This window comes from Streptomyces sp. NPDC003284 (assembly GCF_053589675.1).
The window spans coordinates 511,968-568,985 of the sequence record NZ_JBSFSI010000003.1 but is presented as its reverse complement, the minus strand read 5'-3'; the positions used below and the strand labels follow the sequence as shown (position 1 = coordinate 568,985).

The following is a 57,018-nucleotide window of genomic DNA, read 5'->3' as shown; positions in this document are numbered from 1 at the left end:
TAGACGTCGCGGCGGACGGTGCCGCGGTGGTAGATGTCCGGGCCGTTGGCCGTGATGCGCCCGCGCACGCGCGCGGAGCGCACGTCGTACGCGCCGTTCTCCGGGAAGCCGGCGACGATCGCGCTGTCCTTGCTGTGCGCGACCGAGTCGGAGAAGCGCAGCACGGGCGCCTTCAGGTCCGGCACGTCGAGCACGGCGATGTCGCGGTGCCAGTCGTAGAGCACGACCTTGGCGTCGTACTTCCGGCCCTCGCCGCCTATCTGGACGGTGGGTTCGTCGACGCCGCCGACGACATGCGCGTTGGTCATGACGCGGCGGGGGCCGAAGACGAACCCGCTGCCCTCCAGCACCTTGCCGCAACTGCTCGCGGTACCGACGACCTTGACCACCGACCGCTTGGCGCTGCGGGCGACCGCGCTGCCGCGCAGCGCCGGGTCCGGAGGCTGTACGTCGGTGATGGGCTCGTCGGTGAACGGGCTGAAGACCTGCGGGAAGCCGTTCTGCGCGAGGACCGAGGTGAAGTCCGCGAACCAGGTGTCCGCCTGCTGGGGCATCACCCGGGAGACGCCGAGCAGCACCTGCGAGGTGCGGACCTCCTTGCCGAGCGTCGGTATCGTCGTGCCGCCCAGGGCCGAGCCGATCAGCCAGGCGACCAGCAGCATCGCGAGGACGTTGACCATGGCGCCGCCGGTCGCGTCCAGCGCGCGGGCCGGGGACCAGGTGATGTGCACACGCAGCTTGTTGCCGAGGTGGGTGGTGAGGGCCTGGCCGACCGAGGCGCAGATGATCACGACGATCACCGCGACCACGGCCGCGGTCGTACTGACCGGTGTGTGATCGGTCAGGGCGTCCCAGATCACCGGAAGCGCGTACACGGCGACCAGTCCGCCGCCCAGGAAGCCGATCACCGACAGGATGCCGACGACGAATCCCTGGCGGTATCCGACGACCGCGAACCACACGGCGGCGACCAGCAGCAGGATGTCCAGCACGTTCACCGCGTCGAGCCTCGCCTCATCGTCTTCCGGTCACCACAGGTCGGCCGGGGCCCGGCCCGCCGCCGCGCGGCGAGGGAACACATCGTTCCGGAAGGCTCCGGCCCGAACGGCACGGGGCCCACCCTGTCATGACCGCCAGTCGAGCGGGACCTGCTTCTCGCGGTCCCAGGGCGTCTCCCAGCCCGCGTAGTGCAGCAGCCGGTCGATGATTCCGGCCGTGAAGCCCCACACGAGGGCCGATTCGACCAGGAATGCCGGGCCTCGGTGACCGCTGGGGTGCACGGCCGTGGCGCGGTTGCCGGGGTTGGTGAGATCCGCCACGGGGACCGTGAAGACCCGGGCGGTCTCCGCCGGATCGACGACGGCCACCGGGCTGGGCGCGCGCCACCAGCCGAGCACAGGCGTCACGACGAACCCGCTGACCGGGATGTAGAGCCGGGGCAGCACACCGAACAACTGGACGCCGTCCGGGTCGAGTCCGGTCTCCTCCTCGGCCTCGCGCAGCGCGGCCCGCAGCGGGCCGTCGCCCTGCGGGTCACCGTCCTCGGGATCGAGCGCCCCGCCCGGGAAGGACGGCTGCCCGGCGTGCGAACGCAGCGAACTCGCCCGCTCCATGAGCAGCAGCTCGGGCCCGCGGGCGCCCTCGCCGAACAGGACGAGGACGGCGGACTGGCGTCCCGCGCCGTCCTCCGGCGGCAGGAAGCGGCTCAGCTGGACGGGCTGGACCGTCCCGACGACCCGCACCACGGGGTCCAGCCACTCGGGCAGCCCCTCCGTGCTCAGCGCCACCCGGCCGCCCGGCACCCGGCCGGCCGGGTCCTCCTCGCCGGTCCGGTCCGTCCGAATCCCGTGCGCCGTCTCGCCCGCCCGCGTCATCGCCACCCCCGTCCCCGGTCCGTCCGGGTCCTTGCGTCCGTGCCTGAGCCTGTACGTGTACTTGTACGTGTCCGTGCGCCCGTGTCCGCGCGGCTCGCATTCGCGCGGTCCGCGCCCGTGGGATCCGCGCCCGAGCCGCCGGTCCGGCCGGTCCTCTTTCCCGTCCTCGTCCCGGTGGCCGTCGCCGCCGTCCTGCCCGGTCCAACGCGCGGGGGCCCCGAGATCGTTCCGCGCCGGGCGCGGCGGCCCGTGCGGCCGGGCCGGTCGGCTGCCGTCATCCGGCCGCCAGCGGCGGCGCCGGTTTGCCGCCCGCGTCCAGGTAGGACTGCGGCGGCTTGAGGCGCTGGCCGGGGAAGCCGCCCTTCTCGTACTTCAGCAGCTTTTTCGCCTTCTCCGGGTCGGTCTCGCCCTCCCCGTACGCCGGACAGAGCGGAGCGATCGGGCAGGCCCCGCAGGCGGGCTTGCGGGCGTGGCAGATACGGCGGCCGTGGAAGATCACATGATGCGAGAGCATCGTCCACTCGCTCTTGGGGAAGAGCGCGCCGACGGCCGCCTCGATCTTGTCCGGCTCGGTCTCCTCGGTCCACTGCCAGCGCCGCACCAGTCGCTGGAAGTGGGTGTCCACGGTGATGCCCGGCCGCCCGAAGGCGTTGCCGAGGACGACGAAGGCGGTCTTGCGGCCGACACCGGGCAGCTTCACCAGGTCCTCCAGACGGCCCGGGACCTCGCCGCCGAACTCCTCCGCCAGGGCCTTGGAAAGACCCATGACCGACCTGGTCTTCGCACGGAAGAAGCCGGTGGGCCTGAGGATGCCCTCGACCTCCTCCGGATCGGCGGCGGCCAGGTCCTCGGGGGTCGGGTACTTCGCGAACAGCGCCGGTGTCGTCTGATTGACCCGCAGGTCGGTGGTCTGCGCCGACAGGACGGTGGCGACCAGGAGCTGGAAGGGGTTCTCGAAGTCCAGCTCGGGGTGGGCGTACGGATACACCTCGGCCAGCTCGCGGTCGATGCGGCGGGCCCGGCGGACCAGGGCGGTGCGCGACTCGTTCTTCCGCGGCTTCGCGGCGACCGTCCGCACGGACGACGCCTTCCGCACGGCGGCGGTGGCCTTCTCCGGGGCGACCGCCACCTTCTTCGGAGGCACGGCCTTCTTCGCGGTGGCCGCCTTCTTCGCGGGCTTCTCCGGCTTCTCCGGCTTCCCGGGTTTCTCGGGCTTCTCGGAGGTCTTCTTGGCCGCTCTTGTCACAGGGGTCCTCTTTGCCGGTTTCGTCGCTTTGCTGCCGCCGTCGGGCGCCTGTTCGCCCACAGCGGAATCCTGTCGTGCAGCCACCCGCCCAGCCCCCTCGGCCTGTGCTCTCACCGGCGATTCGGACACCCGGCCAGCCTAAGGCCCGGCACCGACATCCGCCCCGGACCCCGAAGACCGGCGCCCGATTGGACCCCTGCCGCGTACCCCGGGACACCTGTACGGCATCCTTGTGACAGATCACACTGTTTGGACCGTCCGGCAAAATGGGGAACACGGTCCCCTGGCGACGGGGGAGCAAGATCCCCTGAGCAGGTCGACAAGGAGAGAACTCGTGGACGACGTTCTGCGGCGCAATCCGCTCTTCGCGGCGCTCGACGACGAGCAGGCCGCGGAGCTTCGCGCCTCCATGACGGAGGTGACGCTCGCACGTGGCGACTCGCTGTTCCACGAGGGCGACCCGGGCGACCGCCTCTATGTGGTCACCGAGGGCAAGGTCAAGCTGCACCGCACGTCCCCGGACGGCCGCGAGAACATGCTGGCCGTCGTGGGCCCCGGTGAGCTGATCGGCGAGCTGTCGCTCTTCGACCCGGGCCCGCGCACCGCGACGGCGACCGCGCTGACCGAGGTCAAGCTGCTCGCCCTGGGCCACGGCGACCTCCAGCCCTGGCTGAACGTACGGCCGGAGGTGGCCGGCGCCCTGCTGCGCGCCGTCGCCCGCCGGCTGCGCAAGACCAACGACCAGATGTCCGACCTGGTCTTCTCCGATGTGCCGGGCCGGGTCGCCCGCGCCCTGCTGGACCTCTCCCGCCGCTTCGGGGTGCAGTCCGAGGAGGGCATCCACGTCGTGCACGACCTGACGCAGGAGGAGCTGGCCCAGCTGGTCGGCGCGTCCCGCGAGACGGTCAACAAGGCCCTGGCCGACTTCGCCCAGCGCGGCTGGCTCCGCCTGGAGGCGCGCGCGGTGATCCTGCTCGACGTGGAACGGCTGGCCAAGAGGTCCCGCTGACCCCGCGCGGCACCGACGCCCTTCCGGGCGGCCGACCAGGGCTCACCGCCGACGGGCACATCGCGCGCGAGGGGTCCCTCGCGCGCGTGCAGCACGCCTTCCGGCCCGTCGTCGCGGCGGTCCGCGACCGGCTGCCGTACATCTACGCAGAGCGGCTGCACAGCGCCTGTCTCTACGGTTCCGTGCCCCGGGGCACCGCACGCGTCGGCCGCAGCGATCTGGACCTGCTGGTCGCCCTGCGGGACGAGCCGACGGACGCCGACCGCCGGGCGGCCCGGGTGTTCGGCACCGCCCTCGATCAGGAGTTCGCCCAGATCGACGGGGCCGGTCTCCTGCTGTACGGCCGGGACCGGCTGCTGAGCGAGGCCGAGCGGTACGACATGGGCTGGTTCACGGCCTGTCTGTGCACCCCGCTGCTCGGCGAGGACCTCGCAGCCCGCCTGCCCCGCTACCGCCCCGGCGACCCGCTGCTCGCCCGGGAGACCAACGGCGACCTGGCGCGGCTCCTCCCCCGGTGGCGCGAGCGCATCGCCGAGGCCGAGGGCGCCGACGGCACGGAGGAGGCCCTCAGGCCCCTGGTGCGCTTCATGTCCCGCCATCTCGTCCGGACGGGGTTCACGCTGGTCATGGGCCGCTGGCAGGGCTGGACCAGCGACCTCCACGAGATGGCCGCCGCCTTCGGCGCGTACTACCCGGAGCGGGCCGCTCAGCTCGCCACCGCGGCCGTGCACGGGTACGACCCGGTCGGCGACCGCGCCCTGCTGCGCTCCTACGCCGACGATCTGGGCCCCTGGCTGGCCGCGGAGTACGCGCGCGTGCACGGCGTCAAGGCGCCCCGACCGTGACCGGCGGCGGCGAGCGGCGGCAGTTTCGAACGGCGCGACGGCGGCCCTAGATGAGCCCGTGCTCGCGCAGGTACTCCAGCTGGGCCCGTACCGACAGCTCGGCGGCCGGCCACAGGGAGCGGTCCACGTCGGCGTACACCTGGGCGACGACCTCGGCTGGCCCTCGGTGGCCGTCCTCGACGGCCGTCTCGACCTGGGCCAGCCGGTGCGCGCGGTGGGCCAGGTAGAACTCGACGGCGCCCTGGGCGTCCTCCAGGACCGGCCCGTGGCCCGGCAGCACCGTGTGCACGCCGTCGTCGACGGTCAGGGACCTGAGCCGCCGCAGCGAGTCCAGATAGTCGCCGAGGCGTCCGTCCGGATGGGCGACGACGGTCGTACCGCGCCCGAGGATCGTGTCGCCGGTGAGCACCGCCCGGTCGGCCGGGAGATGGAAGCAGAGCGAGTCGGCGGTGTGGCCGGGTGTCGGGACGACCCGCAGTTCCAGGCCGCCCACCGAGATCACGTCACCGGCCGCCAGTCCCTCGTCGCCCAGCCGCAGGGCCGGATCGAGGGCACGCACGCGCGTGCGGGTCAGTTCGGCGAAGCGGGCGGCGCCCTCGGCGTGGTCGGGGTGGCCATGGGTCAGCAGGGTCAGGGCTATGCGCCTGCCCGCCTGCTCGGCGGTGGCGACGACCCGGCGCAGGTGACCCTCGTCCAGCGGTCCCGGATCGATCACCACCGCCCGGTCCGAGCCGGGCTCGGAGAGGATCCAGGTGTTGGTGCCGTCCAGGGTCATGGCGGAGGCGTTGGGCGCGAGGACGTTGACCGCCCGCGCGGTGGCGGGCCCGGAGAGCGCACCGCCGCGGGGCTGCCCGGGGAGCGCTGCTGCGTCCGTCATACGAGGGGGCCTTCCTGGACACCGGCCGCAGGGAGCCGGAGCGAATGCGGGCGAGCCGTCATGCGCGGGCCTCCTGACCGGGCGGGGTGCCCTCGGCCGGGACGTGCCGGGTGAACTCGTCGTGGCCCGGCCAGGACAGCTCGACCTCTCCGTCCACCAGGCGGGCGCGGGCGAGCACAGGGGTCAGGTCCTGCGCCCCGGCCGCCTCCAGCGCCCGCGCGGCGCTGGCGCAGGGCAGCAGCCGGCGCAGGGTGGCGACGGTCGGCGGCATCATCAGCAGCTCGCCCCTGTCGTACCCGGCCGCCGCGTCCTGGGGCCGGATCCACACCGTGCGGTCGGCCTCCGTGGAGGCGTTGCGGGTGCGCTGGCCCTCGGGCAGGGCGGCCACGAAGAACCAGGTGTCGTAGCGGCGGGGTTCGAACTCGGGCGTGATCCAGCGCGCCCAGGCGCCCAGCAGGTCCGAGCGCAGGGTCAGGCCGCGGCGGTCGAGGAACTCCGCGAAGGACAGCTCCCGCGCGACCAGGGCGGCGCGGTCGGCCTCCCAGCCGGGGCCCGTGGTGTCGCCGACGACGGAGCCGGGGCCGGGCCCGGCGAGCAGCACACCCGACTCCTCGTACGTCTCCCGGACGGCCGCGCAGACGATCGCCTGGGCCGCCGCCGCGTCGTCCACGCCGAGCCGGTCGGCCCACCACGCGCGCGTGGGCCCCGCCCAGCGCACCTGCTGGTCGTCGTCGCGCGGATCGACGCCGCCGCCCGGGTACGCGTACGCGCCCCCGGCGAAGGCCATGGAGGCGCGTCGGCGCAGCATGTGCACGGCGGGACCGGTGTCGGTGTCCCGCAGGAGCATGACGGTGGCCGCCCGTCTGGGCACGACCGGGGTGAGGGTGCCGTCCGCGAGCGCGCGGATGCGGTCCGGCCAGTCCGGAGGGAACCACTGCCCGTTCGCCTGCCCATTCGCCATGGCCGGAGGCTATCCCGTGGCGCGCGAATGTTCGAGAGGCGTCGGGGCCGCGGGCCGCTCAGGGAGCCAGCTCGACCTGGATCTCCACCTCCACGGGCGCGTCCAGCGGCAGCACCGCCACGCCGACCGCGCTGCGCGCGTGCACGCCCTTGTCGCCCAGGACCTCGCCCAGCAGCTCGCTGGCGCCGTTGACGACACCGGGCTGCCCGGTGAAGTCGGCGGCCGAGGCAACGAAGCCCACGACCTTCACCACGCGCGCGATGCGGTCCAGGTCGCCCGCGACGGACTTGACGGCGGCGAGCGCGTTCAGCGCGCAGACGCGGGCCAGGTCCTTGGCCTCCTCGGCGGTGACCTCCAGCCCGACCTTGCCGGTGACCGGCAGCTTGCCGTCCACCATCGGCAGCTGGCCGGCGGTGTAGACGTACGGACCGGACTGCACGGCCGGCTGGTAGGCGGCCAGCGGCGGCACGACCTCCGGCAGCGTCAGACCCAGCTCGGCCAGCCTGGCCTCGACCGCGCTCATGCCTGCTTCTCCCGCTTCAGGTAGGCCACCAGCTGCTCCGGGTTCGGGCCGGGCACGACCTGGACGAGCTCCCAGCCGTCCTCGCCCCAGTTGTCCAGGATCTGCTTCGTGGCATGGACGAGCAGCGGCACGGTTGCGTATTCCCACTTGGTCATGGGCCGACTGTAGCCGCTGCGGCCGGCCCTGCCGTGCGCCGGACGTGCGCCCGGCCGCCGCCCGCTCGCACCCCGGGACGCCGACCGCCCGCGCGCCGGGCCGTACGCCTGCCGCGCGCCTGCCGCGCGCCCGGTCCGCGGGCGGTGAGGACGCCATCGCGGCGGCGGTTGTCCACAGCCTCGCGCGTGCCCGGAGCGCGGACTGGTTAGGCTCGAAGACGTGAGCAGGCTCCAGGTCGTCAGCGGCAAGGGCGGGACCGGCAAGACCACGGTCGCCGCGGCCCTCGCGCTGGCCCTGGCCACGAAGGGGAAGCGGACGCTCCTCGTCGAGGTCGAGGGCCGCCAGGGCATCGCACAGCTCTTCGAAACGGAGGCGCTGCCCTATGAGGAACGCAAGATCGCGGTCGCACCGGGCGGCGGGGAGGTGTACGCGCTCGCCATAGACGCGGAACTGGCCCTGCTGGACTACCTCCAGATGTTCTACAAGCTGGGCAGCGCCGGCCGCGCCCTGAAGAAGCTCGGCGCCGTCGACTTCGCCACCACCGTCGCACCGGGTGTCCGGGACGTCCTGCTGACCGGCAAGGCGTGCGAGGCGGTGCGGCGCAAGGACCGGGCCGGACGGTTCGTCTACGACTACGTGGTCATGGACGCGCCACCGACCGGCCGCATCACCCGCTTCCTCAACGTCAACGACGAGGTGGCCGGGCTCGCCAGGATCGGCCCGATACACAATCAGGCGCAGGCCGTGATGCGGGTGCTGAAGTCCGCCGAGACGGCCGTGCACCTGGTGACGCTGCTGGAGGAGATGCCCGTCCAGGAGACCGCGGACGGCATCGCCGAACTGCGCGCCGCCCGGCTGCCGGTGGGCCGCGTCGTCGTGAACATGGTGCGCCCCCAGGTGCTGGACGCCGCCGGACTGGAACTCGTGCGGAGCGTGCCGCGCACCGCGCTCGCCCGCTCGCTGTCCTCCGCCGGGCTCGGCGGCGCACGGCGCGGCGGGAACGCCGAGCGGCTGGTGGACCCGCTGCTCGCACAGGCGCACGAGTACGCCGAGCGGTACGCGCTGGAGCAGGAGCAGCGCTCGGTCCTCGGCGCGCTGGACCTGCCGCTGCACGAACTGCCCCTGCTCGCCGAGGGCATGGACCTGGCGGGCCTGTACGAACTGGCGAGAGAGCTGCGGAAGCAGGGGATGTCATGAGCCCGGACCCGGCCCCCGCGCGGGGACCCGAAGTGCCCTCAGGACCGTCGCAGGAGGGCGCCCGCCGCCTCGCGCACACGCGCGTGCTGGACGTCGACCCGCTGATCGACGACCCGGGGACGCGGATCGTGGTGTGCTGCGGCGCGGGCGGGGTCGGCAAGACGACGACGGCGGCGGCCCTCGGGCTGCGGGCGGCCGAGCGGGGCCGCAAGGTGGTCGTCCTGACGATCGACCCGGCCCGCCGGCTCGCCCAGTCGATGGGCATCGACTCCCTCGACAACGTCCCGCGCCGGGTCAAGGGCACCGACGGCGACGGCGAACTGCACGCCATGATGCTCGACATGAAGCGCACCTTCGACGAGGTCGTCGAGGCGCACGCGGATCCCGAGCGGGCGGCGGCGATCCTGGCCAACCCCTTCTACCAGTCGCTCTCGGCGGGCTTCGCGGGCACGCAGGAGTACATGGCGATGGAGAAGCTGGGGCAGTTGCGGGCGCGCGACGAGTGGGACCTCATCGTCGTCGACACCCCGCCCTCGCGCTCCGCGCTGGACTTCCTGGACGCGCCCAAGCGGCTCGGCTCGTTCCTGGACGGGCGGCTGATCCGGCTCCTGACGGCCCCGGCCAAGCTGGGCGGGCGTGCCGGGATGAAGTTCCTGAACGTCGGCATGTCGATGATGACCGGCACGCTGGGCAAGCTGCTGGGCGGTCAGCTCCTCAAGGACGTCCAGACCTTCGTGGCCGCGATGGACACCACCTTCGGCGGCTTCCGTACGCGCGCCGACGCCACGTACAAGCTGCTCCAGGCGCCGGGGACGGCGTTCCTTGTGGTCGCGGCCCCGGAGCGGGACGCCCTGCGGGAGGCCGCGTACTTCGTGGAGCGGCTGGCCGCCGAAAGGATGCCGCTGGCCGGTCTGGTCCTCAACCGGGTGCACGGCAGCGGGGCCGGGAAGCTGTCGGCCGAGCGGGCGCTCGCCGCGGCGGAAAATCTTGAGGAGCCCCGCATTGTGGATCAGGGGGACGGGAAAGCTGGTCTTCGTAACTCTCCCGACACGTACGGAAGTTCAGACTCCCCCAGCTCTGATCTCCCGGACTCCGGCGCCCCGGGCTCCGGTTCTCCCGACCCCGAGGCCGAGCACACGGGTTCCACCGATTCCGCCGATTCCACCGATTGCGCCGACCCTGACGACACGGCCGGCCCGGCGGACGGCCCCACGGATCCTGCGACCCTCGTGGATCCCTCGGACCCCGTGGACCAGGTCGCCGCGGGCCTGCTGCGGCTGCACGCCGAGCGTATGCAGGTGCTCGCGCGCGAGCAGCGTACGCGCGACCGCTTCGCCGCCCGGCATCCCGAGGTGGCGGTGGCGGAGGTGGCCGCGCTCCCCGGCGATGTGCACGACCTCGCGGGGCTGCGGGACATCGGGGACCGGCTCGCGGACAACCGCCGCGAACTGCCCGAGCCGGGCGCCTGAGAGGACGGCGGCGGCACCCGGGCGCGAGAGCGCTCTCAGCCCACCGCCGCGAGAGCCTCGTACACCTCGTCGTCGAGGGAGACCAGGCCCGCCCCGCGCTCGTACTCCAGACGCGCGGTCTCCAGCAGCCTGCGCCATGAGGTGACGGTCGGCCGTCTGCGCAGCAGCGCGCGGCGCTCACGCTCCGTCATGCCCCCCCAGACGCCGAACTCGACGCGGTTGTCGAGTGCGTCGGCGAGGCATTCGGTGCGTACCGGGCACCCCGTGCACACCGCCTTGGCCCTGTTCTGCGCTGCTCCCTGAACGAACAGTTCATCCGGATCGGTAGTGCGGCAGGCCGCCTGCGCACTCCAGTCGGTTACCCAGCCCATACCGGCGCCGTCCTCTCCCGAATCGAGGCTCCCCCACGGCGACGGCGGCATATTCACCGCCGCCAGTTGAGGACGTTACGGAAGGTGGACACAGCGCAACACCCCCAGCGGGCCCAATCTTGAATGGTCCGAACGGACTATGGGTTAGCGGCAGATCACCCGGGGGAGTGAGGTGGCGACATGCGCGACATTCCCGGCACAACGGGAGGTTCCTCTTGCGCCACAACGGACGTCACGCATCACACAAGGCGATTCCGGGCACGTGTCGCCGGGCCCGGAGACCGGCCGGGAAGGGACATCGCGCGCGTCCGGAACGATTCGGGTTCGCCGGACGTAGAAGACGAGAGAGACGAAGGAGGCGAGGGAGGCGAGGGAAGGAACAGCGGTGCTGCTGTGACAGCCGAGAGCAGCTTAGGCCAAGGCATATACGCGTGTCCGGCGAATGAGAACGTAGGCTGCCCCCATGCCAAAGAAGCGCTCGGGCGGTGGTCAGTCGCCAACGCAACAGGCCGCCAAGTTCCTCGGTGTCAGTGTGCTCGCCGGAGCGGTCCTCGCCGGAATCGCGTTGCCCGCGGCCGGCGCGCTGGGCCTGGCGGCGAAGGGGTCGGTCCAGGGATTCGACGACATCCCGGCCAACCTCAAGCGCCCCCCGCTCAGCCAGCGCACCACGATCCTGGACAGCCAGGGCAGCCAGCTCGCCCAGGTCTACTCCCGCGACCGCACGGTGGTGGAGCTGAAGGACATCTCCCCGTATCTCCAGAAGGCGATCGTCGCGATCGAGGACGCCCGCTTCTACCAGCACGGGGCGATCGACCTGAAGGGCGTCCTGCGCGCGCTCAACAAGAACGCGACCAGCGGCGGCGTGGCCCAGGGCGCCTCCACCCTCACCCAGCAGTATGTGAAGAACGTCTTCGTGGAGGAGGCCGGCGACGACCCGACGAAGGTCGCGCAGGCCACGCAGCAGACCCTCGGCCGCAAGATCAAGGAGCTGAAGTACGCGATCCAGGTCGAGCAGGACCTCGGCAAGAAGCGGATCCTGGAGAACTACCTGAACATCACCTTCTTCGGTGAGCAGGCCTACGGCGTCGAGGCCGCCTCCCAGCGCTACTTCTCCAAGCACGCCAAGGACCTCACCCTCCCCGAGGCGGCGCTGCTGGCCGGCATCGTCCAGTCGCCGAGCCGCTACGACCCGGTCAACGACGAGGCCGAGGCCACCAAGCGGCGCAACACCGTGCTCCAGCGGATGGCCGAGGTCGGGGACATCTCCCGGGCGGAGGCGGACGCGGCCAAGAAGGTCCCGCTGAAGCTGAAGGTCACCCGGCCGCGCAACGGCTGCATCACCGCGGTCAAGGACTCGGCCTTCTTCTGCAAGTACGTCGAGAAGGCGTTCTTGAACAGCCCGGTCTACGGCAAGACCCGCGCCGACCGGGCCAAGATCTGGAACCAGGGCGGTCTGACCATCCGCACCACCCTGGACCCGCAGGCCCAGGCGTCGGTGCAGTCCTCCCTGAAGGACCACATCTACCAGTCGGACTCCGTCGCCTCGGCGGCCGTGCTGGTCGAGCCGGGCACCGGCCGGATCGTCGCGATGGGCCAGTCCAAGCCGTACGGCTACGGGAAGAACGAGACCGAGATCAACTACTCGGTCGGCAACGACGCGGGCGGCTCGAACTTCGGCTTCCCGACCGGTTCGACGTTCAAGCCCTTCGTCGCGGCGGCGGCCATCGAGGGCGGCAAGGCGCCCACGCAGGAGTACTCCTCGCCGTACAAGATGCCGTACCCGAGCCCGGTTCAGGCGTGCGACGGCAAGCGGTGGCTGAACTCGTACCACGAGGACGTGGAGAACGAGAACACCTCCGAGCACGGCCCGTACGCCATGAAGGAGGCCATGGCGAAGTCGATCAACACCTACTTCGTGCAGATGATCTCCGAGATCGGCCTCTGCCCGGTGACGACCATGACCGACAAGCTGCACGTGGTGCAGGGTGACGGCAAGAAGCTGCCGCAGGCGCCCTCCATCGCGCTCGGCGCGGTCGGCATCTCCCCGCTGACGATGGCGAGCGCCTACGCCACCTTCGCCTCGCGCGGCACGTACTGCACCCCGGTCGCCATCGAGTCGATCACCCAGCGCAGCGGCGGCCAGACGAAGGCCCTGCCGGTGCCGAAGACCACCTGCACGCGGGCCATGTCCGAGAAGACCGCGGACACCGTCAACACCCTGCTCCAGGGCGTGATCGACTCCGGTACCGGTCAGCAGGCCGGCCTCTCCGACCGCGACAACGCGGGCAAGACGGGTACGACCGACGAGCGCAAGAACGCCTGGTTCGTGGGCTACACGCCGAACATGGCGGGCGCGGTGTGGGTGGGCAGCGCCAGCCAGAAGGTCAAGATGACCGGCATCCGCATCGGCGGCATCATGCACGACCTCGTCTTCGGCGCCGACGTGCCCGGTCCGATCTGGCGGGACGCGATGACCGGCGCCCTCCAGGGCAAGCCCGCTCCGTCCTTCAACATCGTCGACATCCCGGACCCCGGCAAGGACAAGAACAAGGGTCCCGACAAGGACAAGAACAAGGACAAGAACAAGGGCGGCGACAAGGGAAAAGGCCGCGGCCACGGGGGTAACGGCGGCGACGACGGCGGCGGCCTCCCCGGTGGCCCGGCCGGCGGCGGCACCGGGTTCCCCGGCTTCCCCGGTGGCTTCATCCAGGGGAACGGCAACGGCGGGCAGCACGGCTGACCCGGCGCTGCGTACGTAGCGCGTGATGACGTAGCGCGTGATGACGTGACGAGAGGCGTGACGAGAGGAGGGCCCCGGCTTCCCGCCGGGGCCCTCCTCTCCTCTTGTCCTCTTGTCCGGCGGCCGGATCAGCCGGCCAGCAGCCTCTTGACCACCGCGGCGACCCGCCCGCCCTCGGCCTGCCCCGCGACCTTCGGGTTCACGATCTTCATGACGGCGCCCATGGCCCGCGGCCCCTCGGCGCCGCCCGCCCTGGCCTCCGCGACGGCCTGGCCGACGATCGCCTCCAGCTCCTCGTCGGACAGCTGCTTGGGCAGATACGCGGCGAGCACCTCGCCCTCCGCCTTCTCCCGCTCGGCCGACTCCGCACGACCGCCCTGCGCGAAGGCATCGGCCGCCTCGCGGCGCTTCTTGGCCTCCTTGGTGATCACCTTGAGGACCTCGTCGTCGGACAGCTCGCGCTTCACCTTGCCCGCGACCTCCTCCTTGGTGATCGCGGCGAGCGTCAGCCGGAGCGTCGCGGAACGCAGCTCGTCACGCTCCTTGATCGCGGCGTTGAGGTCATCGTGCAGCTTCGACTTGAGGGTGGTCATGGGGTCGATTGTCGCAGGTACGACGTGCTCGCCGCGCGCCGATTTACCGGCCCGTCGCAGGAGGGCGACCGAGCTCCCGGCACCCGGCACCGGGGCCCCGCCGCGCGGGCGATTTCCCTGGCAGGGCGCGACTTTGAGACGATGGACACATGCGCGCGCGATACGGAGTACCCCTCGGCATCACGGCGGTCGCGACCGCCGGTCTCATCTACGCGGCGGGTTTCGAGGTCCGCTCCTTCCGCCTGCGACGGGTGACCGTCCCGGTCCTGCCCCCCGGTATGCACCCCCTCCGCGTCCTCCAGGTCTCCGACATCCACATGGTCGGCGACCAGCGCAAGAAGCAGCGCTGGCTGCGCTCGCTCGCCGGGCTGCGCCCCGACTTCGTGCTCAACACCGGCGACAACCTCTCCGACCCCGAGGGCGTGCCGGAGGTCCTGGACTCGCTCGGTCCGCTCATGGAGTTCCCGGGCGCCTATGTCTTCGGCTCCAACGACTACTACGGCCCCCGGCCGCGCAACCCCGCCCGCTATCTGCTGGAGAAGACGAGCGGCCGGCACGGCCTGAACGGCAACGCCCCCGCGGTCGGCGTGATCCACAACCCGTGGGAGGACCTGCGCGACGGCTTCGACGAGGCGGGCTGGCTCAACCTCACCAACACCCGCGGCACCCTGAAGATCGAGGGCGTCTCGGTGGAGCTGACGGGCCTGGACGACCCGCACATCAAGCGGGACCGCTACGCCCGGGTGGCCGGCGGCCCCTCCGCCGGGGCCGACTTCTCGATGGGCGTCGTCCACGCCCCCTACCTGCGCGCCCTGGACGCCTTCACGGCCGACGGCTACCCCCTGATCCTGGCCGGCCACACCCACGGCGGGCAGCTCTGCATCCCCTTCTACGGCGCCCTGGTCACCAACTGCGACCTGGACACCGACCGGGTCAAGGGCCTGTCCACCCACACCGCCGAGGGCCACACCTCCTACCTCCACGTCTCGGCGGGCTGCGGCACCAACCGCTACACCCCGGTCCGCTTCGCCTGCCCGCCGGAGGCGACACTGCTGACGCTGGTGGCGAAGGACTGACCGGGGCCGAGGGGACTGACCGGGGCCGACGGGACGGGCGAGCCGGGTGAGCCGGGGTGAGACGAGACACGACGGGCCGGGCCGGGCCGGGGAGCCGATCAGCATCGGTCGCCGTACGAGCAGCGGTCACCGGCACTCCGCCCGTAACCCACACAGCCCACCCGAATCGCCCGGAATGCCCTCACTTCCTACCGTGAGGACATGACCGCCCCGATACCACCGGTCCCCGGAGCGTCCGCCTCCCCGACGCCTCCGATCCCCCGGGACATACCGGACCTCCCCGCGATCCCGGGCATCACCGCACTGATGCCGTCCGCCGTCCCCGCGACGGCGGTGGTGACCCCCGTCCGCCGCCCCTGGACGGCGGCGTACCGCTTCCTGGTCGCCGCGGCGGCCGCGGCGGCGGTGACGGCCGAGACGATCATCGGGCCGCCGCTGCACGTCCTGAGCCACTTCGCGATCCAGAGCACGATCCTGCTGATCCTGGCGCTCGTCGTCTCGGCCCGCAGAGCGTGGACCGCCCGCCGCCCCGCCCCCGCCGCTCTGACCGGGGCGGCCGTGCTCTACCTCACGCTCTCCGCGCTGGTCCACCACCTGCTGCTGACCGAGGCGTCCCCGCCGTTCTCGATCACGGACGCCCCCGGCATCCACCCCCTGTGGCAGTCGGTCGCCGCGCGCCTCCTGCACACGGTGATCCCGATCGCCGCCCTGCTGGACTGGCTCCTGCTGACCGCCCCGAACCGCCTCCACCTGCGCCAGGCCGCCCCCTGGCTGCTCTACCCACTGGCCTACCTGGCCTTCTCCCTCACCCGGGGCGAGCTGCTCCCGCCCGACGCGGCACACCGCTACCTTTACGCCTTCCTGGACGTCGACCAGCACGGGTACCGCCACGTCCTGGCCAACGCCCTCCTCCTGGGCCTCGCCTGCTACGCCCTCGCCCTCCTCCTCGTGGCCCTCGACCACGCCCGCCCCAACCCGGTCCCCCGCCGCACCAGAACCGGATTTCGCCTCAGGCCCCCGGTGGGCTAAAGTAAACGTCGTCGCCGCGACAAGCAGCGACATCGGGGTGTGGCGCAGCTTGGCAGCGCGCTTCGTTCGGGACGAAGAGGTCGTGGGTTCAAATCCCGCCACCCCGACAGCTGAAACACCAGGTCAGGGGCCTGATCCGCTTAGCGGGTCGGGCCCCTGACTCGTTCCCGGAGATCGTTTGGGAGAAAACTGGGAGAAGATCTTGGTCGGCTTCTCTCAGCGGACGATCGCCCGGCAAGGGAGGCACGCCTCCTACGCGTCCGCTCGTACCTGTCGTACCTGCGCGTTCGCGAACTCCAGTCGCCTGCTCGACCCGAGGACAGCCTGTGGACTACGGCTTCGGCAGCACCTTCGAGCAGGCGGGGCGCCCGTGCGCGGTCTGCGGCACGGTGATGGAGTATTGGCGCCCGCCTAGCCAGAAGTACTGCCCCGATCCTTGTCGCACCTCGGCTGCCAAGAGGCAGCGGGTCGAACGCCCGAAGGACGCGGGCCAACTTGGAGAAGTTGGCCGAAAACGTCGAAATGTTACGGGTGGAACAGCGCAAGCGCCAGCAGCTGCTAGAGCACCAATCAAGGAAAGCAAGAGGTCATCTGACTGACGACGAGGGAATCTTGATTGGGCTGTGCGCCGTGGGCCGTGGGCCGTCGACTCCGCAGCTTTAGCCCCCGCCCCCGTCCGAGTCCCGCGTTGTGCAAGTAGAACCGTCATCGCCGTATCCGCTTATCATCTCATTCCTCTGAACTTGACGCAATCGACGTCGCCGCGAAAGTTCTTCTGCGGTATAGTGCATTCCACCATAGAGCAGTACTGCCTGAACCATACTCACGATCGCCGATACGTAGATCACTTGCGCGATCGCTGGGACGGGCCATGGCGTTCTGGGCAAATAGACACCAACGGCAAAGTACCAACCACTAAACAACATGAAATATGCGCCGCGATGCATCCACTTCGCGCGATCGCGATTGCTGTCAAATTTTGCGACACTGAACAAGAACCAGAATGTCATGTAGAAGCAGAACAGCCACACCGCACTCGAGAAAACGCCGTATGTCGAGCGCGCGATTTCGAAGAGCCCGGGCCCCATCATTCCAGAGACGGCCAATAGTACGCTGTAGAAACCCACGTTGATGAAGTGATCCGGAAACTTTGGGTGCCGTTCCAGAAAGTTTGCCTCGCTAACAAAATGGGGGATCGGGCGACCGCCCAAGGGGGCATCGGCGAAGAATCTCTCCCGTTCGTGCAATCTTCGTCGGATTGCCAGGGTGAGTGCCAGCCGAAGCGGCATAGGGTACGGCAAACTGCTCTGATCCCGTCCAAAACAATCCTGGACATCACGAACCATGAGATCGATTCCAGCCTGATTAAGCATATCCTCCTCTCGCACCGGAACACTTTTGGGATGCTTCCCATCAGCGGCACTCTCGCGCAAGTATTTTGTCAAATTAACCCAATAAAGCGCTCTCATTTCCGGGTCATGAACAATACCAATTACAGGAATGCGGCTGCGCTTCCAGTCGTCAATGTGATTTCCGCATGGAATCGCATAGCCCGTCGCGCGCCTATACTTAACACCGCTCTTGATTTGCACAGCCGCGATATCGCCGGTCCTTTGGCCTAGATATGTGAAACTAACATAGCAATCCTCTCCGTAGTCATTTCCGCCATCGATCTCCTGCACAATATGCTCCGCAGCCTCCATGGCTTTGCGAAACGCATTCACCCCTGCCCTTTCGATCTGCCTCGTGCGCCACACCTTGGCCACGTCAGCCCCCTCGGCTCAATCCATCAACGGCCCATACACCGAAGTTAGTCGACGGTACTGACAGCGCGACGAGTCATCCGCAGTTCAGAGCAGTGATCGTGAAGGACCTGCTGGCCGCTCTCACCCGGCAACCGGCGCCCTGCTCACGGTCGGTGCTGTGGACTGGGTAGCGACCGTGGGGCCCCAGCTGCTGCCCATGGCCTATGGCCGAGCACAGCTGCAGGTTGATCAACCAGCGCAGCCCCAGTGAGAGTTGCCGTATCCGGGCAGCGCATGATGCCGGTCATGGAGAGCACGGTCGAGAAGATCAAGGTCTGGTTCCGGTTCGTTCCTCGCGAGGGTTGGTTCCCGCAGGACACAGAGGACCTGTGGGCGACAAAGCTCGGCGATGACGCGGCCATCGTGCAGAGCATCCCCTTCCTGCAGGACGGGGTGGCTGAAGGCGACGTGGTTCGGTATCAGACCGACGCCGGCGGCCTTCACTGGGCCGTTGGGCGGGTCAGCACCGCCGGAAACTGCACGATTCACGTCGTGCCCGTCCCTACCGGTCCCTTGGGACGGAGCCCTCAGGCGGTGCACCAGCGTCTTTCGGCCTTCGAGCTCGGAGGCGAGGTCTTCAGCGAGGAATTTCCCATGGTGGCCTTCGCCGCATCGGCTGACGCGGACTTCACCGGGATCAAGGCGCTCCTGGATCAAGGAGCAGAGGAAGGGTGGTGGCAGTACGAAGTTGGCTGTGGCACCGTGAGGTGGTGGAATGCCTGACTTTCGCGGGGGCCTCCTACGACGACGAAGACATTCGTCTCCCGAGCCGCCTCCCTCTCTCCGCGCCAGCCACCGACCCGGGGGGCACTTCCGATGGAGTCACCATGACCGACTTCCCTCATGCACTTGCCACTTGGTGCACCAACCAGGCACCCAGCCTCCGTGCAGCGCCGATCGACTGTGAGTTCGGGTACCTCTCCGATTGACGGACGTAGCAAGGCGAGCGCCTGGGTGACCCTCAGCGCCAACGCCCGACTCGCCACCATCACCGTATGGGACACCGGCGAAGCAGAACTCGAGCGCGCAGACCTCGCGAGCAGTCAGGTCCACCTGAACACCGGCTCCTCCAGACAGAGCAGGGTCTCGTCAGTGCGCTTTCAGGACTCGTGCAATGGATGCGATCTCCAGCGCAATGAGCAGACTGCGTTGTGGCCCAAGGACCCTCTGCCCCGCCGATCTCCCCTGCGGGGAAGGCCGTTGTAAAGCTCGGACGACTGGCCCGACTTCTGCCCGCCAGAATCCGAGCGTGTCCACCGAGCTGAGCGGAATGATCGAATGCAGCCCAGGAGCCCGGCTCTGAAGCGAGGACGACGAGGACGCCGTCTGGACGGCTGCCATCGATCTGTTCGTCCTCAACGTCGGCAATGCCTACGACACACTCGCCTGCCTCTTCGGGGTGCGCAACTCCTTCGGGTTCCAGCCGCTGGCCGAATATCGCGGACTGCCGGAGGACGTCGCCGAGGGGGTGCGTACTGCCTCCGTCTCATACCCCGGGCCCGAGTACTCCCACAGCACCACCTGGATCACCGGGGCCGAACTGGCCGCTGCCGACTGGGACGAGACCGACAGCTCCGGCGCGCACAGCCATCGCGCGGTCGCGGAAGACGCCACCCACTGGGGACCTGTTTGGGAAGTGATGCGGACGCTGGGCGGGCTGCACGGCCCGGAGAACGTACGGCTCGTCGTCTGGTTCGATTGACCATCGAGCTGTCGGAGGACGAAGGCGGTGGGCCAGGATGAGCCGATGACGCGATGGTTCCGCAGCTACTGGGACGAAGAAGACACCTGGTTCTACTTCGAGGTCGGTGACGACGGATGGGTGAGCCGTCAGGTCGAACTCGAAGGTCCAGCAAGGCGACCCATCGCCGCCGCTTCGGCCGAGAACGACGATGCCCGGTACGGCTTCACTGCGGAGTCGCCCATCGCCGACTGGGAAGGGCACGTCGAGGAGCCGCTGACCCTCCAGGACTTCGAAGAGGTCTGGGCCGAAGCCCGGCAACACCTCACCGCGCCCGAAGTCTGACGTACCGGCCGCCGACGACTGTCAGAACGGGACAGCAGGGAGCCCAAGTCCCACGGCCGCACGCAAACTTGCTCACGCAATGAGAGATGATCTTGTGCCTGAGGCCCGCCGGGGTCAGCCGAGACCAGCCCACCCCAAGCCCCTGAACAGCACGGATATCCATCCGACCTGGCGAGGATCTTGACCGAACCTCATTCGGGACGAAGAGGTCGTGGGTTAAGATCCCGCCACCCCGACAGTGAAGTACCAGGTCAGGGGACTGATCCGCTTAGCGGGTCGGGTCCCTGAGCGGTTTCCTGGGTTGTCCTTGGAGCCGCTTGGGAGCCGAGTCCGGACCTAGCCCAGCGCCTCCGTGGCCGCCCTGCTCGCCGTGCCCAGTCAGCGCTTGTTGGCGACCTGCGGCAATGCCATCCAGCCCTGCGGAAAGGCCGGTCATCCATTCTGCTCAGACCGATCCAGCTCGTCCTCGTCCAGGTAGTCCCACCGGCGCCGGTAGAAAGCCCTGGCAGCACGCGACTCGGGCCATGCGTCGTATTCCTCGCTCTGAGGGAGTTGCCCCGGATTTCCGCTTGATCGGCGCGGGATTCCCGCTCGTCGCGATCCGATTCGGTGCGATACGCGAGCCCAAGTCCACTGCTACGAGCGCTGTTCCGCTCTGGCCAAGCAGCGCGATGACCGACCAGCACTGACGGCGCAGCCCACCGCCCCCTCCGGTGAGTTCGTAGAACACAGTGGTCCGGTGGCCAGGCTCCCCATCGCATCGGTCCAGCCTGGCTGTCCTCACACACGTAGCGCTGGTTCCGGAGGGGAGGCCCCCGCGTATGCCTCAGGATCGCTGCGGGCGCAGGTGGCGGGAGGCTGCCAGGCAGGAGGACAGCCAGGTGGCTTCAGGGCGGTCGATGGTCAGGCCGACCACGGTGATCTCGCCTTCGAGGGGTCCGTCGAGCCGTATCGAGTGATCACCGACGCGGACCATCTCCCAGTCCATGTCGCTGTGCCAAAGCCTGGCGGTCTTTTCACCGCGTCGCTGGGCGAAGACGAGTTCCTCGCCGTGTTCGTTCATGAAGTAGCCGACGTAGTCCTTGTCGGTGATGACGCCGCCGCAGAGTTTCGCCAGGAGCTGCTCGATCGCGGGAGAGTCGTCGTTCATGCCGTGGGCTCCTCGGCCTGGTCGGAGGTCTGCTCGGTCGACGAGAGCGCCAGCATTCGCTCCGCCGACTGCAACAAGGTCTCGTAGGTGATCACTTCTATGCGCGACATGTGCGTGTTGTAGGTCCGCAGCGTGTCCGCGATCTGCTGGGGGGTTATCCCGTCGCTCACGTACTGCGGGTGGCCGATCACGACCGTCGCGGAGGCTCTGCGCGTGTCGATCCCGTACCGCGCGAGGATGGACTCGCGGCCCTCGTCCAGGGTTCGCAGGTAGTTCTGCGTCTGCGAGACCGCTCGGTGGACCGGGGCGCCCAGCATGAGGTGGCCACTCGGACGGATGACCAGCTTCTCGATGTTGGCACGTTTGAGTTCGACCACGTGCAAGGAGCCGTCTCCGCGTAGCAGCGGTATGTCGAGAATGGTGTCCGGGGTGTACTGACGGCGGGCCAGCTCCCCCACAAAGGCGCCACCGAAGATCCATTCCTGGTTCTTCAGGCAGTCATGGAGAGCGCCCTCGGAGCTCTCGGGGCGGTCCACTGCGGCACGCAAGGCGGCCAGGCCGGCCCGCCTGGCACGCAGTTCCAACATCTGGGCGAGCATGTCGGCGTCCGCGTCCTCCAGGAACTCGCTCACCATCCGGGCGGTCTCGACCGAGGCCGGCCGGGGCAGTTCCCGGAAGACCAGTTCCATGTGCCCGAACTCCTGGAGCCTCTTGAGGTATTCGGTGGGCAGTTGGATTCCGCCCTCACCGTCTCCGGTGCCCAGGCGGTCGGTGGACCGTGCGATGCCGAGGAAGAGGGCAAGAGCGTCGGTGACACTGGCGTCCGGGTTCTCGGCGCGCAGGGCCTCCAGAGCCGATACGGCTCGATCGGCGCCCATGGCGGCCATGCGCCGCATGAACTCCTCGCTCCGGAGCCGCGCCTTTTCGTCGTAGTAGTACTGAACGGTGTCGAGGAAGAGGTCGCCGCGCGCGTAACCAGCGAATCTCTGGAAGCGTTGGGCCAGGGCGAAATCCTCATGGAGCAGGCACATTTGTGCCACATCCTCCAGGGCGTCCACCAGCTTCTTTCCTTGACCGTACTTGCCATCGGAATCCCTGGCCATGATGCGCAGCACCACGTCGATCCGCTCATGCACAGCGACGTGTTCCGTGAGTCTTCGTGCCTCTTCGACCATGCGCTTGAGCGAACGACTGGACCGGAAATTCACCATACCGGGGACTCTAGAAGTCAGCACTGACAACCGGGGACCGCGCAGTCCGAGCAGACGGCCGAGGCGGCGCTCCTCGGCCTCAGAGGCAGCTTCCGAGGGTTCGGGCTTTGTCGGTGAGTTGCGCAATCTTTAAACTGTGGGGCATGGAGACAGCCGATGTGACGGTGCGGGAGGACGCGGTGCTCGTGGGTGGGCCCGCGGACGGGGTGCGGGTGGTGGTCGCGGGGCGGCCTCGGGTGGTGCAGGTGACGTATCCGTGCGGGGTCGAGGGCGGGCCGGACGGGGTGCGGGTGGAGGGGGTTTATGTGTATCGGCGGGTTCTCGGGGAGGAAGACGGGGAGGGGGGTGCGGGGCGGGGTGTGCGGTACGGGTTCGATGTCGCCAGCCCCTGAGCCGTTCCCGTTGCCGAGACCCGCCCGGCCTTGCCGCGCCGCTTCCGTCTGAGCTCCGTCAGCCGTTGAGTCGCCTGGGCCTCGCGCCCAGCCAGTCCTTTTTCTGGATCTTGCTTCGGACGATTGCGTAAGTGGGCAACCATTCGGTGGGCTCGTTCGTCTTCTCGGTATGAGTCGTACGTATGAACGCACGCGGAGGGCCGCTTCCAGCCCCCGCAGGCACGGTCGGGCGGGGCGGCGGCGGGGGCCCGTGCGGGTGGTGCTGATGGTCGCGCTGATGGTGGCGGTGCTCGGTACGGCCGGGGCGGGGTGGATCTACCTCAAGCTCAACGGCGACATCAAGACCTTCGACGGCAGCGGGCTGGCCACGGACCGGCCCGGCGCGGGCTCCTCCGAGGGGGAGAACGTGCTGGTGATCGGGTCGGACGCGCGCACGGACGGGAACGACGCGCTGGGCGGTGGCAGCAAGGACGACATCGGGCGGTCCGACACCGCGTTCCTGCTGCACGTCTACGCCGACCACCGGCACGCGATCGCCGTCTCGATCCCCCGGGACACCCTGGTCACCATCCCGCCGTGCCGGCTGCCCGACGGCGCCTGGACCAAGGCCCGGCCGCAGACCATGTTCAACGAGGCCTTCTCGGTCGGGCAGACGGAGAAGGGGAATCCGGCCTGCACCCAGAACACCGTGGAGTCGCTGACCGGGCTGCGGGTCGACCACACCGTCGTCGTCGACTTCAAGGGGTTCGCGGCGCTGACGGACGTGGTCGGCGGCGTGCCGGTGTGTCTGCCGCAGGACATCTACCAGGGCGACCTCAATCCCAACCGCACCACCAAGGGGTCCCTGCTCTTCAGGAAGGGGCAGCAGACCGTCTCGGGGCGCAAGGCCCTCGACTATGTGCGCATACGCCACGGCATCGGGGACGGATCCGACATCGGGCGCATCAAGCGCCAGCAGGCCTTCGTCTCCAGCCTGTTGAAGAAGATCAAGAGCGACGGGCTCACCCCGACCAAGCTGCTGCCGCTCGCCAGTGCCGCCACCGGTTCCATGACCGTCGATCCGGGGCTGGGCTCGGCCGCCAAACTCGTCTCCTTCGCCATGTCGCTGAAGGACATCGACCTGCACAACACCAAGTTCGTGACGATTCCCTGGCGTTACCAGGGCGAGCGCGTCGCCGTCGTGGAGCCGGACGCCTCCGATCTGTGGGCCGCGCTGAAGGCCGACCGCACCGTCGACGGCAAGGACGCCGGAGGGAACGGCAAGAAGCGGGCTCCTTCCGGGACCGCCTCCGCGAGCGTGTCCGGGGCCGGGATCGACGTCGCCGTGCTCAACGGCACCACCGCCCACGGCCTCGCCGCCAAGGCCGCCGCCGCGCTCACCGGGCACGGGTTCACGGTCACCGCGGTCGGCAACGCCGACAGCCGGCAGTACACCACCACCGTCGTCGAGTACGGCAGCGGTCTGCGCGGCCGGGCCGAGACGGTCGCGCGGCTCTTCCCGGGGGCCGAGCTGCGCGCCGTCGCGGGGGCCGGCGCCGGTGTCGACGTCGTCGTGGGGACGGCCTACGCGGCCGCCGCGGCCACCGGCGACGGCGGCGCCCCCGCCTCCCCCACGCCGTCCGTCGACCCGTCCGCCGCCGTCCCCGACTCGGTGGCCCACGACGCCCGGTCCGCCGACGACGACCTGTGCTCCGACCTGTCGTACGGGAGCGGCGGCTGACGGGCGCCGGGGGCCGGCCGGGTCCGCCCGCGCCCCGGCGGGTCAGCGGTTCACAGGGCTTCCGCGATGCGGTCGACCTGGTCGGGGTCGAGGCCGTAGCAGTAGAACATGACCTCGTCGGCGCCCAGGTCGGCGTAGGCGGTGACGGTGTCGCGGACGGCCTGCGGGGTGGTGAGCATGCCGGAGACCATGCGGTCGGGCATGCCGGTGAAGGCGTAGTACGCGTGCATGGCGGCCCGCGCGTCGTCGACGACCTGCTGCGGGCCCAGCGCGACGTTCGCCTGGGCGACCAGGCGCGGGGCGCCCTCGCGGCCGTGCGCGCGCCACTGTTCGCGGACGGTGTCGAACAGGCCGCCCGCCCAGGACGGCGGCGCGGCGGCCAGGAAGCCGTCGCCCCAGCGGGCCACCCGCTCCAGGGCCATGGGCTTGAAGCCGCCGAAGAGGATCTCGGGGCCGCCGGGGCGGGCGGGGGCCGGACCGATGGGGCCCGCGCCCGCGCCGTACGGTTCGCCGGCCCACAGGCGGCGCAGCAGCGGCAGTTGCCCGTTCAGGCGGCGGCCGCGGGTGTGCAGGTCGACGCCCGCGGCCTCGTGGTCGTCCGCCCGGCCGCCGACGCCGAGGCCGAGGACCAGCCGGCCGCCGGACATCCGGTCCAGGGTGGCCGTCTGCTTGGCGAGCAGGGCGGTGTCGCGCAGCGGGGCGAGCAGCACCTCGGTCTGGACGCGGACGCGCGAGGTGGCGCCGGCCAGGACGGCGAGCGCGATCAGCGGTTCGGGGTTGTCGTAGACCAGCCGGTCGAGCAGGCCGAGCGTGGTGAACGGGCCGTCCTCGGCGCGCCGGGCCCAGGTGAGCAGGGTGGCGGGGTCGCTGATGGGCAGGCCGATACCGACGTTCATGAAGGAACCTCCGTGAGGGCAGGGCGGATGAGGCCGGTCGCTCTGTCGCGTCCGGCCGGGTCGCTGCCGCCCTCTCCTGCGCCTCGGTGAGGCGGGACGCTCCCACTCTGCGGCGTACTTCCGGGGAGGTCTCTTCGAAGTGCGTCCAGGGTAGGCGTCCGGGGCGCGGGCGGCCACCGGTTTTTCCGGCCGCGCCCGGACGCACTCGGACGCACCCGGCCGTACGCGGGGGCGCGCAGCAGGCAACAGGCGGCGGGCGGGGCTGGAACCGCGCGGGCCCGTGCGGCAGTCTTTCCGCTCGTGGGGAGCGTTCCGTATCAAGGTGGTGCGTCGGGCGGCACGGGGGCGCACATGGTGGTGTGCGGTGACGACGGGCTCGCGCACCGTCTGGCCGCGGAGTTGCGCGGGGTGTACGGCGAGCAGGTCACGCTGGTCGTGCCGCCCTCCGAGCGGGCGGTACGGCCCCCGGTGGTCGGCCGGGCGCGGGCGGCTTCCGCGCTGCTGGACCGGATGGTCAGCGCGGCTGTGGGCCGGGCCGGCGGGAACGGCGGCGCGGGTGCGCACGGCGGCGGCGGCAGCGGCGGTGGGGGCAGCGGCGGAGGCGGCGGGGCCGCAGGGGCCGCGGACCGGGTGGTGGAGGCCGCCGAGCTGACCGAGGCGGTCCTCGTGGACGCCGGGGTGGAGCGGGCGAGCGCGCTGGCCCTGGTGTACGACGACGACGAGACCAACATCCGGGCCGCGCTCACCGTCCGGCGGTTCAATCCGCGGCTGCGGCTCGTGCTGCGGCTGTACAACCGGCGGCTCGGCCAGCACATCGAGGAACTCCTCGACCAGGCCGCCGCGTTGGCGATCGGCGACGGCTCCGCCCCGCCCGGGTCCGCCCCGTCCGGCGGTGGTGCGCTCGGCGGCGGCGTGCTCGGCGGCGGTGACGCGTCCACGACCGTGCTGTCCGACGCCGACACGGCCGCGCCCGCGCTGGCCGCCGGGGCCGTCGTCGGCACCAGCAAGGTCGTGCAGACCGAGGGCCTGCTGCTGCACGCGGTCGAACGGCCGCCGCCCGCGCCGGGCCAGGTCGCCGACCCCGGGCTGTGCACGCTGGCCCTGCTGTCCGCGACGAGCAGCGACCCGGCCGGGGCCGACGGGTCCGAGGCCAGCGGCGAGCAGCGGCCCCGGCTGCTGCCGGACGCGGCGGCGGTACGCGAGGCCACCGGGCGCGGGACCGTGGTCCTCGAACAGGTGTCGTACGCCGCCGGGCCGCCGCTGCCGGCCGGGCGCGGGGTCGGCGTCGTGCCGCCGCTCACGTCGCTGTTCTCGCGGCGGCTGCGCTGGTCGGTGGCCGGGCTCGTGGCGTGTGTGTTCGCCCTCGCGGTGGCGTTGTGGCTGGTGACGGGGGTGCGTCCGCTGGGGGCGCTCTATCTGACGCTGCTCGACCTGTTCGCCATCGACGATCCGGCGATCGGTGAGTCGGTCGGCCGGCAACTGCTCCAACTGCTCTCCGGGCTCGTCGGGTTGCTGCTGCTGCCGGTGCTGCTGGCGGCGGTCCTGGAGGCGCTGGGCACCTTCCGGACGGCGTCCACGCTGCGCAAACCGCCGCGCGGACTCGGCGGACACGTGGTGCTGCTGGGGCTGGGGAAGATCGGCACCCGGGTGCTGACCCGGCTGCGCGAACTCCAGGTCCCGGTGGTGTGCGTGGAGTCGGACCCGGACGCGCGGGGGCTGGCGACGGCCCGGCGGCTGCGGGTGCCGGTGGTGCTCGGGGACGTCACGCAGGAGGGCGTACTGGAGGCGGCGAAGATCCATCGCGCGCACGCGCTGCTCGCGGTGACCAGCGCGGACACCACGAACCTGGAGGCGGTGCTCTACGCCCGCTCGGTGCGGCCCGATCTGCGGGTGGTGCTGCGGCTGTACGACGACGACTTCGCGACCGCCGTGTACCGGACGCTGCGGGCCGCGCATCCGCGGGCGCTGACCCGGAGCAGGAGCGTGACGCATCTGGCGGCGCCCGCGTTCGCCGGGGCGATGTTCGGGCGGCAGATCCTGGGGGCGATCCCGGTGGAGCGGCGGGTGCTGCTGTTCGCGTCCGTGGACGTGGGCGGGCATCCGCAGTTGGAGGGCCGGACGGTCGCCGAGGCGTTCCGGCCGGGGTACTGGCGGGTGCTGGCGCTGGAGGCGGGGTCGCGGGGCGCCGCCGCGGGCGGCGGGAGCGGGAGCGGGGAGCGGCGGGAGCCCGCCGCTCAGGCGGCGGCCGAGGACCCGGAACCGGGGGCCGCGCCCCCGGCCGGACGCACCGGCCGCACCGGACCGTCCGGGCGCACCGCCGGGCACCCGTCCGCGCGGACGGGCGGGCATACGCCTGGACCGGCGGCCGGGGCGGCGGCGGGCGGGCCCCGGTGGAACCTGCCCGACTCCTATGTCCTGCGGACCGAGGACCGGGTCGTCCTGGCCGCGACCCGCCGGGGGCTCGCCGAACTGCTGGGGCGGCGGGGGCGGGACGGCCGGGACGGTCCGGAGGGATCCGGGGCGGCGGGGGCGGGTGCCGGGGCGCTGTAGGGGCGTCCCCGGCCGGGGGCGCGGGTCCCGGCCCCGCGCCTCGCGCCCCGCGCCCCGCGCCTCGCACCCCGCGCCTCGCACCCCGCGCCTCGCACCCCGCGCTTCGCACCCCCGCCGTCGGCGCCCCGCGCCCGCGCGCTTCCGGTGTGCCGGACTCCCCCGCCGTGGGCGCTACTTCGGCAGATGACGCTCGGCGAAGTCCAGTTCGAGCCGGACCTGCTTGATGCGCTCGTCCACCACCAGGGAGCCGTGGCCCGCGTCGTAGCGGTAGACCTCGTGGACGGCGCCCCGCGACTCCAGGCGCTTGACGTAGTTGTCGATCTGGCGGATGGGGCAGCGCGGGTCGTTGACCCCGGCGGAGATGTAGACCGGGGCCTTGACCTGGTCCACATAGGTGAGCGGGGAGGACGCCTCGAAGCGCTCGGGGACCTCCTCCGGGGTGCCGCCCAGCAGGGTGCGGTCCATCGCCTTGAGGGCTTCCATCTCGTCGTGGTACGCCGTGACGTAGTCGGCGACCGGGACCGCCGCGATGCCGAGGGTCCACGCGTCCGGCTGGGTGCCGACGCCCAGCAGGGTGAGGTAGCCGCCCCAGGAGCCGCCGGTGAGGATCAGCCGCTCCGGGTCGGCGAGGCCCGAGCCGATCGCCCACTCGCGGACCGCCGCGATGTCCTCCAGCTCGATCAGCCCGACCCGGTGCTTGAGGGCGTCGGTCCAGGCGCGGCCGTAGCCCGTGGAGCCGCGGTAGTTGACCCGGACCACCGCGTAGCCGTGGTCGACCCAGGCGGCGGGGCCCGCGGCGAAGGAGTCGCTGTCGTGCCAGGTGGGGCCGCCGTGGATGTCGAAGACGGTGGGCAGCGGGCCGGTGGTGCCCGCCGGCTTCTGCACCAGGGCGTGGATGCGCCCGCCGGGTCCCTCCACCCAGACGTCCTCCACCGGGACCGAGCCGGGGGACTTCATGCCCGGAGGGTCGAGGACCACGCCGCCGGCCGTCGAGCGGACCGCCGACGGCTCGGCCGCCGACGACCACAGGTACTCCACCGCGCCGTCCGGGCGGGCGCTCGCGCCCGAGACCGTGCCGGGCGGGGTGGCGATCCTGGTCAGCTCGCGGCTCACCGGGTCGTAGCGGAACAGCTCGCTGCGGGCCTCGAAGCTGTGCGCGACGAGCAGGCCGCTGCCGTCCGGGTACCACTCCGCGCTCACGTCGCCCGGCAGGTCGAGGGCGAGGTCCGTCTCCTCGCCGGTGGCCACGTCCCAGACCAGCGGCTCCCAGCGGCCCCGGCGCTGGTGTCCGATGAGCAGCCGGGTGTCGCCGTCGACCGGGGCGAAGCCCAGCACCTCCAGGCCCAGCTCGACGGTGCCGCCCTTGGTGTCGTCCAGCTCGGCGACCGCCGTGCCGTCCGGGCGCAGCACGCGCAGCGCCGAGTGCATCGCGTCGCCGTGCTCGGTGTGCTCGACAGCGATCAGGGTGCCGTCGTGGGAGAGGTCGCCGACGCCCGCCGACTCGCGGTGGCGGTAGATCTCCGCCGGGGCCTCGCCGGAGCCCACGCGCGCGAGATGGATGGTGGTGCCGTCCTCGTCGGTGGAGCGGCCCACGACCGCCGTGCGCCCGTCGCGGCCGAGCGCGAGGCCGGCCGGGTAGGACGGTTCGAGGTCCGGCACCGCCGCCTCGTCGGGGCCGCCGGTGAACGGCTGGCGGCGCCAGACGCCGAACTCGTCGCCGTCCTTGTCGTCGAACCACCAGATCCACGCGCCGTCCGGGGAGAGCACGCCGTCCGTCGTGCCGTTCGGCCGGTGGGTGGCCTGGCGCTGGGCGCCGCTCGCGCGGTCCCAGGCGTACAGCTCGTACGTCCCCGTCGCGTTCGACACGAACAGGGAGCGGTCCGGCGCGTCCTCCGCCCAGTCGGGCAGGGACACCCGGGGCGCGCGGAAGCGCTTCTCCCAGTCCGGCACGGCCGGCTTGCCCTGCGCCCCCGCCGTCCTTCCCGCCTCCGGCGTCCCCGGCGCCGCGGACCCGTCCTGTCCGGCCGGGCCCCGCCCGCTCCGCTCGCTCCGCCGGTCCTGCGCGCCGTTCCCGTTGCTCTCAGTCATGGCCCCATACTGCCTGGCCGGGCCGACAACGCGCCGCCCCGTTCCCCAGCCTGTGGAAAACCGCCCGTACGGAACCCGTCCGCGTCCCCTCGCCTGTGGAAAACTCCGACCCCGCGGCCTGCCGCGACCGGCGGGGGCCGTACCGTTGGGGCCGTGTACCGGTTTCTTCTGACGCCCCGCTGGTGGGGCATCAACGTCTTCGTGCTGCTCGCCATCCCGTTCTGCGTTTTCATGGGATCGTGGCAGCTGAGCCGGTTCGACGCGCGCGTGGACGATCACCGCAACCTGTCCGAGCAGACCGCCTCCGCCCGTACGGAGCCGCCGCGTCCGCTGGCCTCGCTGCTCCCGGTCGACAAGCGGACCTCGGGCATGCCCGCCACCGCGACCGGCCGCTACGGCAAGCAGTTGCTGGTCCCGGACCGCGAGCTGGACGGCAAGCAGGGGTACTACGTGCTGACGCTGCTGCGCACCGGCTCCGGCAAGGCGCTGCCCGTCGTGCGCGGCTGGCTGCCGGGCACCGCGGACGCGGCGAAGGCCCCCGCGCCGCCCGTCGGTGAGGTCACCGTGACCGGCGCGCTCCAGGCCTCCGAGTCGCCCGGCGGCAACGGGGTCGGCACCCGGGGCGGGCTGCCGTCCGGGCAGACCGGGGCGATCAGCGCGGCCTCGCTGGTGAACCTGGTGCCGTACGACGTCTACGACGCCTGGGTCACGCTCGACAAGGCCGACGCCGGGATGAAGGCGGTGCCCGCGAAGGCGCCCGAGGGCAGCGGGCTCGACCTGAAGGCGTTCCAGAACCTCGGGTACACCGGTGAGTGGTTCGTGTTCGCCGGGTTCGTGGTCTTCATGTGGTTCCGGCTGGTGCGGCGCGAGCTGGAGGCGGCGCGGGACGCCGAGCTCGGGCTGGTGCCCGACGACGCGGAGGGCTCCGGCGAGCCCCTGGAGGGGCGTACCGCGGGGGTCTGACCCCGGCGGTACGCCCGGGTCGGACCCCCGCCGCTGTCCTACGAGGTGGGCGCCGCCAGGACCCCCGTGTGGTACACCGTCCCCGCGCAGGCGTCCGGCACCGTCGCCGAGACCGTCGGCGTGCCGGGCTCCGGGGTGTGCGAGACCACGACACTGCCGTCGGCCTTGGCGCCGTCCTCCCTGACCAGCTGGGGCGAGGCCGCCGAACCGGCGTCCGTGCCCGAGCCGCTGTTCGTGGCCGGGCCGCCGGCCGCGCCCTGGTCCTTGCTCGGGGACGGGCCGGGCGAGGGCTGTCCGGGCTGTCCGGTCTCCGTGCCGCCGCTGCCGCCGCCCCCGGTGCCGCCCGTGCCGCCGCTGCCACCGCTGCCGCCCGTGGTCGGGCAGGCGTCGGAGGGCACCCAGGCGAACTTCACCTCGTAGCCCGATCCCGGCGTCAGCACCAGCGCGGGGGACTCGGTGGACGGGTCGGGCAGCCCCGGCGCCGCGTCCCCCGGGGTGTGCTGCACCACGCTGACCCTGGCCGTCTCGGCCGCGCCCTGCGGGAACGAGGTGACGGTGCCGGGCCCGCCGACGGTGCAGCTCCCGGACGAGGTGTTGGTGACGCGCAGGACGCCGTAGACGGCGCCCGAGGAGTCGGGGGTGCCGATCCGCGCGCCGCCGGAGCCCAGTTGCGCCGCCGTGCACACGGGTGCTCCGGCGCGGGCGGAGGCGGAGGGGTGGTCCGAGGCGCCGCCGGGCGCCGCGCCGGTGGCGGTGGCCCCGCCGTCCGCGGTGCCGTCCTTCTCCCCGCCCTGCTCCCGGCCCGTGGCCCGGTCGGAGGGGCTGCCCTCGGCGTCCGGACCGGCGGCCGTGTCCTCGGACCGCCCGGCGCCGCCCTGCGCCTGGGACGCCTGGCCCGCGATGGCCGGGTTGGCGTCGGGACCGGAGGAGCGGGAGACATGGACGAGGGCCGGGACGGCGGTGCCGAGGAACAGGGCGGCGGCCGCCATGCCGACCGTGGCCTGCCGCTTGCGGGCCCGCCGCGCCGGGACCGCGCGCCGCAGGTGCTCCAGGGTGCCGTCGCTCGGCTCGACGTCCTGGACCGCCCGGTGCAGCAGTCGGCGCAGGGCCAGTTCGTCGGGGGCGAGCCCGCCGGGGGCCTCGTCCGCCGGGGCCGTGCGCGCGGGGTCCGGGCCCTCGGCGTCAGGGCTGTCGTTCACGGTGGTGTTCCCAGAATGCGATGACGTGTGGGGGTGCTGTTCGCGGGACGCCCGGTCGGCACGGGGCTCGTCGGGCGGGCCCGGTACCGGGGACCGGTCCACCTGCGGCGCACGGGCTTCGTGCGGCCCACGCACCTCGCCCGGCCCACGGACCTCGCCCGACGGCCCGCCGCCGGACTCGTGGCGTTTGCGCGCGTCCTGCTCGCCCGCGCCCGTGTCCTCGTGGCGTTCGTGCGCGTCGCGCCCTTCGGCGTTCCCCTTCGTGCCCGTCATACCCGCGCCTCCCTGACGGTCATGCCCGCGCCTCCATGGCGATCCGGAGCGCGGCGATGCCGCGCGAGCCGTACGCCTTCACCGAGCCGAGGGATATCCCGAGGGTCTCGGCGACCTGCGCCTCGGTCATGTCCGCGAAGTAGCGCAGCACCAGCACCTCGCGCTGCCTGCGCTGGAGGCCCTTCATCGCCTTGATCAGCGAGTCGCGCTCCAGCTGGTCGTAGGCGCCCTCCTCCGCGCTGGCCATGTCCGGCATCGGCTTGGACAGGAGCTTCAGGCCGAGGATGCGGCGGCGCAGCGCGGAGCGGGAGAGGTTGACGACCGTCTGGCGCAGATAGGCGAGCGTCTTCTCCGGCTCGCGGACGCGCTTGCGGGCGGAGTGGACGCGGATGAACGCCTCCTGGACGACGTCCTCGCAGGAGGCGGTGTCGTCGAGGAGGAGCGCGGCCAGGCCCAGCAGCGAGCGGTAGTGCGTGCGGTACGTCTCGGTGAGGTGGTCGACGGTGGTGCCGGCCGCCGCGGTCTCCTCGGCGGCCGGGCGCTGGTTCGGTATGCGGGCGGGCCGCGCGGCGGGCATGGGGGCGATCACCGGCATGCCGCCGGACGGGCCGGCCGCGCCGGGCAGCACGCTGATGCCGGGGCTCCCGGACCGGCCGGGGGACGCCGGACGCCCGGGGAGGGCGGGCATCCGCGGCCGGAGGGCCGCGCGGGGCGGCCGCAGAGCGGCGCCGCGGGCCGCCGCGCTGAAGTCGAGTACGTCTGCCACGCCAGTTGGACGCACCGCCCCCCGCCGGGGTTGTACGGGCCGTCCGTCACGTCCGCGCCCGGCGGGCCGAGCGGCGCGTGCGGCCGTGTTCCCGGGTCAGGCGGCACCGCGGCCGGTGCCTCACATGCCCTCATGCGTCCCGCTCTTCCCTCTGTCGCGGCGTGCCGCGAAGCGACCGGGGCGTCCCCACGCCCCTCAGCGTCCCCACGCCCCCGCAGGGCGACCGCGAAGACGCCTCCCGCCCACCGCGCGGTTGCGGAGGGCGGGAAGGAAAATCGCCGGGCGCCGGGGCGGCACGGTTCACGCGGCGCGGACCCTAGTCAGCCGGTCCACACCTTGTGCACAGATCCTACAAAGGGACTGATCAATGGCCAGGGGTTATCCCTCCGTGAAAGAGGGTGGGGAGGGCGGGAAGGGCGCGGAGAGCGGGAGGAGCACGAGGAGCACACCGGCCCACGGGGTCCCCTCCGGCCGCACCGGCCCGCTCACTCCGGTCCGGCCGCCACCAGCTCGGCGATCTGCGCCAGGTTGAGCGCGGCGCCCTTGCGCAGGTTGTCGCCGCAGACGAAGAGTTCGAGCGCGGTCGGGTCGTCCAGCGCCCGCCGCACCCGGCCGACCCAGGCCGGGTCCGTGCCCACCGCGTCGGCCGGGGTGGGGAACTCGCCGGAGGCCGGGTCGTCGCACAGCACCACCCCGGGCGCCGTGGCCAGGATCTCGCGCGCCCGGTCGACGGTGACCTCGTCCTCGAAGCGGGCGTGCACGGTCAGCGAATGCGTGGTGACGACCGGGACGCGGACACAGGTGACGGCCACCGGCAGCCGGGGCAGTCCGAGGATCCGGCGGGTCTCCTCGCGCAGCGCCATCTCCTCCGAGGACCAGCCCTCGTCGCACAGCGCACCGGCCCAGGGCACCACGTTCAGCGCGACCGGCTCCGCGAACGGGCCGGTGTCGTCGCCCACCGCCCGCCGTACGTCGCCGGGGCCGGTCCCCAGTTCCGTACCGGCGACCAGGGACAGCTGGCGGCGCAGCGCGCGGACGCCCTCCTGGCCGGCGTCGCTCACCGCCTGGTACGAGGAGACCACCAGCTCGCGCAGCCCGAACTCGGCGTGCAGCGCGCCCAGCGCCACGATCATGGTCAGGGTGGTGCAGTGCGGGCTGGCGACGACGGAGCGCGGGCGGCGGCGCACCGCGTGCGCGTTGACCTCGGGCACCACCAGCGGCACATCGGGGTCGGCGCGGAAGGCCCCGGAGTTGTCCACCACGACGGCGCCCGCCGCGGCGGCCACCGGCACCCAGCGGGCGGCCACCTCGTCGGGCACGTCGAACAGGGCGATGTCCACGCCGTCGAACACGCCCGCCGCGCGGGCGTCCTCGGTGAGCGCGACGACCTCGGTCTCCTCGCCGCGCACGGTCAGCTTGCGGCCGGCCGAGCGCGGCGAGGCGAACAGGCGGATCTCGCCCCAGACGTCCGCGCGCTGGGACAGGATGCCGAGCAGGACCGTGCCGACGGCGCCGGTCGCGCCGACGACCGCGAGCCTCGGCCGTCCGGTCACCGGCGTACGCCCGGACGCGCGGCGCCCCGGCGGAGGACGGTCATCGCCCGGTGCCGCCGTAGACGACGGCCTCGTCGCTGTCGGAGTCGAGCCCGAAGGCGGTGTGCACGGCGCGGACGGCCTCCGGCACGTCGTCCTTGCGGGTGACCACCGAGATACGGATCTCGGAGGTCGAGATCAGCTCGATGTTCACGCCCGCGTCGGAGAGCGCGGTGAAGAAGTCGGCCGTGACGCCCGGGTTGGTCTTCATGCCCGCGCCGACCAGGGAGATCTTGCCGATCTGGTCGTCGTAGCGCAGCGAGTCGAACCCGATGCCGGGACGGTTCTTCTCCAGCGCGTCGATGGCCTTGCGGCCCTCGGCCTTGGGCAGCGTGAAGGAGATGTCCGTCAGACCGGTGGAGGCCGCGGAGACGTTCTGCACGACCATGTCGATGTTGATCTCGGCATCCGCGATCGTGCGGAAGATGGAGGCGGCCTCGCCGGGCTTGTCCGGGACGCCGACGACCGTGATCTTGGCCTCGGAGGTGTCGTGCGCGACACCCGAGATGATGGCCTGCTCCACCTGCTGTTCCCCTTGCTCACTCGGCTGCCGAATCGGCTCGCTGCTGACCCACGTGCCCTGCAGCCCGCTGAAGGAGGAACGTACGTGGATCGGGATGTTGTACCGGCGCGCGTACTCCACACACCGGTGGAGCAGCACCTTCGACCCGGAAGCGGCCAGTTCGAGCATGTCCTCGAACGAGATCCAGTCGATCTTCCGGGCCTTCTTCACCACGCGCGGGTCGGCGGTGAACACGCCGTCCACGTCGGTGTAGATCTCGCAGACCTCGGCGTCCAGGGCGGCGGCCAGCGCCACGGCCGTGGTGTCGGACCCGCCGCGCCCCAGCGTGGTGATGTCCTTCTTGTCCTGGCTGACGCCCTGGAAACCGGCGACGATGGCGATGTTGCCCTCGTCCAGCGCGGTGCGGATACGGCCCGGCGTGACGTCGATGATCCGGGCTTTGTTGTGGACAGAGTCGGTGATGACACCTGCCTGGCTGCCGGTGAAGGACTGGGCCTCGTGGCCCAGGTTCTTGATCGCCATGGCCAGCAGGGCCATGGAGATCCGCTCACCGGCGGTCAGCAGCATGTCGAACTCCCGCCCGGCAGGCATCGGGGATACCTGCTCGGCGAGATCGATCAGCTCGTCCGTCGTGTCGCCCATCGCGGAGACCACGACAACCACCTGGTTGCCGTTCTTCTTGGCTTCCACGATCCGCTTGGCGACGCGCTTGATGCCCTCGGCATCGGCTACGGAGGAGCCTCCGTACTTCTGCACGACAAGGCCCACGTGCGCTCCTCGCTCAGTCCGTGTCTGTCGCACTCGCGCATATGCAGTGCGATCGACTCAGTCTATCGAGCGCCCGGATTTCCCCTTCGCGATATCGCATCGTGAGATGTCCGGCGCCCGCTTGTCAGGGCGGCTCATGCCCAGCGAGCGGGGCGGCACGCGAAACGTGGGCGGCGTCACACACCCGCCGGGCGGCGATCCGGCCACCTCCTCACCGGGGCCGGAATGCTGCGGTCCGATCCGCTCCCCGCGCCGCCCGCCGCCCTGATCCGGGGCCCGGTGAAGGCAATCCGTTCCGTTCGCGTGCCCGGTTTTCGACTCGATCCGAACCCGTCGCGGACCGGGGAAGGCATTGCATACCGGTCCGGTTGTCCATTCCCCGTCTCTTCATGTGGACAAGCTGTCGTGATCGGCCGTCAGGGTGTGTCACTGTGAGCCCGGTTCGGGCGGGAAGAAGTACCTGGTGGAAGGAGTTCTGATGGCGTCGTCACGTGCCGGAAAGCTGCTATTCCGGGTGCTGGGACCACTGGAAATTTGGGCGGGCGGTAAACGCCTCCAGCTCACCGCCCCGCGGCTTCAGATCACTCTCGGAACGCTGCTTTTGAAGCCCGACAGGACCGTGTCCGTGGAGGAGCTGGCGCAGAGCCTCTGGGAGGCCCGGATGCCGGCCGATCCGGCGAACCAGATCGCCGTCTGCGTCTCGAAGATACGCGGCCGCTTCCAGCGGACGGGGACCGTGGGCGACCTGATCCTGACCCAGCCGCCCGGCTACCTCCTGAGCACGGACGAGGCCGAGCTGGACACCCAGCGGGTGCAGGCGCTCAAGGCGGAGGCCGACGCGTACGCGAGCGCCGGGGAGAGCGCCGAGGCGGTCTCCTGCCTGGAGCGGGCACTCGCCCAGTGGCGCGGCCCGCTGCTGGCGGGCATCACCCGGCAGGCGTGGCGCGCCGAGGCCCGCGTATGGGAGGAGACGCAGGTCGCGCTCCAGGTCAAGAAGGCCGAACTCCAGCTCGCGCTCGGGCAGTACGAGCCGGTGATCGCCGAGCTGTCGGCCTTCCTGCCGGAGCATCCGTTCTTCGAGCGGCCGCGGGCCCAGCTCATGACCGCCCTGTACCGCTCGGGCCGCCAGGCGGACGCGCTGCGCCTGTACCGCGACACCTCCCGCCTGCTGGACGAGGCGCTCGCCATCGCGCCCGGCGCCGAACTCCAGCGCCTGCACCAGGAGATCCTGAAGGGCGCCCTCCCACCCGGCCCCGAGGCCGTCCGCACCGAGTTATCCGCCGCGCCGCCGCCGTCCCCGCAGCCCGCGCCGGAGTCCGCCGCGCCGCCGTCCGCCGCGCCCGCCGGGCCCTGTCTGCTGCCCAGCGACATCGGGGAATTCGTGGGCCGCGAGCGGGAGATGTCCGACCTGGTCGAATTCCTGCGGCCCGCGGGCAGAAACGTGCCCCTGGTCGAGCTGGTGGGCGCGGGAGGAACGGGCAAGACGACCCTCGCCATTCATGTCGGACATCAGCAGCGCGTCAAGTTTCCCGACGGCCAGCTCTATATCGATCTGCGCGGACTCGACCGGAATCCGGTCCGGCCTGAGGAGGCCCTCGCCCGGTTTCTGCGGGAGATGGGAGTGCCGGCGTCCGACATCCCGGACGGACTCGACCAGCGCGCCGAGAAATTCCGCGCGCTGCTGACCGACAAACGCGTGCTCATCATTCTGGACAACGCCTCCGAAACCACCGGCATACGCCCTCTGCTGCCGGGAACGGACACCTGCGCCGTCATCGTCACCAGTCGCTCCCGGGTCGCCTCGGCGTTCTCGACGCGGGTCGTGGAGCTGGGCGGCCTCTCCACGGAGCAGGCCCTGGAGCTGCTCCACCGCGGCGCCGGGCGCGAGCGGTCGGCGGCGGAGCAGGACGCCGCGCGGCGGCTGGTCGCGTACTGCGGCAACCTGCCGCTGGCGGTCGGCATCCTCGGCGCCCGGCTCGCGGCCAAGCCGCACTGGACGATGGCCCGGGTCGCGGCCCGGCTCGCCGACGAACGGCGCAGGCTCGACGAGCTGGAGCACGACAACCTGGCCGTCCGCACCACCCTGGAGCTGTCCTACGACGGCATCAGCCCCGGCGCCCAGCTGCTGCTGCGCCGCCTGTCCGTGCTCGCCGTGCCGGACTTCGCGGACTGGCTCGCCCGGCATCTCGTGGACCTCGGCGGATCGGCGGCGGAGAACGCCGAGAACCTGGTGGAGGAACTGGTGGACGCCCGGCTCGTCGAGGTGCGCGGACGGGACGTGGCCGGGCAGCTCCGCTACCGCCTGCACGACCTGGTCCGGCTGTTCGGCCTCGAACGCGCGGACGGCGCCGAGTCGCCGTCCCAGCGCCGCACCGCGGTCCGCCGCACCGCCCTCGCCGCGCTCACCGGCGCCGACGCGGCCCACCGCGCCGTCTGCGGCGGCGACTACACCGCCGTCCGCAGCGGCGCGGCGAGCCGCGCCCGTGCCGGCCACTCCCCTCCGCACGAGGACGCCGATCCGCTGCACTGGTACGAGGCCGAACGCACCACGCTGACCACCCTGGTGCGGCAGGCCGCCGGCTACGGGCTCGACGACATCGCGTGGGACCTCGCGGCCGTGTGCCGCTGCCTGTTCAGCACGCGCGGGCACCACGACGAGTGGCTGGCGACCCACCAGGACGCGCTGGCCGCCGTCCGGGCGGTCGGCAGCGGCAAGGGCGAGGCCGCGCTGCTCCTGGGCCTCGGCGACCTGTACATCGACAAGCGCGAGTACACCCGGGCGGCCGGTCTGCTGGAGCGGGCGTGCGCCACGTTCACCGCGGCCGGGGAGGACTACGGCGCGGTGCTCGCGCTGCGCCGGGCGGCCTGTGTGGACCGGATCCAGGGCCGCTACGAACGGGCGCTGGAGCGCTGGCGGGACTGCCTGCCCGTGCTCGCCGCGCACGGGGACCTCCAGGCCCGGGTCCAGGTGCTGCGCTGGCTCGGGCTGACCCTGCTCGAACTGCGCGACCTGGAGGGCGCCGAGTCGTATCTGCGGCAGGCCGAGGAGGCCGCCCGGGGCCTCCTCGGCCGGGCGGCCGGACAGGTGCGGCTGGCCCTGGCCGACCTGCTGCGGGCGCGGCACCGCCCGGCGGAGGCGGAGGCGGAGTACATCGCGGGGCGGGAGCGGGCGCAGGCCCTCGGCGATGTCTCGGGCATCGGCTACGCCCACTTCGGCCTGGGCGTCATCGCGCTGGAGAGCGGGCGGCACGCCGAGGGCCGCCGGCTCCTCGGCGTCTGCCGGGAGTCGGCGCGCTCGGTCGGCGACCCGCTGCTGGAGGCGCTCGGCATGGTCGGGCTGTCCGCGGCGCTCGGGCACGACGGCCGGACGCAGGAGGCGGAGCGGCTGCTGACCGGGGCCGCCGCGATCTACCACGGCCTCGGCACCCCGGTCCGCTACGCCCGCTGCCTGTACGCGCACGCGGAACTGCTCGACCGGCGCGGCGACGCGGGCGCGGAGGCGGCGGCCCTGCGGGCCCGCGCGGCGGCGGCGCTGGCCGGTACGGGCTCGGCGCTGGCGTCGGACGCGCTCGGCCCGGCGACGGGCCCGTACTGTCCGGCGGTGCTGTGACGGTCCGGGGCGCGCGCCCCGGAAGCCGTGATCGCCGTGCCGGGTGTTTCCCTTCGGTGTCCGTTCGATGTCCGAGGAAACCCGCAGGTCAGAAGCGATTCTGATGGTGTGGGACACCGTTGGGGAACGTCCTTGCCTCTCGCGGCGGGAATCGTCAAGGATTGCGAACAACGGCGTTTCACCGACGCAACGTCGTCTCGATGGCAGCGAAAACCAGTGATGCAGCGAACCTGCCTTTGGCGGGCGCCACTCCCCCGATGAGGTTGATGTGGAGCAGCACGACAACGCCGCATGTGTGACAGCATTTCCCATCGACGAGGCTCGCGAGGCGATCGATACCCTGGATCTGCAGATCATCGAAATCTTGCAGAATCGCCGCGACCTGTCCCGCCGCATTCAGCGGCAGCGCATGAGCGAGGGCGGGACACGGACGGTACTCGCTCGCGAGAAGCTTATTCTCGACCGTTACGCAACCGGGCTCGGCACGGAGGGAACCGCCCTCGCCCTGAATATCCTGAGCCTGTGCCGGGGCGGTTCCGGCGGTATCTCGAAGGCCGCCTCCGCCGCGGACAGCGAGCCGCAGGGCACTTCGTGAAGGCGTGCGTGAATCCGCGGGCACGCCTGGGTGACATCTCCTTCCTCAATTGCGCACCGATCCGCTGGGGCCTGGCCGACAGCGGAGCCGTGCACGACGTCGACATGGTCTCCGCACCACCGGAACAGCTTTCCGCACTCCTTCTTTCGGGTGATCTGGACATCAGCCCGATCAGTGTCGTCAGATATCTGCGGCACGCGGAGGAGCTGTGTCTGCTGCCCGGCATCGCGATCGGCAGCGACGGCCCGGTGGGCTCCTGCCACATCGTCTCGCGCGATCCGCTCGAAGCGCTGGACGGCCGGGTGGTCGCGCTCTCCGCGGCCAGCCGCAGCACCACCCTGCTGGCCAGGATGCTGCTGGAGGACGCCGTCGGGGTGCGGCCCGAGTACCGCACGCTGCGCCAGGACGTGGACACGATGCTGCGCACGGCGCGGGCCGCCGTGGTCATCGGCGACGACGCGCTGCGGGTGCGGGCGGCCGCGCCGGCCGGGCTGACCGTGCACGACACGGGCGCGATGTGGCGGAGCTGGACGGGGCTGCCCATGGTGTTCGCCGTCTGGGCCGTGCGCCGCGACTTCGCGCGGGAGCGGCCCGAGACGGTGCGCGAGGTCGGGGCCGCGCTCGTGGACGCGGTCGCACGGGCCCGCGCGCACCCCGCGCGGGTGGCCGCTGCGGCGGCCCGCGGCGGCCGGGCCCGCGCGCTCGGGGAGCCCGTGCTCCTCGACTACTTCCGAACGCTCGACTACTCGCTCGGAGAGCGCCAGCTGGCCGCGGTCCAGGAGTTCTCCGCACGGGCCGCGGCCCGCGGCGAGACGGTCAGCCCGCTGCCCGCACGCATTCCCGTCCACGGCGGATGAACGTCCACGGAGGATGACCATGATTCGTCACATCGTACTTTTCAAGTTCAAGCCCGGTATCTCGTGGGACGATCCCCGGGCGCTGGAAGCGGAAGGCATGGCCGCGAAGGTGGGCGGCGAAGTACCGGACCTCCAGGAATGGAGCACCGGCCGCAACATATCCACCCGGCCCATCGCGTACGACTTCGCGGTGATCGGTCTGCTGGAGGACGAGGCGGCGCTCGACCGCTATCTGGTGCACCCGTTCCACCAGGAGGCGATCCGCCGGTGGCGGGAGATCAGTGAATGGGTCATCGCCGACCTCGAAGAATGACGCGAAGAACGAGAAGAAGAACAGCACAGTGAACGAAAGGCAAGGACCAGCGGTGAGTGCCAAGTACGAGAAGTGCGCCTTTGTCGTCGAACAGGACCTCGCCGCGGGGCTCGCGATGAACACCGTGGCGGCTCTCTCGATGTCCGTCGGGCGGTTCGTGGACGGAATCATCGGCGATGCCGTCAAGGACGGCGACGGCGAGGCGCACACCGGTATCACGGCCATTCCGCTGCCCATTCTGAAGGGCGCGGCGACGGATCTGCGGGACATCGTGCTGAAGGCGGCTGGCCTGCCCGACGTCTTCGTGGCCGACTTCACCGCGGTCGCCCAGTCGTCACGGAGCTACGACGAGTACATCCGCCGGACCGCCGACCTGGGCACCGCCGAGCTGCCCTACATCGGCGTGGCCGTCTGCGGCAGCAGAAGCGCGGTGAACAAGCTCACCGGAAGCCTGCCGCTGTACCGCTGACGCAACCGACACGAGGGAAGCATGTTCACCGTCTTCAACGAAGAACTCGACCGGCTCGCCCGTGAGATACGCGACCGGCACCAGGCGTTCGCCGCGGGCCGCTGGAGCGACGCCGACCTGGCCGATCACCAACTGACGGAATTCCGCAGCACCCTGGCGTACGTCAAGGACAAGTCCCCCTTCTACGCCGGGCGGCTGGCGTCGGTGGACCCGGAGTCCATCCGCTCCCTGGCCCCCGAGCACCTGGCCGACGTGCCGTTCACCACCAAGGACGACCTGCGCAACGAGTTCGACAAGGTGCTCTCGCTCCCGCTGTCCAAGGCATGGATCTTCTACGAGACCACCGGCACCACCGGCCGCAGCACACCGTGCCCGCGGGACAACACCGACTCGCTGCACAACAACACGGCGCTGACCGTGTACTACGACACCGTCTTCCGGCAGTTCGGCGACGAGCAGGTGATCGGCGTCTCCGGACCGACCGAACTGCACGCCTTCGGCGACACCTTCGGCGACGTCTGCCGCAACCTGGGCCACGCGGTCGCCAAGATGTGGCCGCACTCCCCGATGGTCGGCTACGACCGCGCCCTGGAGACCCTGCGCGTCCTGCCCGCCACCGGCCTGTTCAGCACGCCCGGCATGGCCCTGTCCCTGGCGAAGAAGGCGTACGCGGCCGGACTGCACCCGCGCCGGGACTTCCGCCTCGACGTCCTGATGTGCACCGGCGAACTCGCCTCCCCGAGCCTCCTGGAGAACATCGGCGAGGTGTGGGGCGCCAAGGTCTACAACGCCCTGTACGCCTCGCAGGAGGCCTCGGTGATGGGCGCGTCCGGCGCCGACGGGGCGCTGTACACGGCCCCGCTGCTCAACTACTACGAGGTGATCGACCCGGACACCGCCCGCGCGGTCGAGCCGGGCCCCGACGGCGTGCGCACCGGCGAACTCGTCGTCACCGCGCTCTACCGGGGCAGCAAGCCCCTGGTCCGCTACCGCACCGGCGACCTGGTCCGGCTCGCCCCCGCCTCCGCCGGGCGCACCCTGCCCGCGCCCGTCCTGGAGGTGCTCGGCCGCACCCGCGACACCCTGTCGATCGGCGGCCACCGGATCAGCGGCTACGACCTGGAGGAACTGCTGCTGTCGCTGCCCCGCGGCTACCTCGACTACCAGGTCGTCATCGACGCGGTGGACGGGCAGGACGAGCTGACCCTGCACCTGGAGACACCGCCCGACGGCGAGGGCGTACGCGTCGACGAGGCGGCCGTCGCCGACCTGGTGCGCGAACGGCTCGACGTCCCGCTCCGGTTCGCCTACGGCCCGCTCGGCTCGGTCACCACGACCGGCGCCATGGTGAGCTGGAAGGCGGCCCGGGTGGAGGACCGGCGCACCGCGGCGCCGGACGAGGAGCGCGCCGCCGCCCTCGGCGTGGCCGGCGGGAGGGCCCAGTGACCAGTGCCGTGGCAGCGGACAGCGGCAAGGCGACGCCCGCCCTGGCGGCCCTGGCCTACCACGACGGGGAGTTCGTCCCCCTGGAGCGGGCCCAGGTGCCCGTCACCACGCAGGCCCTCCAGTACGGCACCGGTGTCTTCGAGGGCATCCGCGCCTACGCGCAGGCGGACGGCGGCCTGGCCGTCTTCCGCGGCCACGACCACTACCAGCGGTTCCTGCGCAGCGCGCGGACCCTGCGCATCCGGCTGGAGCCGAACGCGCGGGAGCTGTGCGCGCTGACGGCCGAGCTGCTGCGCCGGATCGGCGCGGACACCGACATGTACATCCGCCCGCTGGCCTACAAGCGCGCGCTGCTGCCCGGGACACCGCCCGGTGTCCAGCTCACGGGCGTCTCGGACGCGCTGTCGGTCAACGCCTTCCGGATGGGGTCCTACACCGACCGCGGCGGCATCCGGGTCGCGATCAGCTCGTGGCGCAGACCGGAGTCGGCCGTGCTCCCGGTCCGCGCGAAGGTCACCGGCGGCTACGTCAACAACGCGCTCGCCGTGGACGAGGCCCGAGCCGCCGGGTACGACGACGCGATCCTGCTCAACAGCCGCGGCCAGGTCGCGGAGGCCAGCACGTCCAACGTGTTCGCCGTCGTCCGCGGCCGGCTGGTCACCCCGCCCGTCACGGCCGATCTCCTGGAGGGCATCACCCGGGACACCGCCGTCACCCTGGCGGCCGACCTGCTGGACGTACCGACCGACTTCCACGACCTGGGCCGCGAGGATCTGTGTCTGGCCGACGAGGTGTTCCTCACCGGCACGGGCGCGGAGATCGTCCCCGTGACCGAGATCGCCGGGCGTCCCGTCGGGGACGGCGTCCCCGGACCGCTCACCACCGCCCTGACGGCCGCCTACCACGAGGTCGTCCGCGGCAAGGACCAGCGCTACCGCCATTGGCTCCAGAGCGTCGGCCCCGGCACGGGCTGACCGCCGACCGCAGGGGGAGAACATGATTCAGACAGCGGGTTGGATAGACACCGCCCTGTCCTCGGGGCCCGAGATCGAGGCCATCGGGACCCTGGGGCCCGCCGGCACCAGCAGCGAGCAGGCGGCCCTGTACCTCTGGGCGGACCGCGGCCTGGGCGGACCGCCCGGAATCCGGCTCTACGGCACCTACGAGGAGGCCGGCACGGCGCTGCGCGAGGGCGCCGTCAGCCATGTCGTCATCGCCAACGCGTACGCGTCGGTGCACAGCTTCTACATGGACCCGTCGCTGCGGTTCGCGGGGGCGTTCCTCTTCGACACCCCGGACTACGGCATCGCCGTCTCCCCGGGGCACCGCATCCCCGACGCCGCCCGGATCGCCACCCACCCGGCGCCGGTCGCCCTCGTCCGGGAACTCCTCCCGGACGCCTACTCGGTGGCGGAGATCCGCTACGCCACCTCCACCAGCGCGGCGGCCGGCCAGGCCCGCCGCAGGGAGACCGACCTGGCGCTCACCACGCGCCCGGCGGCCAAGGCCCACGCCCTGGAGTTCATCTCCCGCACCCGGCCGATCCGCATGCTCTGGTCGGTCTTCACCCTCGCCGACCCGGACTCCTGACGGGCCGCCACAGGAAAGCGGCCCACCGGACCATCCGGACGGACCGCCCAAGGAAACAGGTACTTCCATGCTCCTGATCGACCGTGCCACCGTGCGCGAGCTGTACCCGGTCGAGCGCGCCCTGCCGGTGATGGCGGAGGCCATGCGCCGCTACAGCGGCGGCCTGGCGGAACTGCCGCTGCGGACCATCCTGAGGCCCGAGAAGGACACCGGTCTGCTGGGCACCATGCCGGGCTTCGTCGCCGGGGACGACCTGGCGGGCTACGGGCTGAAGGCGATGATGCTCAGGCCCGAGAACCCGGCCCGCGGCCTGGACCTGCACATCGGGGTCGTCATGGTCTTCGACCCGGCGACCGGTGCTCCGCTGGCCCTGATGGACGCCGGCGCGGTGACCGCCGTACGGACGGCGGCCGTCTCCGCCGTCGCCACCGAGGCGCTGGCGCGGCCGGACGCCGGGGACCTCGCGGTACTCGGCTCCGGGGTGCAGGCGCGCAGCCACCTGGAGGCCATGCGCCTGGTCAGGACGCTGCGCCGGGTCCGGGTGTGGAGCCGCAGCGCCGAGCACGCCGAGGACTACCGGGCGTGGGCGGCGAAGGAGCTGGGCATCGAGGTGGAGACCGCCGGCACCCCGGCGCTGGCCCTGGCCGGGGCCGACCTCGTCTGTACCACCACGGCGGCCAGGGAGCCCGTCGTCGAGGCCGCCGACCTCGCGCCCGGCGTCCATGTCAACGCCGTGGGGGCCTCCTTCGCCGACCACCGGGAGCTGTCCTCCCGGGCCGTGGCGGACGCCTCCTTCTTCGTCGACAGCCGGGAGTCGGCGCTCGCCGAGTCCGGGGACCTGCGCGGGCCGCTCACCGAGGGCCTGGTGGGACCGGACCACATCCGGGCCGAGCTGGGCGAGGTGCTGCTCGGCACCCGGCCCGGCCGCGCCGAACCCACCGAGATCACCGTCTTCAAATCGCTCGGCCTCGGCGTGCAGGACATCATGTCCGGCTTCGCCGTCGCCCGGGAGGCCGCGGCCCGCGGACTGGGCCGGACCGTCACGCTCGACTGACCCGCCGGCCCGGCCGGGACCCGCCTCCGCGGAGCGGTCCGGCACAGGCACCGGCAGAGCGACCCGCCAGAGGGACCCAGCTAAGGAGAACGACAGGAGTGAGTGCTCACCCGCCCGTGCCGCGTGCCGTGCTCGACGGCATACCGGCCTATGTGCCCAAGCCGCCGCAGCCGCCCGCCACCGGCACCTCGTACCGGCTGTTCCTCAACGAGAACCCCTGCCCGCCGCTGCCCTCGGCCCTCGCCGCCGTCTCCCGGGCCGCTCAGCGGACCAACCTCTACCCGGGCATCTTCCCGGAAGAGCTGACGGACGCCCTCGCCCGCAGGCTGGACGTCCCGCTGTCGCACGTGGTCACCGGCCCCGGATCGGTCGGCATCTACCAGCAGATCGGCCAGGCCATGCTGTCGCCGGGCGACGAAGTGGTCTACGCCTGGCCCTCGTTCGAGGCGTACCCGATCGTCGTGCGGATGGCCGGGGCCGTCCCGGTCGAGGTGCCGCTCAGCGACGCGACGCACGACCTGGAGGCCATGGCCGCCGCCATCACCCCGCGCACCGCCATGGTGCTGCTGTGCGAGCCCAACAACCCCACCGGCACCGCGGTCGGCGCCGCCGAGCTGAAGCGGTTCCTGGACCGGGTGCCCGAGCACGTCACGGTGGTGCTGGACGAGGCGTACTTCGAGTTCCACCGGGGCCCGGACGCGCCGGACGGGGTGGAACTCCACCGCGACCGGCCCAACCTGGTGGTGCTGCGCACCTTCTCCAAGGCGTACGGGCTGGCCGGGCTGCGGGTCGGCTACGGCGTCGCGCACCCGCGGATCGCCGAGGCGCTGCGCAAGTGCGCCGTGCCGTGCGGGGTGAGCCGGATCGCGGAGCAGGCGGCGCTGGCCGCGCTGGACGCCGAGGACGAACTGCTGCGGCAGGTGGCCGGGATCACCGCCGAGCGTGAGCGGCTGCGCGCGGCCCTCGGCGCGCGGGGCTGGACCCTGCCGCCGAGCGGGACCAACTTCCTCTGGCTGCCGCTCGGCGAGGACGCCGCCCCGGTCGCCGCCGCCCTGGAGCGCACCGGGCTGCTGGTGCGCGCCTTCCCCGGGACCGGGCTGCGGATCACGGTCGGCGCCCCGGAGGCGAACGACCTGCTGATCACGGCCCTGGAGGGGATCAGATCGGATCGATGACCGTCTTGCGCAGATGCCCGTAGACCATCGAGGTGCGCACGTCGGCCAGTTCGGGGCGCTCGGTCAGCTTGTCCAGCACGACCGAGTGCAGATGGTCGGCGTCCCGCACCGCCACATGGAGGAGGAAGTCGTCGGTACCCGTCAGCACGAAGACCGAGATGACCTCGGGCATCCGCGCCACGAAGGTCTGGAACTGCTCGATGATCGCGCGGGTCGGCGGTCGCACCCGTACGGCGATCATCGCCTGGAGCCCCCGGCCCAGTGCGGTGAGATCCACCTCGGCGTGGAAGCCGAGCAGCACCCCGCGCTCGCGCAGCGCGCGCACCCGCTCCAGACAGGTCGAGGGTGCGATGCCCAGTTCCTCGGCGAGTTCGCGGTTGGTGCGCCGACCGTCTTGCTGGAGAAGGCGCAGCAACGCCGAATTAAGTTCATCCATGTTCTGCCGCATTCTCGGGAGGCCGAATTATATTCGGCGAGTATGCCCTGTTCTCCGTTGGATTGCTAGCATGACTGCATCCATTCCGTCCATGATTCGCCTCTCTGCGGCGCGAGCCGGGCGGACCCTGTGCGTGCGGACGACGGAGAAGGAGACCTGCGGTGGACGAGAGGAAAGGACGGATCCTGGCGCTGTGCGCCGTGGTGGCGGCGGCCCTCTTCTGGAGCAGTTCCTACGCGGTGACCAAGCAGGTGCTGTCGGACGTCGGACCGCTGAGCATCGGCGCCATCCGCTTCACGCTCGCCGCCGGGCTGCTCGCGGTGATGATGCGGCTGCGCCGCCGCCCGGGGACCCGGCCCGACGCCCGCCAGCGGCGCCTGATCTACCTCAGCGGACTGCTCGGCATCACGGCCTACTTCGTCCTGGAGAACATCGGCGTCGAACTGTCGACGGCCTCCGACGCCTCCCTGATCGTGGCCACCTACCCGCTGATGACCATGCTGCTGGAACTGGTGCTGTTCAGGGCGAGGATGCCGCTGCTGCGGGTCGGCGGCGTCCTGCTCGCCACCGCGGGGGCGTTCCTGGTCGTGCGCAACGGCGCACAGGTCGGGGGCAGTTCGCGCTGGCTCGGCGATGTCCTGCTGCTGCTCGGCGGGCTGGTCTGGGGGGGCTACAACGTGCTGGTCAAGTCCATGGGCCGCGGCCACGACGCCCTGGACCTCACCTACTACCAGACCGTGGCCGGCGCCGCCGGCTTCCTGCTCGCCTCCTGCCTGGAGGCCGGGGACTGGCACGTACCGGACGGATCGGCCTCGCTGCTGCTCGTCTATCTGGCCGTGGCGTGCTCCGTCGGCGGCTTCCTCCTCTACAACTACGGGCTGCGCCGCATGACCTCCAGCGTCGCGGTCAACATCCTCAACCTGGTACCGGTGTTCGGTGTGCTCGGTGCCGTGGTGATCAACGGGGAGACGGTCCGGCTCGGGCAGGTGCTCGGCGGGACGATCATCGTCGCCGGGGTGGCGCTCGGGGTCGTCGAACGGCGGACGTCCGTGGCCGAGGCCGCGGTCCCCGAACCCGCCTCGGTGGGCGAGCGCGCCTGACCCGCCGCCGCCCACCGGACCGATTCGCTTCCCTGCCGCCGCCGGCCCCTCCCGCGCCGGACATCTCCTCTCGCCGTCCCCGGCCCGTGCCGTGCCCCTCGAAAGGTGAGCGAAGTGAAGAAGGTCCTGCTCGTGGAACTGTCCGTCTTCGAGCGGATGACCCCGCTGGCCTCCGGCTATCTCCAGGCGTACGCCATGACGGACGCGGTGGTCCGCGACGCGTACCGCTTCGAGCGGTACACGACCGTCGCCAGGACCCCCCGGGCCGAGGTCGTCCAGAACCTGCTGCGGTCGGCGGCCGATGTGTACGCGTTCAGCTGCTACGTGTGGAACATGGGCCTGGTGAAGGCCGTCGTGGCGGCCGTCCGGCAGGCGCGGCCCGAGGCCCAGATCATCCTGGGCGGCCCCCAGGTGATGTCACAGGGCCTGCGCTACCTCAGCAGCACCGACGAGCGCACGGTCGTCTGCAACGGCGAGGGGGAGATCACCTTCACCCAGTACCTGCTGGCGCTGACCGAGTCCCCCGACCGGTTCCACGAGGTCGCCGGCCTCAGCTTCTACCGCGACGGCGAACTGGTCACCACCCCGAAGCAGACCCGCATCAAGACCCTGGACGACGTGCCCTCGCCGTTCCTGACCGGGGTCTTCGACGACGCGTACAGCATCGCCATCCTGGAGACCAACCGCGGCTGCCCCTACCACTGCGGATTCTGCTTCTGGGGCGCGGCCACGAACGACCGGGTGCACCGGTTCGACGAGGAGCGGGTCCGCGAGGAGATCAAGTGGATAGCCAGGAACGAGATCCTCTTCCTCTTCATCGCCGACGCGAACTGGGGAATGCTCAGCCGGGACGTCGGGATATCCCAGCACATCACGGACTGCGCGCATGACCACGGCGCCCCGAACGTCGTCTACTTCTCCGCGGCGAAGAACAAGCCGCACGCCGTCACGAAGATCACCAGCATCTTCCAGGACGCGAACCTCATCTCCTCGCAGCCGGTGTCGCTCCAGACCCTGGAACCGGCCAGCCTCGACCTGATCGCGCGCTCCAACATCAAGCTGAGCGCCTTCGCCGAGATCCAGGAGGACCTGCGCCAGAAGCAGGTCAGCTCCTACGTCGAACTCATCTGGCCGCTGCCCGGCGAGACCCTCGACTCCTTCCGGCGCGGCATCGGCACCCTGTGCGAGAACGAGGCGCAGACGGTCATCGCGTATCCGCATCTGCTCCTCAACAACACGCCCATCTACCACCACGCACAGAGCATGGGCATCCTCAGCAGGCAGGCCGGCGGGGACGCCGCCGAGGCCCGGGTCGTCATCGGCACCAAAGAGGTCTCCGAACCGGAGTTCGTGGAGGGCATGTACTACTTCTACGCCTTCCACGCCCTGCACAACACGCGCAGCCTGCGCACGGTGAGCCGGTATCTGGTGAAGCAGCGCGGAATGAGCTACCAGGACATCTTCGCCGCCTTCTCCGGCCATCTGCGCGAGCAGGGGGACGACGATCCCGTCCTCGCCTACATGCGGCGCTCCGTCGAGGAGGCCGACTACTACGACGTCAACAACTACGGCCTCTTCATCCACTCCGTGCTCCACCAGCACCGGGACGTCTTCACCGGCCATGTGCGCGGCTTCGCGCGGAGCCAGGACTGGTGGGCGGACGAGAAGGCGCGCGCCCTGTTCGAGATCGACCTGCTGAACCGCCCGTACATGTACAGCAACACGCCCCTGGACACCTCACCCGACGGCTTCGGGGCACTGGAACTGCTGGACCGGGGCCCGCGCGCCTTCACCGTGCGCGTCCCCGAGGAGCACCTGCCCGAACTGACCGACGCGGTGCACATCAAGGCGATGCCCGCCGACGGCACGTTCACGGTGGACCACAAGCGCTCGCAGTACCCGTTCATGCCGACGCAGAGCCGCGACCACAGCGGTTCCTACTGCCACGGAATGATCGAGAAGGTCGGCAACATCATGCCGGTGTGGCGGCCGGCCGCGCCGCGCCGATAACGCGTCATCAACGCGTCATCCGACGAGAGACGAGAAAGGACTGGACGCCCATGCCCAAGCCCGCCGCTCGGCACCAGGACGGTTCGCTGAGCGATCTGTTCGCGCAACACGTCGTACGCCGGCCCGACGCGCCCGCTCTCACCCATGGTTCCGTCACGCTGACGTACCGGCAACTCGACCGGGTCACCAACTCCCTGGCGATCCGGCTGCGCGACCGGGGCGTACGGCCCGGCCGGCTGGTGGCGATCCTCGCCGACCGCGGCATCGGGGTGGTCCTGGGCATGCTCGCCACCGTCAAGGCCGGCGGCGCCTATGTGGCGCTGGACCCGGCGCAGCCGGCCGCCCGGCTGCGCCTGATCCTCCAGGAGTCCGAGCCGGTGGCGCTGCTCACCGAGGCCGACGCGGACGACCCCAGCGGCCTCGGCATCCCGGTGCTCACGGCCGCCGCACACCTGGGGCAGGGCGTACGGGACGACGCCGCCCTGGACGTCCGCACGGACGGCGGCGCGGGGCCCGAGGACCTGGCGTACGTGGTGTACACCTCGGGTTCGACCGGCACACCCAAGGGGATCTGCACGACGCACCGCAACGTCGTCCTGCGCACCCGGGACGCCGACTACCTCACGTTCGAGGCGGGCGACCGGGTCGCGCAGATCTCCAACGCGGCCTTCGACGCCGCCACCGTCGAGGTGTGGGGCGCGCTGCTCAACGGCGGCGAGCTCATCGGGTTCGACCGCGACACCATCCTCTCCCCGGGCCGGCTGGCGACCGCGCTGCGCGAACGCCGCATCGACACCGTGGTGATGGCGACACCGCTGTTCAACCAGCTCGCGGGGGACGACCCGGCGACGTTCGCCACGGTCTCCCAGATCCTGGTCGGCGGCGACGTCCTCGCGGTCGACCAGGCCAACGCCGTGGCCGCGCTGCCGGGCTGCCACCTGGTCAACGGGTACGGGCCCGCCGAGTGCACGACGATCGCCACCGCGCACCGGGTCAGGCCGATGCCCGCCGACCAGGTGCGGGTGCCGATCGGCGAGCCCGTCTCGCACACCACGTGCTACGTGCTGGACGACGAGCTGCGGCCGGTGCCCGCCGGGGAGACCGGCCAGCTCCACGTCGGCGGTGCCGGTGTGGCGAGCGGCTATCTCGGCCGCCCGGACCTGACGAAGGAGCGGTTCCTGCCCGACCCCTTCGCCGCCGGACCCGGCGCCCGCATGTACGCCACGGGCGACCTGGTGCGCGTCCTGCCGGACGGCTCGCTCGACTTCCTCGGCCGGGCCGACTTCCAGGTCAAGATCCGGGGCTTCCGGGTCGAGACGAACGAGGTCGACGCGGCGCTGCTGCGCCATCCCGGGATCAGGGAGGCGGTGACGGTCGCCGGCACCGACGCCCGCTCGGGGGACCGGACACTCCTCAGCTACTACGTGGGGGCGGGCGAGGAGACCCCGGACACGGCCGGTCTGAGGGCGTTCCTGCGCGACCGGCTCCCCGACTACATGATCCCGGCCCGGCTGACCCGGCTGCCCGAACTGCCGAAGAACGCCAACATGAAGATCGACCGGGAGCGGCTGCCCGCCCCGGAGGCCCCGGCCGCCCCGGCGGACCCGGCGGGCGCGGACACGATGGACGACGAGATCGCGGCGCTCATGGGCGGCCTGCTGGACGTGCCGGGCGTCGGCCACGAGGAGAACTTCTTCGAGGTCGGCGGGCAGTCGATGCTCGCGATCCGGCTGCTGACCCAGGTGAGCAGGCGGTTCGGCGCGGACATGACGCTGGCGGAGTTCTTCGAGGACCCGACGGTGCGCGGCATCGCCGCCCATGTGCGGGGCGCGGCGGCCTCGGACCCCGTCCCGGCCGGGTCCGTCCCGGCCGCCGGTTCCGGGGACGTACGCCCATGACCGGGACGGCCGACGCCCTGTACTTCCCGCCGTGCCGCCCCCTGGCCGCGCCCGCGCCGGCCCGGGACGCGGACGCCGTCCGGCTGTTCTGCCTGCCCCACGCGGGGGCGGGCGCGTCGGTCTACCGGGACTGGCCCCGTCTGCTGGCGCCCCGCGTCGAGGCGGTCCCCGTGCAGCTGCCGGGACGGGAGAGCCGCCACCGGGAGCGGGCCCTGCACACGGCGGCGGAGCTGGTCGCCGACCTCCGGGGCCCGCTGGCGGGCCGGGCCGGTCCCGACTACGCGCTGTTCGGACACAGCATGGGCGCCCTGCTCTGCTACGAGCTGGCGCATGCGCTGTCCGCGCTCGGCAGGCCCCCGCGCCATCTGTTCGTCTCCGGGCTGGGCGCTCCGCACCTGCCGCTCACCGGTCCGCGGCTGTGCGACCTGCCGGACGAGGAGCTGCTGACGGTCATCGCCGAGCTGGAGGGGACCTCGGCGGAGGTGCTCGCCCAGCCGGAGCTGGTGCGGCTGCTGCTGCCGCTGTTCCGCGCGGACCTGGAGGTCTGGGAGACGTACGCGCACGACCGCGGACCGCTGCGGGTGCCGGTCACCGCGATGGGCGGCCGCAGCGACCCCGGGGTCGGCCTCGACCTGCTCGGCGCGTGGGGGGAACTGACCACGGCCGATTTCCGGGTCGAGGTGTTCGACGGCGGCCATTTCTACCATCATGCGGCGCCGGAACGCGTGACGGCGGTCATCAAGGAGCAACTCGCCGGGTCCCGCCCCGGTCATTCCGCGCCGGAGACAGAAGCACCGGGAAGAAAAGCGCCGGAAAGAGAAGTGGCGAGAAGAGAAGTGACGGAAAGAGAAGTGACGGAAAGAGGAGTGGCGGGAAGGACAGCGACGGGAAAGCCGGATTCCGGCACCCGGGCCGGCTGATCCGCATTCCGGCTGATATCCGGCTCACCGGGTATCAGCCGGTCCGTGCGCGCGGGCCGGGGCAGGGCGCGGCGCGCTCAGCGCAGCCGGACGGGCAGGGCCTCCAGGCCGTGGATGAGGCTGGAGGGCCGCCACCGCAGCTCCGTCCCGGGCACCGCCGTCGCCAGCGCGGGGAATCGTTCCAGCAGCATCCCGAAGGCGATCCCGCCCTCCAGCCGCGCCAGCGGCGCGCCGAGGCAGTAGTGGATGCCGTGCCCGAACCCCACGTGGCCCGCCGTGTCCCGGCCCACGTCCAGCCGGTCGGCCCCGGGGAACCGCTCCGGGTCCCGGTTCGCCGACGAGGTGGCGAGCATGACCCATTCCTTCGCGGGCACCGGGGTGCCGCCGATGGTCACCGGCTCCAGCGTGAACCGCTCGGTGGCGTGGTTCAGCGGGTTCGCGTACCGCAGCAGCTCCTCCACCGCCGAGGGCAGCAGCGCGGGGTCGGCCCGCAGCCGCGCCAGCTCCGCCGGATGCGTCAGCAGCGCCAGCACGCCCCCGGCGATCAGGTTCACCATCGTCTCGTGACCGGCGACCAGCAGCAGGAACATCATCGACAGCAGCTCGTGCTCCGAGAGCGAGTCGCCCGAGTCGCGGGCCGCGATCAGCGCCGAGAGCAGGTCGTCCGCCGGGGTCTGCCGCCGCTCGGCGACCAGGCGCGTGAAGTACGCGTGCATGGCGGTGGCGGCGGCGCGGGACTCCACCCGGGTGCCCCGCGACGACAGCAGCGTCTCCGACCAGGCGCGGAACGACTCCCGGTCGTCGGCCGGGATCCCGATCAGCTCGCAGATCACGGTGACCGTCAGCGGGAACGCGAACGCCCCGATCAGCTCCGTCTCCTCGGGGCCGTCCGCCATCGCGTCCAGCAGCGCGCCGGTGACGTCCCGGATCCGCGGCTCCAGGGCGGCCACCCGGCGCGGGGTGAACGCCTTCACCACCAGGCGGCGCAGCCGGGTGTGGTCGGGCGGGTCGAGGTTGAGCATGTGCTGGTCGAGGAACGCCTGCACGGGGTCCATGGTGATGTCGAAGTCCTCGGGCGTCATGTGCGCCACCCAGTCCTTGGCGAGGCGGGGGTCGGCCAGCGCCGCCCGCACGTCCTCGTACCGGGTGACGAGCCAGACGCGGAGGCCCTCGGGGGTGACGACCGGCGTCACCGGCGCGGACGAGCGCAGCCGCGCGAACAGTCCCTGGGGATCCTGGAAAAAGGAATCACCCAGCCGCTCGGTCACCGGCGGAAGTTCTCCCCCTGTATGCACCATGACGGCAGCTTAGCCAATTCCGCCGGACGATTGTCGGCCGATCGGTGAATTTCCTCCGACGCCGTGCCGGTCGGCGAAAATGGCTTCTTCCGGCCTGTCCCGGTGGTTTTTCACCGCCCGGGAACGGGAAATGGGCGAATGCGCGGACGGGCGGGATTCACTGGGCCCGGGGCAGCCCGAGCGGACCGCCGATCTCCTCCGCCATGACCCGGCCCGCCTCGAACTCCAGCGTCTCGTCGCCCATGCCCTGGTCGGTGTCGAGGCCGTCCAGCTCCTCCAGGGGCTGGTTGAGGCGCACATGGGCGACCAGGGACTGGAGGGCGCGCAGGGCCGCCGAGGCGGTGCCGCCCCAGTTGGAGAAGTAGGAGAACTGCCACCACCACAGCGCCTCGGTGGTGCGGCCCGCGCGGTAGTGGACCATGCCGTGGCGCAGATCGGCGACGACGTCGGCGAGGTCGTCGGAGATCCGCGCGGGCACCGGGGCGCGGCGCGGCTCGTAGGGGTCGAAGACCTCGGAGTAGACGTCGATGGGCTCCAGCAGGCGGCCCAGGTTCTCGCGGAGGACGTCCGCGTCCTGCTCCGGGCCCGGGTCGGGCTCGTAGCGCTCGTCGGGGACGATGTCCTCGTGCGCGCCGAGCCGGCCGCCGGCCAGCAGCAGCTGGGAGACCTCCAGCAGGAGGAAGGGCACCGCGGAGTCCGGCTCGTCGCCCTTGGCGACCTCGGTGACGGCGACCAGGAAGCTCTCGATCTGGTCGGCGATCTGGACCGCGAAGTCGTCGGGGTTCTGGCTGGTCGCGTGCAGCGTGGCGTCAGACATCTAGGAGTCGTCTCCCCTCGAAGGCGCGGCCGAGGGTCACCTCGTCCGCGTACTCCAGGTCGCCGCCCACCGGGAGGCCGCTGGCCAGGCGGGTGACCTTGAGGCCCATGGGCTTGATCATGCGGGCGAGGTACGTCGCCGTCGCCTCGCCCTCCAGGTTCGGGTCCGTGGCCAGGATGAGCTCCGTGACCGTGCCGTCGGCGAGGCGGGCCAGCAGCTCCCGGATGCGCAGATCGTCAGGGCCGACGCCCTCGATCGGGCTGATCGCCCCGCCGAGGACGTGGTACCGGCCGCGGAACTCGCGGGTCCGCTCGATCGCGACGACGTCCTTGGGCTCCTCGACCACGCAGATGACGCTCTGGTCGCGGCGGCTGTCACGGCAGATGCCGCACAGCTCCTCCTGCGCCACGTTGCCGCAGACCGCGCAGAAGCGGACCTTCGCCTTCACCTCCAGCAGGGCCTGGGCGAGCCGGCGCACGTCCGTCGGCTCCGCCTGGAGGATGTGGAAGGCGATCCGCTGCGCGCTCTTGGGACCGACGCCGGGCAGCCGCCCCAGTTCGTCGATGAGGTCCTGGACCACGCCTTCGTACACCGGACGCCCGTCCTTCCTGCTCTCCGTGTGCCGCTGTTTCGGTGAGTGCTGCTTCGGTGTGTGCTGCTTCGGTGTGTGCTGCTTCGGTACGTACCGTAGTTGCCCGGGGGCCGCCTAGAAAGGCAGCCCGGGGATGCCGCTGCCGCCGCCGAGGCCCTGGGCCAGCGGGCCGAGCTTCTGCTGCTGGAGCGCCTGGGCGTTCTCGTTGGCCGCCTGGACGGCCGCCACGACCAGGTCCGCGAGGGTCTCGGTGTCCTCGGGGTCCACGGCCTTCGGGTCGATCTTCAGGGCGCGCAGCTCGCCGGCGCCGGTGACGGTGGCCTTCACCAGGCCGCCGCCCGCCTGTCCGTCGACCTCGGTGCGCGCCAGCTCCTCCTGGGCCTGCGCCAGGTCCTGCTGCATCTTCTGGGCCTGCTGGAGCAGCTGCTGCATGTTGGGCTGGCCACCACCGGGAATCACGATCAGCTCCTGCTTTCCTCCGTGCGTCCGGATGATCCGGACGGCCCGGTCTCCGGGCGGGGCCCGTCCGCCGGCGCACCGGCGATTCCCCGCTGGCACGAGCCTACGTGGTCCCGGCGGGCGGCGCCCCGCCACTCTTTCGAGTGAGTTACGGGTGCGTCCTATACCTGATCAAGGCCCTCTTCCGGGCGGAAAAGCACCGCATTCCCCCGCTTCGCCACCCGTTGGGGGGTAGGAAGGGGTCCGGCGGTCAGCCAGCGTCACAGAACGTGATCAGTAGGTGATCAGTAGGGAGTGCCGGGTGGGTCAGCCGGAGATGCAGCCCGAGCGTCACCCTCGGGACGGGCGGGAGGACGGGGCTCGGGACGGACGGGAGGGCGGGGCGGCGGCGGCCGGACCGCTGCCCGGGGACCTGACCGGGCGGGTGTTCCCGCCCGGCGACTGGGGCGACCCGGCCCGGCGGCTGGACGAGCTGTACCGGTGGGTGGAGC

The 57,018-nt window shown here is 71.7% G+C and carries 52 protein-coding genes and 1 tRNA gene (2 of these 53 running past the window's edge); 30 read left to right on the top strand and 23 right to left on the bottom strand.

The annotated features are described in order from the left end of the window. From ACWDYF_RS09540 to nth, 3 genes are all read right to left on the bottom strand, one after another. On the bottom strand, positions 1–998 hold the 5' portion of the coding sequence (locus ACWDYF_RS09540; RefSeq protein WP_381740856.1) for a MarP family serine protease. 202 nt of this gene lie to the left of the window's left edge; the window shows 998 of its 1,200 coding nt (coding positions 1–998); its start codon is at positions 996–998; its stop codon lies off the left edge, out of view. Between the two features lie 126 nt (positions 999–1,124). After that, positions 1,125–1,874: an NUDIX hydrolase gene (locus ACWDYF_RS09535; protein WP_389462874.1), complete on the bottom strand. Its 750-nt coding sequence runs from the start codon at positions 1,872–1,874 to the stop codon at positions 1,125–1,127. A 274-nt stretch (positions 1,875–2,148) separates the two neighbouring features. Then, positions 2,149–3,120: an endonuclease III gene (gene nth / locus ACWDYF_RS09530; protein ID WP_389462611.1), complete on the bottom strand. Its 972-nt coding sequence runs from the start codon at positions 3,118–3,120 to the stop codon at positions 2,149–2,151. Between the two features lie 334 nt (positions 3,121–3,454). Between nth and ACWDYF_RS09525 the strand changes: the two genes are divergently transcribed. Together ACWDYF_RS09525 and ACWDYF_RS09520 are read left to right on the top strand one after the other, a co-directional pair. Then, on the top strand, positions 3,455–4,129 hold the full coding sequence (locus ACWDYF_RS09525; RefSeq protein WP_009189818.1) for a Crp/Fnr family transcriptional regulator: 675 nt from the start codon (positions 3,455–3,457) through the stop codon (positions 4,127–4,129). A gap of 86 nt (positions 4,130–4,215) precedes the next feature. Next, positions 4,216–4,974, top strand: coding sequence for a nucleotidyltransferase domain-containing protein (locus tag ACWDYF_RS09520; protein ID WP_389462612.1), 759 nt, complete (start codon positions 4,216–4,218; stop codon positions 4,972–4,974). A gap of 46 nt (positions 4,975–5,020) precedes the next feature. Here ACWDYF_RS09520 and ACWDYF_RS09515 read toward each other — a convergent pair whose 3' ends face one another. From ACWDYF_RS09515 to ACWDYF_RS09500, 4 genes are read right to left on the bottom strand one after another with little or no spacing between them, the layout of a single operon-like run. Beyond that, positions 5,021–5,851, bottom strand: a complete 831-nt coding sequence (locus tag ACWDYF_RS09515; RefSeq protein ID WP_037894251.1) for an MBL fold metallo-hydrolase — start codon at positions 5,849–5,851, stop codon at positions 5,021–5,023. A gap of 58 nt (positions 5,852–5,909) precedes the next feature. Beyond that, positions 5,910–6,812, bottom strand: a complete 903-nt coding sequence (locus ACWDYF_RS09510; protein WP_389462613.1) for an NUDIX hydrolase — start codon at positions 6,810–6,812, stop codon at positions 5,910–5,912. Positions 6,813–6,870: 58 nt separating this feature from the next. Beyond that, positions 6,871–7,335 carry a RidA family protein gene (locus tag ACWDYF_RS09505; RefSeq protein WP_018568944.1) on the bottom strand — a complete coding sequence of 155 codons (465 nt, stop codon included), beginning with the start codon at positions 7,333–7,335 and terminating at the stop codon, positions 6,871–6,873. Beyond that, the gene (locus tag ACWDYF_RS09500; RefSeq protein ID WP_086024262.1) at positions 7,332–7,490 is read right to left on the bottom strand and encodes a DUF4177 domain-containing protein; all 159 of its coding nucleotides are present in this window, start codon (positions 7,488–7,490) and stop codon (positions 7,332–7,334) included. Before ACWDYF_RS09500 ends, ACWDYF_RS09505 begins: the two co-directional genes overlap by 4 nt. 220 nt (positions 7,491–7,710) lie before the next feature. Here ACWDYF_RS09500 and ACWDYF_RS09495 point away from each other — a divergent pair, with 220 nt between their 5' ends. Together ACWDYF_RS09495 and ACWDYF_RS09490 are read left to right on the top strand one after the other, a co-directional pair. Further along, entirely contained in the window at positions 7,711–8,688 is a 978-nt protein-coding gene (locus ACWDYF_RS09495) for an ArsA family ATPase (protein WP_389462614.1), read from the top strand. Continuing rightward, the gene (locus tag ACWDYF_RS09490) at positions 8,685–10,157 is read left to right on the top strand and encodes an ArsA family ATPase (RefSeq protein ID WP_389462615.1); all 1,473 of its coding nucleotides are present in this window, start codon (positions 8,685–8,687) and stop codon (positions 10,155–10,157) included. Before ACWDYF_RS09495 ends, ACWDYF_RS09490 begins: the two co-directional genes overlap by 4 nt. 35 nt (positions 10,158–10,192) lie before the next feature. Here ACWDYF_RS09490 and ACWDYF_RS09485 read toward each other — a convergent pair whose 3' ends face one another. Next, positions 10,193–10,528: a WhiB family transcriptional regulator gene (locus ACWDYF_RS09485; RefSeq protein ID WP_389462616.1), complete on the bottom strand. Its 336-nt coding sequence runs from the start codon at positions 10,526–10,528 to the stop codon at positions 10,193–10,195. A 463-nt stretch (positions 10,529–10,991) separates the two neighbouring features. Here ACWDYF_RS09485 and ACWDYF_RS09480 point away from each other — a divergent pair, with 463 nt between their 5' ends. Then, positions 10,992–13,268 (top strand): transglycosylase domain-containing protein, encoded by a 2,277-nt coding sequence (locus ACWDYF_RS09480; protein WP_389462617.1) that lies wholly within the window; start codon positions 10,992–10,994, stop codon positions 13,266–13,268. A gap of 128 nt (positions 13,269–13,396) precedes the next feature. Here ACWDYF_RS09480 and ACWDYF_RS09475 read toward each other — a convergent pair whose 3' ends face one another. Continuing rightward, a complete protein-coding gene (locus tag ACWDYF_RS09475; RefSeq protein WP_018568950.1) occupies positions 13,397–13,861 on the bottom strand; it encodes a GatB/YqeY domain-containing protein in 465 nt (154 codons plus the stop codon). 149 nt (positions 13,862–14,010) lie between these two features. On the opposite strand from ACWDYF_RS09475, the gene ACWDYF_RS09470 reads away from it, so the two are divergent. The 3 genes from ACWDYF_RS09470 to ACWDYF_RS09460 all read left to right on the top strand — a co-directional run bounded on the left by ACWDYF_RS09470 (position 14,011) and on the right by ACWDYF_RS09460 (position 16,073). Further along, positions 14,011–14,937, top strand: coding sequence for a metallophosphoesterase (locus ACWDYF_RS09470; protein ID WP_389462618.1), 927 nt, complete (start codon positions 14,011–14,013; stop codon positions 14,935–14,937). A gap of 201 nt (positions 14,938–15,138) precedes the next feature. After that, positions 15,139–15,966, top strand: a complete 828-nt coding sequence (locus ACWDYF_RS09465) for a Pr6Pr family membrane protein (RefSeq protein WP_389462619.1) — start codon at positions 15,139–15,141, stop codon at positions 15,964–15,966. 33 nt (positions 15,967–15,999) lie between these two features. Continuing rightward, positions 16,000–16,073, top strand: a tRNA-Pro gene (locus tag ACWDYF_RS09460). Between the two features lie 552 nt (positions 16,074–16,625). Here the strand turns inward: ACWDYF_RS09460 and ACWDYF_RS09455 are convergent. Then, entirely contained in the window at positions 16,626–17,732 is a 1,107-nt protein-coding gene (locus ACWDYF_RS09455; protein ID WP_389462620.1) for a DUF4365 domain-containing protein, read from the bottom strand. Positions 17,733–18,017: 285 nt separating this feature from the next. Here ACWDYF_RS09455 and ACWDYF_RS09450 point away from each other — a divergent pair, with 285 nt between their 5' ends. The 3 genes from ACWDYF_RS09450 to ACWDYF_RS09440 all read left to right on the top strand — a co-directional run bounded on the left by ACWDYF_RS09450 (position 18,018) and on the right by ACWDYF_RS09440 (position 19,797). Beyond that, a complete protein-coding gene (locus ACWDYF_RS09450) occupies positions 18,018–18,494 on the top strand; it encodes a DUF4265 domain-containing protein (RefSeq protein ID WP_389462621.1) in 477 nt (158 codons plus the stop codon). Between the two features lie 676 nt (positions 18,495–19,170). Next, positions 19,171–19,473 (top strand): hypothetical protein, encoded by a 303-nt coding sequence (locus tag ACWDYF_RS09445; protein WP_389462622.1) that lies wholly within the window; start codon positions 19,171–19,173, stop codon positions 19,471–19,473. Between the two features lie 27 nt (positions 19,474–19,500). Beyond that, positions 19,501–19,797 (top strand): hypothetical protein, encoded by a 297-nt coding sequence (locus tag ACWDYF_RS09440; protein WP_381740881.1) that lies wholly within the window; start codon positions 19,501–19,503, stop codon positions 19,795–19,797. Between the two features lie 826 nt (positions 19,798–20,623). Here ACWDYF_RS09440 and ACWDYF_RS09435 read toward each other — a convergent pair. Continuing rightward, positions 20,624–20,947 (bottom strand): hypothetical protein, encoded by a 324-nt coding sequence (locus ACWDYF_RS09435; RefSeq protein ID WP_389462623.1) that lies wholly within the window; start codon positions 20,945–20,947, stop codon positions 20,624–20,626. After that, entirely contained in the window at positions 20,944–22,158 is a 1,215-nt protein-coding gene (locus ACWDYF_RS09430; protein ID WP_389462624.1) for a Shedu anti-phage system protein SduA domain-containing protein, read from the bottom strand. Before ACWDYF_RS09430 ends, ACWDYF_RS09435 begins: the two co-directional genes overlap by 4 nt. 143 nt (positions 22,159–22,301) lie before the next feature. On the opposite strand from ACWDYF_RS09430, the gene ACWDYF_RS09425 reads away from it, so the two are divergent. Both ACWDYF_RS09425 and ACWDYF_RS09420 read left to right on the top strand, forming a co-directional pair. Next, positions 22,302–22,550: a hypothetical protein gene (locus ACWDYF_RS09425; protein WP_389462625.1), complete on the top strand. Its 249-nt coding sequence runs from the start codon at positions 22,302–22,304 to the stop codon at positions 22,548–22,550. Between the two features lie 169 nt (positions 22,551–22,719). Continuing rightward, entirely contained in the window at positions 22,720–24,270 is a 1,551-nt protein-coding gene (locus tag ACWDYF_RS09420) for an LCP family protein (protein WP_389462626.1), read from the top strand. A 50-nt stretch (positions 24,271–24,320) separates the two neighbouring features. Here the strand turns inward: ACWDYF_RS09420 and ACWDYF_RS09415 are convergent, their stop codons facing one another. Next, positions 24,321–25,166: an LLM class flavin-dependent oxidoreductase gene (locus tag ACWDYF_RS09415; protein WP_389462627.1), complete on the bottom strand. Its 846-nt coding sequence runs from the start codon at positions 25,164–25,166 to the stop codon at positions 24,321–24,323. 351 nt (positions 25,167–25,517) lie between these two features. Here ACWDYF_RS09415 and ACWDYF_RS09410 point away from each other — a divergent pair, with 351 nt between their 5' ends. Then, the gene (locus ACWDYF_RS09410; RefSeq protein WP_389462628.1) at positions 25,518–27,716 is read left to right on the top strand and encodes an NAD-binding protein; all 2,199 of its coding nucleotides are present in this window, start codon (positions 25,518–25,520) and stop codon (positions 27,714–27,716) included. Positions 27,717–27,887: 171 nt separating this feature from the next. Here ACWDYF_RS09410 and ACWDYF_RS09405 read toward each other — a convergent pair whose 3' ends face one another. Further along, positions 27,888–29,804, bottom strand: a complete 1,917-nt coding sequence (locus ACWDYF_RS09405) for a S9 family peptidase (RefSeq protein WP_389462629.1) — start codon at positions 29,802–29,804, stop codon at positions 27,888–27,890. Positions 29,805–29,957: 153 nt separating this feature from the next. Between ACWDYF_RS09405 and ACWDYF_RS09400 the strand changes: the two genes are divergently transcribed. Further along, the gene (locus tag ACWDYF_RS09400; protein ID WP_389462630.1) at positions 29,958–30,767 is read left to right on the top strand and encodes an SURF1 family protein; all 810 of its coding nucleotides are present in this window, start codon (positions 29,958–29,960) and stop codon (positions 30,765–30,767) included. Between the two features lie 38 nt (positions 30,768–30,805). Here ACWDYF_RS09400 and ACWDYF_RS09395 read toward each other — a convergent pair whose 3' ends face one another. The 4 genes from ACWDYF_RS09395 to ACWDYF_RS09380 all read right to left on the bottom strand — a co-directional run bounded on the left by ACWDYF_RS09395 (position 30,806) and on the right by ACWDYF_RS09380 (position 35,888). Then, positions 30,806–31,966, bottom strand: coding sequence for a hypothetical protein (locus tag ACWDYF_RS09395; protein ID WP_389462631.1), 1,161 nt, complete (start codon positions 31,964–31,966; stop codon positions 30,806–30,808). A gap of 292 nt (positions 31,967–32,258) precedes the next feature. After that, positions 32,259–33,005 carry a SigE family RNA polymerase sigma factor gene (locus tag ACWDYF_RS09390; RefSeq protein WP_381740898.1) on the bottom strand — a complete coding sequence of 249 codons (747 nt, stop codon included), beginning with the start codon at positions 33,003–33,005 and terminating at the stop codon, positions 32,259–32,261. A 485-nt stretch (positions 33,006–33,490) separates the two neighbouring features. After that, the gene (locus tag ACWDYF_RS09385; RefSeq protein WP_389462632.1) at positions 33,491–34,558 is read right to left on the bottom strand and encodes an aspartate-semialdehyde dehydrogenase; all 1,068 of its coding nucleotides are present in this window, start codon (positions 34,556–34,558) and stop codon (positions 33,491–33,493) included. 40 nt (positions 34,559–34,598) lie between these two features. Further along, positions 34,599–35,888, bottom strand: a complete 1,290-nt coding sequence (locus ACWDYF_RS09380) for an aspartate kinase (protein ID WP_064534341.1) — start codon at positions 35,886–35,888, stop codon at positions 34,599–34,601. A 601-nt stretch (positions 35,889–36,489) separates the two neighbouring features. Here ACWDYF_RS09380 and ACWDYF_RS09375 point away from each other — a divergent pair. The 10 genes from ACWDYF_RS09375 (at position 36,490) to ACWDYF_RS09330 (ending at position 46,997) form a co-directional block, all read left to right on the top strand. After that, complete coding sequence (locus ACWDYF_RS09375; RefSeq protein WP_389462633.1) at positions 36,490–39,498, top strand: AfsR/SARP family transcriptional regulator; 3,009 nt, start codon at positions 36,490–36,492, stop codon at positions 39,496–39,498. Between the two features lie 268 nt (positions 39,499–39,766). Continuing rightward, a complete protein-coding gene (locus ACWDYF_RS09370; protein WP_389462634.1) occupies positions 39,767–40,093 on the top strand; it encodes a chorismate mutase in 327 nt (108 codons plus the stop codon). 8 nt (positions 40,094–40,101) lie between these two features. After that, a complete protein-coding gene (locus ACWDYF_RS09365; protein ID WP_381740903.1) occupies positions 40,102–40,950 on the top strand; it encodes a menaquinone biosynthesis protein in 849 nt (282 codons plus the stop codon). Positions 40,951–40,969: 19 nt separating this feature from the next. Beyond that, the gene (locus ACWDYF_RS09360; protein WP_381740905.1) at positions 40,970–41,263 is read left to right on the top strand and encodes a Dabb family protein; all 294 of its coding nucleotides are present in this window, start codon (positions 40,970–40,972) and stop codon (positions 41,261–41,263) included. 52 nt (positions 41,264–41,315) lie between these two features. After that, positions 41,316–41,732 (top strand): DUF2000 domain-containing protein, encoded by a 417-nt coding sequence (locus tag ACWDYF_RS09355; protein WP_381740907.1) that lies wholly within the window; start codon positions 41,316–41,318, stop codon positions 41,730–41,732. A gap of 21 nt (positions 41,733–41,753) precedes the next feature. Then, positions 41,754–43,178, top strand: coding sequence for a phenylacetate--CoA ligase family protein (locus ACWDYF_RS09350; protein WP_389462635.1), 1,425 nt, complete (start codon positions 41,754–41,756; stop codon positions 43,176–43,178). Continuing rightward, a complete protein-coding gene (locus ACWDYF_RS09345; RefSeq protein ID WP_389462636.1) occupies positions 43,175–44,152 on the top strand; it encodes a branched-chain amino acid transaminase in 978 nt (325 codons plus the stop codon). The genes ACWDYF_RS09350 and ACWDYF_RS09345 overlap by 4 nt, the downstream gene beginning before the upstream one ends. Positions 44,153–44,174: 22 nt before the next feature. Beyond that, a complete protein-coding gene (locus ACWDYF_RS09340; RefSeq protein WP_051576430.1) occupies positions 44,175–44,768 on the top strand; it encodes a prephenate dehydratase domain-containing protein in 594 nt (197 codons plus the stop codon). Between the two features lie 67 nt (positions 44,769–44,835). Further along, on the top strand, positions 44,836–45,822 hold the full coding sequence (locus ACWDYF_RS09335) for an ornithine cyclodeaminase family protein (RefSeq protein WP_381740913.1): 987 nt from the start codon (positions 44,836–44,838) through the stop codon (positions 45,820–45,822). Between the two features lie 98 nt (positions 45,823–45,920). Beyond that, positions 45,921–46,997, top strand: coding sequence for a histidinol-phosphate transaminase (locus tag ACWDYF_RS09330; protein WP_037873830.1), 1,077 nt, complete (start codon positions 45,921–45,923; stop codon positions 46,995–46,997). On the opposite strand, the gene ACWDYF_RS09325 is transcribed toward ACWDYF_RS09330, so the two are convergent. Next, complete coding sequence (locus ACWDYF_RS09325) at positions 46,981–47,433, bottom strand: Lrp/AsnC family transcriptional regulator (protein WP_026252717.1); 453 nt, start codon at positions 47,431–47,433, stop codon at positions 46,981–46,983. The two genes, ACWDYF_RS09330 and ACWDYF_RS09325, sit on opposite strands and share 17 nt — an antisense overlap. Positions 47,434–47,594: 161 nt before the next feature. On the opposite strand from ACWDYF_RS09325, the gene ACWDYF_RS09320 reads away from it, so the two are divergent. The 4 genes from ACWDYF_RS09320 (at position 47,595) to ACWDYF_RS09305 (ending at position 53,361) form a co-directional block, all read left to right on the top strand. Further along, positions 47,595–48,533, top strand: coding sequence for a DMT family transporter (locus ACWDYF_RS09320; RefSeq protein ID WP_381740919.1), 939 nt, complete (start codon positions 47,595–47,597; stop codon positions 48,531–48,533). Between the two features lie 105 nt (positions 48,534–48,638). Next, positions 48,639–50,543 carry a cobalamin-dependent protein gene (locus ACWDYF_RS09315; protein WP_381740921.1) on the top strand — a complete coding sequence of 635 codons (1,905 nt, stop codon included), beginning with the start codon at positions 48,639–48,641 and terminating at the stop codon, positions 50,541–50,543. A 50-nt stretch (positions 50,544–50,593) separates the two neighbouring features. Beyond that, positions 50,594–52,441: a non-ribosomal peptide synthetase gene (locus ACWDYF_RS09310; RefSeq protein ID WP_389462637.1), complete on the top strand. Its 1,848-nt coding sequence runs from the start codon at positions 50,594–50,596 to the stop codon at positions 52,439–52,441. After that, positions 52,438–53,361 carry a thioesterase II family protein gene (locus tag ACWDYF_RS09305; protein WP_389462638.1) on the top strand — a complete coding sequence of 308 codons (924 nt, stop codon included), beginning with the start codon at positions 52,438–52,440 and terminating at the stop codon, positions 53,359–53,361. The genes ACWDYF_RS09310 and ACWDYF_RS09305 overlap by 4 nt, the downstream gene beginning before the upstream one ends. A gap of 77 nt (positions 53,362–53,438) precedes the next feature. Here the strand turns inward: ACWDYF_RS09305 and ACWDYF_RS09300 are convergent, their stop codons facing one another. The 4 genes from ACWDYF_RS09300 to ACWDYF_RS09285 form a co-directional block, all read right to left on the bottom strand. After that, entirely contained in the window at positions 53,439–54,629 is a 1,191-nt protein-coding gene (locus ACWDYF_RS09300; RefSeq protein WP_381740926.1) for a cytochrome P450 family protein, read from the bottom strand. Positions 54,630–54,816: 187 nt separating this feature from the next. After that, positions 54,817–55,476 (bottom strand): DUF5063 domain-containing protein, encoded by a 660-nt coding sequence (locus ACWDYF_RS09295; protein ID WP_381740927.1) that lies wholly within the window; start codon positions 55,474–55,476, stop codon positions 54,817–54,819. Next, positions 55,469–56,068, bottom strand: coding sequence for a recombination mediator RecR (recR, locus tag ACWDYF_RS09290; protein WP_381740934.1), 600 nt, complete (start codon positions 56,066–56,068; stop codon positions 55,469–55,471). Before recR ends, ACWDYF_RS09295 begins: the two co-directional genes overlap by 8 nt. 114 nt (positions 56,069–56,182) lie before the next feature. Next, the gene (locus tag ACWDYF_RS09285) at positions 56,183–56,527 is read right to left on the bottom strand and encodes a YbaB/EbfC family nucleoid-associated protein (protein ID WP_026252718.1); all 345 of its coding nucleotides are present in this window, start codon (positions 56,525–56,527) and stop codon (positions 56,183–56,185) included. Between the two features lie 301 nt (positions 56,528–56,828). Here ACWDYF_RS09285 and ACWDYF_RS09280 point away from each other — a divergent pair, with 301 nt between their 5' ends. Beyond that, positions 56,829–57,018: the 5' portion of an SLATT domain-containing protein gene (locus tag ACWDYF_RS09280; RefSeq protein WP_381740935.1), read on the top strand. It continues 590 nt past the right edge of the window; only the first 190 of its 780 coding nucleotides appear in the window; its start codon is at positions 56,829–56,831; the stop codon falls past the right edge of the window.

Bases quoted from the DNA above. Each gene is read 5' to 3' on its own strand.
- ACWDYF_RS09535 (WP_389462874.1), bottom strand. From the start codon at position 1,874: ATGACGCGGGCGGGCGAGACGGCGCACGGGATTCGGACGGACCGGACC.
- ACWDYF_RS09515 (WP_037894251.1), bottom strand. From the start codon at position 5,851: ATGACGGACGCAGCAGCGCTCCCCGGGCAGCCCCGCGGCGGTGCGCTC.
- ACWDYF_RS09510 (WP_389462613.1), bottom strand. From the start codon at position 6,812: ATGGCGAATGGGCAGGCGAACGGGCAGTGGTTCCCTCCGGACTGGCCG.
- ACWDYF_RS09505 (WP_018568944.1), bottom strand. From the start codon at position 7,335: ATGAGCGCGGTCGAGGCCAGGCTGGCCGAGCTGGGTCTGACGCTGCCG.
- ACWDYF_RS09500 (WP_086024262.1), bottom strand. From the start codon at position 7,490: ATGACCAAGTGGGAATACGCAACCGTGCCGCTGCTCGTCCATGCCACG.
- ACWDYF_RS09490 (WP_389462615.1), top strand. From the start codon at position 8,685: ATGAGCCCGGACCCGGCCCCCGCGCGGGGACCCGAAGTGCCCTCAGGA.
- ACWDYF_RS09485 (WP_389462616.1), bottom strand. From the start codon at position 10,528: ATGGGCTGGGTAACCGACTGGAGTGCGCAGGCGGCCTGCCGCACTACC.
- ACWDYF_RS09480 (WP_389462617.1), top strand. From the start codon at position 10,992: ATGCCAAAGAAGCGCTCGGGCGGTGGTCAGTCGCCAACGCAACAGGCC.
- ACWDYF_RS09475 (WP_018568950.1), bottom strand. From the start codon at position 13,861: ATGACCACCCTCAAGTCGAAGCTGCACGATGACCTCAACGCCGCGATC.
- ACWDYF_RS09470 (WP_389462618.1), top strand. From the start codon at position 14,011: ATGCGCGCGCGATACGGAGTACCCCTCGGCATCACGGCGGTCGCGACC.
- ACWDYF_RS09465 (WP_389462619.1), top strand. From the start codon at position 15,139: ATGACCGCCCCGATACCACCGGTCCCCGGAGCGTCCGCCTCCCCGACG.
- ACWDYF_RS09450 (WP_389462621.1), top strand. From the start codon at position 18,018: ATGGAGAGCACGGTCGAGAAGATCAAGGTCTGGTTCCGGTTCGTTCCT.
- ACWDYF_RS09435 (WP_389462623.1), bottom strand. From the start codon at position 20,947: ATGAACGACGACTCTCCCGCGATCGAGCAGCTCCTGGCGAAACTCTGC.
- ACWDYF_RS09430 (WP_389462624.1), bottom strand. From the start codon at position 22,158: ATGGTGAATTTCCGGTCCAGTCGTTCGCTCAAGCGCATGGTCGAAGAG.
- ACWDYF_RS09425 (WP_389462625.1), top strand. From the start codon at position 22,302: ATGGAGACAGCCGATGTGACGGTGCGGGAGGACGCGGTGCTCGTGGGT.
- ACWDYF_RS09420 (WP_389462626.1), top strand. From the start codon at position 22,720: ATGAGTCGTACGTATGAACGCACGCGGAGGGCCGCTTCCAGCCCCCGC.
- ACWDYF_RS09415 (WP_389462627.1), bottom strand. From the start codon at position 25,166: ATGAACGTCGGTATCGGCCTGCCCATCAGCGACCCCGCCACCCTGCTC.
- ACWDYF_RS09410 (WP_389462628.1), top strand. From the start codon at position 25,518: ATGGTGGTGTGCGGTGACGACGGGCTCGCGCACCGTCTGGCCGCGGAG.
- ACWDYF_RS09405 (WP_389462629.1), bottom strand. From the start codon at position 29,804: ATGACTGAGAGCAACGGGAACGGCGCGCAGGACCGGCGGAGCGAGCGG.
- ACWDYF_RS09360 (WP_381740905.1), top strand. From the start codon at position 40,970: ATGATTCGTCACATCGTACTTTTCAAGTTCAAGCCCGGTATCTCGTGG.
- ACWDYF_RS09350 (WP_389462635.1), top strand. From the start codon at position 41,754: ATGTTCACCGTCTTCAACGAAGAACTCGACCGGCTCGCCCGTGAGATA.
- ACWDYF_RS09340 (WP_051576430.1), top strand. From the start codon at position 44,175: ATGATTCAGACAGCGGGTTGGATAGACACCGCCCTGTCCTCGGGGCCC.
- ACWDYF_RS09335 (WP_381740913.1), top strand. From the start codon at position 44,836: ATGCTCCTGATCGACCGTGCCACCGTGCGCGAGCTGTACCCGGTCGAG.
- ACWDYF_RS09325 (WP_026252717.1), bottom strand. From the start codon at position 47,433: ATGGATGAACTTAATTCGGCGTTGCTGCGCCTTCTCCAGCAAGACGGT.
- ACWDYF_RS09310 (WP_389462637.1), top strand. From the start codon at position 50,594: ATGCCCAAGCCCGCCGCTCGGCACCAGGACGGTTCGCTGAGCGATCTG.
- ACWDYF_RS09305 (WP_389462638.1), top strand. From the start codon at position 52,438: ATGACCGGGACGGCCGACGCCCTGTACTTCCCGCCGTGCCGCCCCCTG.
- ACWDYF_RS09295 (WP_381740927.1), bottom strand. From the start codon at position 55,476: ATGTCTGACGCCACGCTGCACGCGACCAGCCAGAACCCCGACGACTTC.